54 protein-coding genes and 1 pseudogene (1 of these 55 running past the window's edge) are annotated in these 57,671 nt (G+C 53.6%); 15 read left to right on the plus strand and 40 right to left on the minus strand.

Translation table 11 applies throughout. The features are described 5' to 3' along the window. Positions 1-25: 25 nt before the first annotated feature. Positions 26-895 (minus strand): LysR family transcriptional regulator, encoded by an 870-nt coding sequence (locus PXY01_RS17715; RefSeq protein ID WP_127571730.1) that lies wholly within the window; start codon positions 893-895, stop codon positions 26-28. Positions 896-1,008: 113 nt separating this feature from the next. Here PXY01_RS17715 and dapA point away from each other — a divergent pair, with 113 nt between their 5' ends. Beyond that, complete coding sequence (dapA, locus tag PXY01_RS17720) at positions 1,009-1,887, plus strand: 4-hydroxy-tetrahydrodipicolinate synthase (protein WP_127571732.1); 879 nt, start codon at positions 1,009-1,011, stop codon at positions 1,885-1,887. A 332-nt stretch (positions 1,888-2,219) separates the two neighbouring features. Here the strand turns inward: dapA and PXY01_RS17725 are convergent, their stop codons facing one another. Next, the gene (locus tag PXY01_RS17725) at positions 2,220-2,975 is read right to left on the minus strand and encodes an IclR family transcriptional regulator (RefSeq protein ID WP_127571734.1); all 756 of its coding nucleotides are present in this window, start codon (positions 2,973-2,975) and stop codon (positions 2,220-2,222) included. A gap of 261 nt (positions 2,976-3,236) precedes the next feature. Between PXY01_RS17725 and PXY01_RS17730 the strand changes: the two genes are divergently transcribed. Both PXY01_RS17730 and PXY01_RS17735 read left to right on the plus strand, forming a co-directional pair. Continuing rightward, the gene (locus PXY01_RS17730; RefSeq protein ID WP_127571736.1) at positions 3,237-4,337 is read left to right on the plus strand and encodes an alpha/beta hydrolase; all 1,101 of its coding nucleotides are present in this window, start codon (positions 3,237-3,239) and stop codon (positions 4,335-4,337) included. Positions 4,338-4,462: 125 nt separating this feature from the next. Continuing rightward, positions 4,463-5,875: a Fe-Mn family superoxide dismutase gene (locus PXY01_RS17735; RefSeq protein WP_127571738.1), complete on the plus strand. Its 1,413-nt coding sequence runs from the start codon at positions 4,463-4,465 to the stop codon at positions 5,873-5,875. Positions 5,876-5,958: 83 nt separating this feature from the next. Here the strand turns inward: PXY01_RS17735 and ltrA are convergent. The 7 genes and pseudogenes from ltrA to PXY01_RS17770 form a co-directional block, all read right to left on the minus strand. Further along, positions 5,959-6,987: pseudogene (gene ltrA / locus PXY01_RS17740) on the minus strand (group II intron reverse transcriptase/maturase); the annotation flags it as partial. Positions 6,988-7,094: 107 nt separating this feature from the next. Continuing rightward, complete coding sequence (folE, locus tag PXY01_RS17745) at positions 7,095-7,688, minus strand: GTP cyclohydrolase I FolE (protein ID WP_127571740.1); 594 nt, start codon at positions 7,686-7,688, stop codon at positions 7,095-7,097. A 40-nt stretch (positions 7,689-7,728) separates the two neighbouring features. Continuing rightward, entirely contained in the window at positions 7,729-7,941 is a 213-nt protein-coding gene (locus PXY01_RS17750) for a YneF family protein (protein ID WP_127571742.1), read from the minus strand. A gap of 155 nt (positions 7,942-8,096) precedes the next feature. Beyond that, positions 8,097-9,335, minus strand: coding sequence for a tRNA epoxyqueuosine(34) reductase QueG (queG, locus tag PXY01_RS17755; RefSeq protein WP_127571744.1), 1,239 nt, complete (start codon positions 9,333-9,335; stop codon positions 8,097-8,099). Positions 9,336-9,413: 78 nt separating this feature from the next. Continuing rightward, entirely contained in the window at positions 9,414-9,986 is a 573-nt protein-coding gene (gene lepB, locus PXY01_RS17760; RefSeq protein ID WP_127571746.1) for a signal peptidase I, read from the minus strand. 10 nt (positions 9,987-9,996) lie between these two features. Next, positions 9,997-10,554, minus strand: a complete 558-nt coding sequence (locus PXY01_RS17765; protein WP_127571748.1) for a DUF402 domain-containing protein — start codon at positions 10,552-10,554, stop codon at positions 9,997-9,999. Positions 10,555-10,689: 135 nt separating this feature from the next. Then, complete coding sequence (locus PXY01_RS17770) at positions 10,690-11,112, minus strand: GNAT family N-acetyltransferase (RefSeq protein ID WP_127571750.1); 423 nt, start codon at positions 11,110-11,112, stop codon at positions 10,690-10,692. A gap of 336 nt (positions 11,113-11,448) precedes the next feature. Between PXY01_RS17770 and PXY01_RS17775 the strand changes: the two genes are divergently transcribed. The 3 genes from PXY01_RS17775 (at position 11,449) to ssuE (ending at position 13,812) form a co-directional block, all read left to right on the plus strand. Then, positions 11,449-12,063 carry a superoxide dismutase gene (locus PXY01_RS17775; RefSeq protein ID WP_127571752.1) on the plus strand — a complete coding sequence of 205 codons (615 nt, stop codon included), beginning with the start codon at positions 11,449-11,451 and terminating at the stop codon, positions 12,061-12,063. 165 nt (positions 12,064-12,228) lie between these two features. After that, positions 12,229-13,050, plus strand: coding sequence for a hypothetical protein (locus tag PXY01_RS17780; RefSeq protein ID WP_127571754.1), 822 nt, complete (start codon positions 12,229-12,231; stop codon positions 13,048-13,050). 216 nt (positions 13,051-13,266) lie between these two features. Beyond that, complete coding sequence (gene ssuE, locus PXY01_RS17785; RefSeq protein WP_127571756.1) at positions 13,267-13,812, plus strand: NADPH-dependent FMN reductase; 546 nt, start codon at positions 13,267-13,269, stop codon at positions 13,810-13,812. 309 nt (positions 13,813-14,121) lie between these two features. On the opposite strand, the gene PXY01_RS17790 is transcribed toward ssuE, so the two are convergent. The 8 genes from PXY01_RS17790 to galU all read right to left on the minus strand — a co-directional run bounded on the left by PXY01_RS17790 (position 14,122) and on the right by galU (position 23,176). Continuing rightward, the gene (locus tag PXY01_RS17790; RefSeq protein ID WP_127571757.1) at positions 14,122-15,270 is read right to left on the minus strand and encodes a S1C family serine protease; all 1,149 of its coding nucleotides are present in this window, start codon (positions 15,268-15,270) and stop codon (positions 14,122-14,124) included. 13 nt (positions 15,271-15,283) lie between these two features. Continuing rightward, positions 15,284-16,687 (minus strand): FxLYD domain-containing protein, encoded by a 1,404-nt coding sequence (locus tag PXY01_RS17795; RefSeq protein ID WP_127571759.1) that lies wholly within the window; start codon positions 16,685-16,687, stop codon positions 15,284-15,286. A 283-nt stretch (positions 16,688-16,970) separates the two neighbouring features. Further along, positions 16,971-18,650, minus strand: coding sequence for a ribulokinase (locus PXY01_RS17800; RefSeq protein ID WP_127571761.1), 1,680 nt, complete (start codon positions 18,648-18,650; stop codon positions 16,971-16,973). Positions 18,651-18,681: 31 nt separating this feature from the next. Then, complete coding sequence (gene araD, locus PXY01_RS17805) at positions 18,682-19,377, minus strand: L-ribulose-5-phosphate 4-epimerase (protein ID WP_127571763.1); 696 nt, start codon at positions 19,375-19,377, stop codon at positions 18,682-18,684. Between the two features lie 106 nt (positions 19,378-19,483). Next, positions 19,484-20,593, minus strand: a complete 1,110-nt coding sequence (locus PXY01_RS17810; protein WP_127571765.1) for a GntR family transcriptional regulator — start codon at positions 20,591-20,593, stop codon at positions 19,484-19,486. Between the two features lie 159 nt (positions 20,594-20,752). Next, complete coding sequence (locus PXY01_RS17815; RefSeq protein WP_246028000.1) at positions 20,753-21,682, minus strand: DUF8832 domain-containing protein; 930 nt, start codon at positions 21,680-21,682, stop codon at positions 20,753-20,755. A gap of 204 nt (positions 21,683-21,886) precedes the next feature. Beyond that, the gene (locus PXY01_RS17820) at positions 21,887-22,261 is read right to left on the minus strand and encodes a metal-sensitive transcriptional regulator (RefSeq protein ID WP_127571833.1); all 375 of its coding nucleotides are present in this window, start codon (positions 22,259-22,261) and stop codon (positions 21,887-21,889) included. A 30-nt stretch (positions 22,262-22,291) separates the two neighbouring features. Continuing rightward, entirely contained in the window at positions 22,292-23,176 is an 885-nt protein-coding gene (galU, locus tag PXY01_RS17825) for a UTP--glucose-1-phosphate uridylyltransferase GalU (protein ID WP_127571767.1), read from the minus strand. Positions 23,177-23,474: 298 nt separating this feature from the next. On the opposite strand from galU, the gene PXY01_RS17830 reads away from it, so the two are divergent. Continuing rightward, complete coding sequence (locus PXY01_RS17830) at positions 23,475-23,876, plus strand: secondary thiamine-phosphate synthase enzyme YjbQ (RefSeq protein ID WP_127571769.1); 402 nt, start codon at positions 23,475-23,477, stop codon at positions 23,874-23,876. 96 nt (positions 23,877-23,972) lie between these two features. Then, positions 23,973-24,914 (plus strand): thioredoxin-disulfide reductase, encoded by a 942-nt coding sequence (gene trxB, locus PXY01_RS17835; RefSeq protein WP_127571771.1) that lies wholly within the window; start codon positions 23,973-23,975, stop codon positions 24,912-24,914. A gap of 223 nt (positions 24,915-25,137) precedes the next feature. On the opposite strand, the gene PXY01_RS17840 is transcribed toward trxB, so the two are convergent. Then, positions 25,138-25,773 (minus strand): hypothetical protein, encoded by a 636-nt coding sequence (locus PXY01_RS17840; protein ID WP_127571773.1) that lies wholly within the window; start codon positions 25,771-25,773, stop codon positions 25,138-25,140. Positions 25,774-25,907: 134 nt separating this feature from the next. Between PXY01_RS17840 and PXY01_RS17845 the strand changes: the two genes are divergently transcribed. Then, a complete protein-coding gene (locus PXY01_RS17845; RefSeq protein ID WP_127571775.1) occupies positions 25,908-26,867 on the plus strand; it encodes a D-2-hydroxyacid dehydrogenase in 960 nt (319 codons plus the stop codon). Between the two features lie 102 nt (positions 26,868-26,969). Continuing rightward, on the plus strand, positions 26,970-27,185 hold the full coding sequence (locus PXY01_RS17850; RefSeq protein ID WP_127571777.1) for a hypothetical protein: 216 nt from the start codon (positions 26,970-26,972) through the stop codon (positions 27,183-27,185). A gap of 147 nt (positions 27,186-27,332) precedes the next feature. On the opposite strand, the gene PXY01_RS17855 is transcribed toward PXY01_RS17850, so the two are convergent. Continuing rightward, complete coding sequence (locus PXY01_RS17855) at positions 27,333-29,312, minus strand: ABC-F family ATP-binding cassette domain-containing protein (RefSeq protein WP_127571779.1); 1,980 nt, start codon at positions 29,310-29,312, stop codon at positions 27,333-27,335. Between the two features lie 289 nt (positions 29,313-29,601). Here PXY01_RS17855 and PXY01_RS17860 point away from each other — a divergent pair, with 289 nt between their 5' ends. Continuing rightward, on the plus strand, positions 29,602-30,234 hold the full coding sequence (locus PXY01_RS17860; RefSeq protein ID WP_164744482.1) for a DUF3153 domain-containing protein: 633 nt from the start codon (positions 29,602-29,604) through the stop codon (positions 30,232-30,234). An 83-nt stretch (positions 30,235-30,317) separates the two neighbouring features. On the opposite strand, the gene fumC is transcribed toward PXY01_RS17860, so the two are convergent. The 16 genes from fumC to PXY01_RS17940 form a co-directional block, all read right to left on the minus strand. Then, the gene (fumC, locus tag PXY01_RS17865; protein ID WP_127571783.1) at positions 30,318-31,706 is read right to left on the minus strand and encodes a class II fumarate hydratase; all 1,389 of its coding nucleotides are present in this window, start codon (positions 31,704-31,706) and stop codon (positions 30,318-30,320) included. A 186-nt stretch (positions 31,707-31,892) separates the two neighbouring features. After that, positions 31,893-32,573 (minus strand): prepilin peptidase, encoded by a 681-nt coding sequence (locus tag PXY01_RS17870; RefSeq protein ID WP_127571785.1) that lies wholly within the window; start codon positions 32,571-32,573, stop codon positions 31,893-31,895. Between the two features lie 128 nt (positions 32,574-32,701). Further along, positions 32,702-33,067 (minus strand): hypothetical protein, encoded by a 366-nt coding sequence (locus tag PXY01_RS23095; protein WP_127571787.1) that lies wholly within the window; start codon positions 33,065-33,067, stop codon positions 32,702-32,704. A 626-nt stretch (positions 33,068-33,693) separates the two neighbouring features. Next, a complete protein-coding gene (locus PXY01_RS17880) occupies positions 33,694-34,359 on the minus strand; it encodes a bifunctional 2-keto-4-hydroxyglutarate aldolase/2-keto-3-deoxy-6-phosphogluconate aldolase (RefSeq protein ID WP_127571789.1) in 666 nt (221 codons plus the stop codon). A gap of 457 nt (positions 34,360-34,816) precedes the next feature. Continuing rightward, entirely contained in the window at positions 34,817-35,560 is a 744-nt protein-coding gene (gene map / locus PXY01_RS17885; RefSeq protein WP_127571791.1) for a type I methionyl aminopeptidase, read from the minus strand. Positions 35,561-35,660: 100 nt separating this feature from the next. Next, positions 35,661-36,527, minus strand: a complete 867-nt coding sequence (locus PXY01_RS17890; protein ID WP_127571793.1) for a MetQ/NlpA family ABC transporter substrate-binding protein — start codon at positions 36,525-36,527, stop codon at positions 35,661-35,663. Positions 36,528-36,570: 43 nt separating this feature from the next. Next, positions 36,571-37,236, minus strand: a complete 666-nt coding sequence (locus PXY01_RS17895) for a methionine ABC transporter permease (RefSeq protein WP_127571795.1) — start codon at positions 37,234-37,236, stop codon at positions 36,571-36,573. Continuing rightward, on the minus strand, positions 37,236-38,246 hold the full coding sequence (locus PXY01_RS17900; RefSeq protein ID WP_127571797.1) for a methionine ABC transporter ATP-binding protein: 1,011 nt from the start codon (positions 38,244-38,246) through the stop codon (positions 37,236-37,238). Before PXY01_RS17900 ends, PXY01_RS17895 begins: the two co-directional genes overlap by 1 nt. 142 nt (positions 38,247-38,388) lie before the next feature. Further along, complete coding sequence (locus PXY01_RS17905; protein ID WP_006038752.1) at positions 38,389-38,577, minus strand: hypothetical protein; 189 nt, start codon at positions 38,575-38,577, stop codon at positions 38,389-38,391. 227 nt (positions 38,578-38,804) lie between these two features. Next, positions 38,805-39,014, minus strand: a complete 210-nt coding sequence (locus tag PXY01_RS17910) for a hypothetical protein (RefSeq protein WP_127571799.1) — start codon at positions 39,012-39,014, stop codon at positions 38,805-38,807. Between the two features lie 89 nt (positions 39,015-39,103). Continuing rightward, positions 39,104-39,532, minus strand: a complete 429-nt coding sequence (locus PXY01_RS17915) for a PaaI family thioesterase (RefSeq protein ID WP_127571801.1) — start codon at positions 39,530-39,532, stop codon at positions 39,104-39,106. Next, positions 39,529-41,235 carry a long-chain-fatty-acid--CoA ligase gene (locus PXY01_RS17920; RefSeq protein WP_127571803.1) on the minus strand — a complete coding sequence of 569 codons (1,707 nt, stop codon included), beginning with the start codon at positions 41,233-41,235 and terminating at the stop codon, positions 39,529-39,531. Before PXY01_RS17920 ends, PXY01_RS17915 begins: the two co-directional genes overlap by 4 nt. 75 nt (positions 41,236-41,310) lie before the next feature. Next, positions 41,311-43,089: an acyl-CoA dehydrogenase FadE gene (locus PXY01_RS17925; protein WP_127571805.1), complete on the minus strand. Its 1,779-nt coding sequence runs from the start codon at positions 43,087-43,089 to the stop codon at positions 41,311-41,313. Between the two features lie 2 nt (positions 43,090-43,091). Beyond that, positions 43,092-44,339 carry an acetyl-CoA C-acyltransferase gene (locus PXY01_RS17930; protein ID WP_127571807.1) on the minus strand — a complete coding sequence of 416 codons (1,248 nt, stop codon included), beginning with the start codon at positions 44,337-44,339 and terminating at the stop codon, positions 43,092-43,094. Positions 44,340-44,380: 41 nt separating this feature from the next. Beyond that, positions 44,381-47,023 carry a 3-hydroxyacyl-CoA dehydrogenase/enoyl-CoA hydratase family protein gene (locus PXY01_RS17935; RefSeq protein WP_127571808.1) on the minus strand — a complete coding sequence of 881 codons (2,643 nt, stop codon included), beginning with the start codon at positions 47,021-47,023 and terminating at the stop codon, positions 44,381-44,383. A 51-nt stretch (positions 47,024-47,074) separates the two neighbouring features. Continuing rightward, a complete protein-coding gene (locus PXY01_RS17940) occupies positions 47,075-49,381 on the minus strand; it encodes a (Fe-S)-binding protein (RefSeq protein WP_127571835.1) in 2,307 nt (768 codons plus the stop codon). A gap of 341 nt (positions 49,382-49,722) precedes the next feature. Between PXY01_RS17940 and PXY01_RS17945 the strand changes: the two genes are divergently transcribed. Both PXY01_RS17945 and PXY01_RS17950 read left to right on the plus strand, forming a co-directional pair. Next, the gene (locus PXY01_RS17945; protein ID WP_127571810.1) at positions 49,723-50,484 is read left to right on the plus strand and encodes an electron transfer flavoprotein subunit beta/FixA family protein; all 762 of its coding nucleotides are present in this window, start codon (positions 49,723-49,725) and stop codon (positions 50,482-50,484) included. A 46-nt stretch (positions 50,485-50,530) separates the two neighbouring features. Then, positions 50,531-51,517, plus strand: a complete 987-nt coding sequence (locus tag PXY01_RS17950; RefSeq protein ID WP_127571812.1) for an electron transfer flavoprotein subunit alpha/FixB family protein — start codon at positions 50,531-50,533, stop codon at positions 51,515-51,517. 69 nt (positions 51,518-51,586) lie between these two features. Here PXY01_RS17950 and PXY01_RS17955 read toward each other — a convergent pair whose 3' ends face one another. Further along, positions 51,587-52,792 carry a transglutaminase domain-containing protein gene (locus tag PXY01_RS17955; RefSeq protein WP_127571814.1) on the minus strand — a complete coding sequence of 402 codons (1,206 nt, stop codon included), beginning with the start codon at positions 52,790-52,792 and terminating at the stop codon, positions 51,587-51,589. 362 nt (positions 52,793-53,154) lie between these two features. Between PXY01_RS17955 and PXY01_RS17960 the strand changes: the two genes are divergently transcribed. After that, positions 53,155-53,508 carry a DUF4870 domain-containing protein gene (locus PXY01_RS17960; protein WP_127571816.1) on the plus strand — a complete coding sequence of 118 codons (354 nt, stop codon included), beginning with the start codon at positions 53,155-53,157 and terminating at the stop codon, positions 53,506-53,508. Between the two features lie 92 nt (positions 53,509-53,600). Here the strand turns inward: PXY01_RS17960 and mgrA are convergent, their stop codons facing one another. Next, the gene (mgrA, locus tag PXY01_RS17965) at positions 53,601-54,599 is read right to left on the minus strand and encodes an L-glyceraldehyde 3-phosphate reductase (RefSeq protein WP_127571818.1); all 999 of its coding nucleotides are present in this window, start codon (positions 54,597-54,599) and stop codon (positions 53,601-53,603) included. Between the two features lie 145 nt (positions 54,600-54,744). Between mgrA and PXY01_RS17970 the strand changes: the two genes are divergently transcribed. Next, entirely contained in the window at positions 54,745-55,563 is an 819-nt protein-coding gene (locus tag PXY01_RS17970) for an AraC family transcriptional regulator (RefSeq protein ID WP_127571820.1), read from the plus strand. A gap of 46 nt (positions 55,564-55,609) precedes the next feature. On the opposite strand, the gene PXY01_RS17975 is transcribed toward PXY01_RS17970, so the two are convergent. The 3 genes from PXY01_RS17975 to PXY01_RS17985 form a co-directional block, all read right to left on the minus strand. After that, positions 55,610-56,509, minus strand: coding sequence for an S-layer homology domain-containing protein (locus PXY01_RS17975; RefSeq protein ID WP_127571822.1), 900 nt, complete (start codon positions 56,507-56,509; stop codon positions 55,610-55,612). Between the two features lie 409 nt (positions 56,510-56,918). Continuing rightward, the gene (gene cdiI / locus PXY01_RS17980; RefSeq protein WP_127571824.1) at positions 56,919-57,140 is read right to left on the minus strand and encodes a ribonuclease toxin immunity protein CdiI; all 222 of its coding nucleotides are present in this window, start codon (positions 57,138-57,140) and stop codon (positions 56,919-56,921) included. 425 nt (positions 57,141-57,565) lie between these two features. Then, positions 57,566-57,671 carry the end of a hypothetical protein gene (locus tag PXY01_RS17985; RefSeq protein ID WP_127571825.1) on the minus strand. It continues 251 nt past the right edge of the window, so the window shows 106 of its 357 coding nt (coding positions 252-357); the start codon falls outside the window, past its right edge; it ends in the stop codon at positions 57,566-57,568.

A 57,671-nucleotide genomic window follows, 5' to 3' on the forward strand; every position in this document is an offset into this window, starting at 1 on the left:
TCCCTAACGACGCTCCGAAGCGCAATCATTGCTCACACAGCTCCATAAAGCGACGCAGCGCATTCGACAGCCACTTCTTCGGGTGCAGGACGAGCATAAGCTCCAGACTTAGCTCAGAATGATGCAGCGGCAGCGCAGCCAGTTCCCCTCTTCGGAGCTCCTCATCAGCAGCCATTCGCGGCAGGATCGCAATGCCCGATCCAGCTTTGACGCACCGCTTGAGCGCCTCCGGATTGCCAAGCTCCAGTCCGATGTGATACGACACGCCTTGCGACCTCAGCAGCTTCTCCAGCATTATTCTGTAATTACAGCTCTCTTCCGTCATCAGCCATTCAGCGCCATCCAATTGCTGCAGCTCTAGCCGCTGAAAGGTCGTCAAAGGATGGTCAGGCCGGGCAATAATAACGAGCGGTTCCCGCCTAATCGTTCTCCACGTCAGTGATAGATCCGACGGCTTCTTATCTAACAGCAGCCCAAAGTCGATCTCACCCTCCGACACTTTGCTCAATATCACAGGCTCCCGGTCCGGCTGCATCCGAATTGACAGCTCCGGGTGCTCCTCACGAATACGCTGAATAAGTGGAGGAAGATAATATGATGCAATGGAGTCGATCGTCCCGATCGTCAGAGTGCCTCCTCCCTGCTTTGCCAGCTTCTCTTGTGACTGCTTGTAGAGATCAAGCATTTGGACTGCGATTCGCAGTAGTTCTTCTCCAGCCTGCGTGAGGCGCAGCCCTTTGCCGAACCGTTCGAACAGCTGCACGTTGTAAGCCTTCTCCAGCTTCTGAATTTGCGTCGTCACGCTGGACTGCGCATAACCTAGTGCTTCCGCCGCACGTGTAATGCTTTGGCGTACTGCAACCTCTCGGAATGTATGTAAATACGTCAGTTCCATAACAAGACCGTCCCATCTAAATTATTGATATTGATCATCATTTATTATAGATAACACTGATGTGTAGTTCCATGTTAAAGTAAAGCCATTCCACGCTACGGGAGGCTGTACTCATGCTTAAAGAAAGCGATTTGAAAGGGATTTACGTACCTGTCATAACGCCATTCCATCCAGACGGCGAGCTGGACCTGTCATCTTACGAGCGGCATCTTAACGGCTTGCTAAGCCACGATATACAAGGTATTGTGCTCAATGGGACGACTGGCGAGTCGCCAACTGTCAGCTGGGACGAGGTCATACGATTAATGCGAACGACTGAAACAGCTAGACAGTGCAACGGTCGTCACATTCCCGTAATCATCGGTACTGGTACGAACGACACCATTTCCTCTATCAAGAGAACGGAGCAGGCAGGCTTGCTGGGAGCCGATGCTGCCCTAGTCGTTGTGCCCTACTACAATCGTCCGTCACAAGAAGGAATCATTGCCCATTACCGCGCTGTCGCGCAAGTTGGTATCCCCGTCATTGCTTACGAGATTCCATCTCGTACCGGCGTCCGGGTACAAGCCGATACGATGCGTGCTATTCTTGATATCGACGGCGTTATCGGGCTTAAGGACAGTTCAGGAGGCATCGAGCTTGTCGCCGAGCTATCTGCGTACTCGGATTGCAAGCCGATTCTATGCGGAGAGGATGCATTGTTCCACGCGATGATGTGTCAGGGTGCAAGCGGTGGAATGCTGGCTTCGGCTAACGTACGGACAGGAGATTTCGTACAGGTGTACCGCTTTGCATCAGAAGGCCGGATGAATGAGGCTGGAGACGCATTCCGCCGCCTGCTGCCGCTCATCAGCCTTCTGTTCCAAGAATCTAACCCTGCGCCGCTGAAATGGCTGCTAGCCCAGCAAGGCGTCCTGTCTTCAGACACATTGCGCCTGCCGATGACATCGATATCCAGCATGCTGCAAACACGGATGAAAATGCTCATTTAAAATGACTTCTAGAGACAGCAGGCACAAAGTATTTATAAATTGCAGACAATGCTCGTAGCAAGTCGTTACTGCATACGAATTACTGCATAAATTGCACACTCTGAAGCTCAATTACTAATACAATCAGACTTAGAGCCATAATTTCCTGTATTCCATACAAGATTCAACTACTGTCAGCGCAGCACACGGTTAAAATCCTGTATATTATGCAATTTCGCACCAATTTAACTAACCCTCTTATACTGCTATCCTGCTGTCCCGTCACCCCGCAAGTTCTCTCCATCCCATATAAAAAGCGCAGCAGGCTCGTTCCTAACCTACTGCGCTTACTCTTACCTTGCCATCGTTCCCATCCTGCCAGCAGCCTCAATGACCGTCGGCGCAATTTCCCTCAACCGCTCAAGCGTCAGACGGCTCGATGGTCCCGATACGGACAACGCAGCGACGAGTCGGCCGTGTCGATCGAATATCGGCGCCGATACAGCTGCTGCCCCAGGCTCCCGTTCCTCGATACTCGTCGCATAGCCGTTGCGACGAATCTCCGTCATTAGACACTCGAACATATATCGGTTGAATACCGCCGGTTGAATAGATTCCAATTCCTTCCATATAAGTTCCCGATCCGCCTCATCCGCGAATGCAATCAGCACCTTGCTGGACGCCCCAACATAAAGCGGCAGGCGTGCGCCTACCGTCGCTACTCTGCGAACAGCCTGATTACTCTGCACCGCTTGAATGCGAATCCGCTCGCCTCTGTCTCTGACGTATAGACTTACGGTCTCGCCGAGTGAATTACGAAGCCGCTCCATCTCTGGCAACCATATAACGGCAGGATCGTCTGACGAGGTAAGATGCGCTGACAGCTCCCACACCCGAAAGCCGAGTCGATAACGCTCCGTCGCACTGTCGCGTTCCACAAAGCCACGGTCCTCCAGTGTCGACAGCATACGGTGAACGGTGCTTTTGTGCAGTCCGACCCGCTCCGCGATTTCGGTCATCGCTAGATCTGTCCCCGAGGTGAAGCACAGTAATATATCGAGCGCCCGTTCAACGGCACGCACCGTTGATTTACCCTCCTCTGACACCATCGCCACTCCCTTCAACTAGCATGTCTATTTATGTCTATGTAACGATGCATATAACCCGTTTCATAGTTTCATAGGATGAAACCTTATTTCTTCTAGTATAACTTAACGGAGGAGTCACGTAAACCATAATGCGCAATTTTACAGGGAGATTACAAACGGATAACAAGTCATCGACATCAATTGACACCCTCGGTAGTACGGTCATACGATAATAGTACCAATAGACTAAAGCGCTTCCACTGTAGAGAGGGGATGTTTCGGATGAGCACGATTGCTTCCACACCTATGCCTATAACCAATCCAGCCGCACCTGCCATTCGTCCCGATTCCCGACTTGCCGCAGGCAGCAGGCGTCGTACGGGCAGACACGCTTTATTCGCCACTGTGTCAGCGACTGCCGCATTATGTATTCTGGCGGTGATCGCATTCCACGGCTATATTGCCTGGATGCTGGCCCATCCGTATGTGGCCCCTCTCTACTCCAATCCGAACGAAGCTGTGGGACTCCCCTATGAGGATGTTTCCTTTCCAAGCAAAAGCGGACGAACGACGGTCGGTGGATGGTTTATCCCGGCAGGCAGTGACAGCAGTATGAACACGCCCGACGGAGCTTTCCAGACCGCAGCATTGTCGGTTCCGCCTGCTGAATCGAAGCGCACCGTAATATTCAGCCACGGCTACGGCGCTAATCGCGAAGAAACATGGGTACCCATGTATGACCTCGCTCAGCTGCTTCATCAGCTGGATTACAATGTATTGATGTTTGATTATGGCTATGCATCGACAGATTACAAGGCACCGGCTACCGGCGGTCATGAGGAATCGCAACAGTTGCTTGCGGCAGTTGAATACGCTAAATCGCGCGGAGCTAGTGAAATCGTCGTCTGGGGCTTCTCAATGGGGGCGGGAACGGCTCTGCAGACCGGACTTGTAACGGATGATATTGACGCCATGATTCTGGATAGTCTGTTTCTCCCGAGTCCAGATACGCTGTTCCATAACGTTACTCAGATTCTCCCGCTGCCTAAATATCCGTCGCTCCCCCTCATCGAGCTCATGCTTCCGGCATTTACCGGAACCTCGTTCAGCGGCATTCCAGCGGATGAAGTGATGACAACCGACTATCCTATTCCGTTATTCATCATGCACGGTACAGAAGACGCCAAAGCGCCTTATGAAATCGCAGAAAGTATCGCAGCTAACCAAACCAACCCGCTATCCCGCGAGTGGATCGTCAGCGGCGGTAAGCATGAGCTGTTGTTCCAGGTTCATGCCAAAGAATATATTCAGCGTGCGGCTTTATTTTTGGGGCAAGTGCATCAGCAGTTAACCGAAGAGAAAATCGATACATCGCTTCTATAATTTGAAAGCACGACATAGCTGCTTCATGTCATGAATACATCTGTAGCGTAGACTTACGTTCTCTTGCCGAGCGCGGGAGATCCGGACAACTCGGACAGATCGCCATGAACAAGGAGGCTGATGTCGTGCTTTTCGTATATGGAGACCAGACGCCCATTCGGCTGCTAGAGGAAATTCGTGATTGGAAAAGACAAGAAATCGAGCACACGGCTGTCATACGCAGTCTGCTGCCCAATCTCGAACCAGAGTACGCATGGGTACTGACCGAATGGGAACAGCCGCTGCGCACGGCAGAGCGAGTCGCTGACCGTTGCTTGAATGAGGCTCTGGCACGTACTACAGATGAGGAGAATGATTGGGAGCTCGTCAACACGAGAGCCGATCGGCTGCTGGAGGCGGCCGCCTATCAGTCACAGCGGTTCGTCGAGCACTTGCTCCAAATACTCGAGCGCAGCCATTCACTAACCACCAACAAAGCGGCGAAATCGTTCATCCTGCATGCCGTCAGAGAGTCTAACGGCTTCTTAAGCATGAATGAATATTACCGTCACGGATACACAACCGAAGCTCAAGACACAAGCAAGCCCCCGGATAAAGAAGAGGCTGTCGTTCAAATTGGTGCGACAGGCGTACGCAAACGCGGCAAAACCGCTTCTGTGAAGCCTCGCGCTAGCGCAGCAGGCACCTATGGCCCGTCTGCTGCCGCTGGTGATCCTGCCGGACGTCCGCCCGTAAGACCTGGAACGGTGATCGCTCCGGCCGCGGCTGCTTCCGGCAGTGAGGCAAACTGGTCAGCACCTGCCTCCGGGACGCTTACAGGCTCCGATGCTGCCGCCGATGCCCATTCAACGATTGCCGGTACACCACCTGCGGAATTCACTGCCGATACGGATGAACGTGCACCAACCGCACAGGTACCTATCGGCGGGCATCGACTGCCCCCTCTTCCGTATGCCTATAACGCACTTGAGCCCTATATCGATGAGATGACGATGCGAATCCATCACGACAAGCATCATCAAAGCTACGTCGACGGCTTGAATAAGGCCGAACGCGAGCTGCAGCAGGCCCGACTGTCCGGCAATTTCGACCTTATTAAGCACTGGGAGCGCGAGCTTGCGTTCAACGGCGCCGGACATTATTTGCATACGCTCTTCTGGCCGTCTATGGCCCCTCACGCCGGAGGTCATCCAACTGGGTCGCTTGCCGCGCAAATTCGCAATGATTTCGGCAGCTTCGAGGCATTCAAGAAGCAGTTCTCCGAAGCGGCCAACAAGGTTGAAGGCGGCGGCTGGGCAATTCTCGTCTGGAGTCCGCGAGCTCGGCGGCTTGAAATTTTGACGGCGGAGAAGCATCAAAATTTGTCGCAATGGGACGTCGTCCCTATTTTGCCGCTGGATGTGTGGGAGCACGCCTACTATTTGAAATATCAGAACAAACGACCAGACTATGTTCAGAACTGGTGGAACGTCGTCAACTGGCCTTACGCCAATCAGCGCTTCGAGCAAGCGAGAAAGCTGACGTGGGAGCCTTTCTAGCAGAAACACATAAATCGAGTAGGAGGGAGCGGCAAGCTCCCGTCCTCTCACACCACCGTACGTACCGTTCGGTATACGGCGGTTCATGGTCTATTCCGCAACAACATGTACCGATCAGTCAGACTCTGAAGTCCGTTGGTCGCCCAATATCGGTTCCCTAAGGCTTGGCTCAAAATCGGACTGAGCGCTATTCGCCAGTATTTCTTCCTTGTATTGCCTCACTCATAGGCTTTATGCTTTGGAACTCCCAATGAGATTAACTCTCTTACCTTCGTCTTTGGCAGCTTCCACTGCTTCCATTTGCACATTCGCAGTTCGCTTCTCGTCCAAGCATCCAACTCTTGAAACACGCTTTTCGTTTCCGCTAGTACGTAATATCCACACCATCCCATTAGGTACTGGTTCAGTTCTCTTATCCGTATCTCCATTGGAGTTGATCGGCTCCGCGATGTCATTGCTCTTATCTTCGCCTTTACTCGCTGCAAAGATTGGGACGCAATTCGAATCTGCGGTTTCGCTTTTTCTCTGCCGGAAGTAAATCCTGGAAACTTACGGTTCCATGGTCGATCTACCGCGCTCTTCTCTCGGTTTACTTTCAGCTTCAACTTCCGTTCAATGAACAAACTTATGGAGTTCATGACCCGCTGTCCTGCTTTCCACGTCTTTACGTAGATATTGCAGTCATCGGCATAACGGACAAAACGGAGCTGTCGCTTCTCCAGTTCCTTATCTAGCTCATTCAAGACAATGTTAGATAATAATGGACTTAGCGGTCCGACCTGTGGCGTTCCTTCTTCTGTTCCCCGAACGAGTCCGTTTTCCATTACTCCTGCTTGCAAGTACGCGCAGATGAGCTTTAGTAGTATCTTGTCTTTCACTCGCTCCGCTAGCTTTGCCATTAGGCGGTCATGGTTTACACGGTCGAAGAACTTCTCAAGGTCAATGTCGACTACGATTCGGTATCCTTCTTGCATAAAGCCTCTTGCCTTCCTCACCGCATCATGTCCTCGTCTTTGCGGACGAAATCCATAACTGTGCTCGGAAAAGGCAGGGTCAAATACAGGTGTTAGTACTTGCGTGATCGCTTGTTGAATGAGGCGGTCTATCACGGTCCTTCACCATTCGGGACTTGAACCCTAGAGATAGCGCCCATGCTGGGCGCACCTAAAAGAGCAGTCCCCGCCTTGCGGCACGGGACTGCTCTCCTCATCATCAAGCATTATTCTTTAATTAATGACAAAAACTCCGCACGCGATGCAGGATCACGACGGAACTGGCCTCTAACAGCTGACGTAATCGTCTTGCTGCCCGGCTTCTTGACACCACGGGCACACATACACAGATGCTCACCCTCGACGACGACCATGACGCCGTGCGGCGTGAGCGTCTCCTCCATTATATCCGCGATTTGTGACGTAATTCTTTCCTGCACTTGAAGCCTGCGCGACACCGCCTCTACAAGACGGGCCAGTTTGCTCAGACCGGCAATCTTGCCGCTCGGTATATAACCGATATGGACTTTTCCGAAGAAAGGTGCCATATGATGCTCGCACTGACTGTAATAGACAATATCTTTCACAATGACAAGCTCTTCATGCTGCTCATCAAACGTCACACCTAGCACATCGCGCGGATCAACCTCATAGCCCGCAAAGATTTCTTCATACATGCGAGTCACGCGCGCAGGCGTCTCAAGTAAGCCTTCCCGTTCGACATCTTCGCCGATCAGCTTCAAAATCTCACGCACATGGTACTCGATCTGCTCGCGATTGCTCCCTACTGCGGAGTTGACGTAATCCTTCTTGCCCGCCATCCGATCTCCTCCTTCCGGACGCGCAGAAAACTGCCGTTTCCTAACGTTTGAACTTCTGGTTGCGCATCATTTGCTGCGCTCTCTGCATTTGCTGCTTATTCATATTGTAACCCATCTGTTTCGCCATCTTCTGAAGCATCTCCGGATCGCTTTGCATCCGTTCTAATTGTTTACGCAAGTAGAATACACCTGCAAAAAATCCGCCGGCCAAGCCGACGATCAGTGCGACAATGGCTGTAACCGCATACCACATAATCTGTCACCCGTCCTTATTTTGTTAAACCCATCCTGCATGGATCTAGGCATATTGTTACTAATTCTAGCATGTTAGCATTTTGTTCGCAAACGATGATTTTTCCTTTTCGACATGCCGGTAGACACGCAAGGACACTCGCCCGGTCACAAGCTTCAGTGGACGTCCTCGGTCCCTTCGTCCTCACGACTTGAAAGCGCCGTCATTGCCCGGGTAATGACCTCCGCCGCCTTGGCGTCTGTCTCTTGCTCTGATGCAAGTCGAAGAGCAGCTGCTGCTTCCTCTCCTCCAATTCGGCCTAGTGCCCAAGCGGCTGTCCCTCTTAGTACGGGACGAGTATCCTTTAGAAGCACATCCACTAATGCTGGAACAGCAGCTTTGTCACGAAAATTACCCAGCGCGATGACTGCATTGCGCTGTATCGGCTTTTTGCCGCGCCATGCACCAGAGATAGAGCCGTACTGCTCCTTGAACTCGCGGTTACCGATCGTCAGCAGCGGCAGAAGCAGAGGCTTTGCCACCTCCGGATCGGGCTGCAAATCGGAATGATGGGTCCAGTTCTTCCCTCGGTTCTCCGGGCATACGATCTGGCATGTATCACAGCCGTAAAGACGATTGCCGATTTTGCGCATATATTCGTCCGGCAGCATGTCTTTGGTCTGGGTCAGGAACGATACACATTTGTTCGAATCAAGCTGTCCTGGTCCGACAATCGCGCCTGTTGGACAAGCGTCGATACATTTCGTACAGCTCCCGCAATTATCTGTCACCGGAACGTCCGGCGGTAGCGGTAGATTTGTTATCATTTCGCCAAGATATATCCACGAGCCGAGCTTCGGTGAAATGATGGAGCAGTTTTTGGCGCTCCAGCCAAGCCCAGCTCGTTCTGCAACCGCCCGATCGGACAAAGCGCCCGTATCGACCATACTCTCTACCCGCACCTCCGGTATTCTTTCCCGCAGCCAAGCTTCCAGCTTGGCGAGTCTTTCCCGCAGTGCAGTATGATAATCAATTCCCCAAGAAGCGCGGGCGAAAATACCTCTTCGAGCTCCCGGCTCCGACTTCGGCGCATTGGCAAGCTTGGACGGGTATGCTACCGCGATCGCGATAATCGACTTCGGCCGGTCGAATAGCAGCGCCGGATTCGTTCTGCGATCGAGATCGGCTTCCTCGAAGCCTGACTCCCGGCCCAATTCCCGATGTCGGATCAATCGTTCTTTCAATTCTACGAATGGATCAGCTGAAGCAATCCCGATATCATCAATTCCAAGCCACTTGGCTGCTGCCTTCAGCTCCTCCTTGAACGCATGCCAATCCCGGTGAGGCACCTCTTGCGGCCAAGCCGACGATGGCTCATTAGGAACGTGTTGTTGTACTGCTGCTTCTGACTCCATTCGCTTGTCCTCCTCCCGGTTATTCCGCATCAGTAAATCCATGACTCCCAATTAGACTGCAAACGTCTGATTAACTTATTACAACGAATCGATATCGGAAACCGGCCATACAATCCAATCCGCCCGCCCGCTAATTTGATTTCTTGTCACAGCGCCGAACGAGCGGCTGTCTCGGCTGGCCCGTGAATGGCGGTTGTCACCCATCACGAAATAGCTGCCCTCCGGCACGATATATGGTCCATAATCATTGTCGTCAATCTCCGAGTCCGTATAAGGCTCGTATGCCGGCACACCATTGCGGTACAGCACCCGCTCGCGAATTTCGATCTTGTCACCCGGCAGTCCAACCACTCGCTTGACGAGCAGCTTGCGGTCCGTCCCCTCATACGGGTCCTTCAGAATAACGATATCGTCCAGCTTCGGGCTGCCGATCAAATAAACAAGCTTATTAACGAACAGCCAGTCATGATCGTGCAGCGTAGGCTCCATCGAATGCCCCTCCACCTTGGACAGATGAAAGACGAAAGCATGAAGCAGCAGCACAATCGTTAGGGCGATAGATACCGTCTTGATCCATCCCACCCATTCAATAAATCGCGGCTGCTCCTTCTCCTCCAACTCTGTACGTGCTTCAGACTCCAGCTCGGACATAGTTCAACTCCTATACGAAATTAGCCGACTCCCTTAGCCAATCTTCATAATACTTTATCACATCGCTATCGTTAAAAGGCGCTTCCTGCGCCTTCACCCGCGAAAGCAGCTGCTGTAGACCTGCCTCCACTTTATCAATGACAATGTCCGGATAATGATAAATCAGACGGTGCCTTTCGAATTCATCACGGTCGACGACATGAACACCTCCGTCCGCTGTGCGAATAACGTCCAAATCGTAATCGATATAAGTCAGCACATCGTCATCGCTTCGCGTCACCGGTGACGCAACATTGCAATAGTAGCGAATGCCGCCATCCTCCAGGAGTGCGACGATGTTGTACCATTCACCCGGAATAAAAAAGGATACGGCAGGCACCCGACTCTTCCACAGCTTTCCGTCTGCCTCTTGAATAGGCGTCTGCCGGTTAATGAGGACAGTCATCGACAACGCGGCATGCTCTGGGGCAAGCCGATCCGCCGGAACGAGCCAATTGCGATGCCAAAGCCGATGTAATCGGCCATTGTGCTTAAAGCTCTTGATCATACAAGGCTGGTAATTGTTCATACGTTCCACCTGATCGAGTTCTGTCTAATAGTATAAGAAAAGCATATCCAGGCGCCAAAAGCAATGGCATTAGGATATGCTTTCAATAACAGGAACTAATGTCCTAATCGTTGTCTCTATAATGACACATGATGCCTAACCTGCTACAATGCTAAGCTTCTGGAACGAGCGAAAAAAATCGCTGGCTACATAGCCCAGCTTCTCATACAGCGGAAGCACCTTCTCGTTATGCTCATCTGCTGTAATCATAATCTTGGTCACATGACGCTGCTCAAATCGTTGCCTCAAGCTTCGAATCAGCGCTTGGCCAATTCCTTGACGCTGGTACTCTTGTTTCACGGCCACACGATAGTAATAAGCCTTATTGTTATCGATCGTACCAATAATCATGCCGACGATCTCACCTTGTTTCACAGCAACGAGTACCAAATCGCTATCCCATGACAATTGCCGTGCGAAAGCGCTCATTGTCAGTTCATAGCAATCATCTGACAATACGGTTTCTAGTAGTTCCGTCACAGCACCGTAGTCAGATAGTTGAAAGGAACGAACGTACATGTGTTACAACTCCTCGAATCGATGTCATAATCGTAGTACAAGCTTAATCTATAAATTACGACAAAAACAATAAAAATCCTGCTAAAAAGTTAAAAATTCTTTAAAAATCTCTTGAAAACGCTTTAATTTTGTTGAAAGCGCTTAAATTTAAGCGTTTTCATAGATTTTCGACGTGATAGCTCAAATTTTCGCGTTTTTCCTGTATATTCGCTACGATAACGGGCTAACCTATTGCCGTTCTAGCACCATTCGACTTTCGCAACAATAATGTTGATTTATTCTTTTGAATAAGGGATAATGTACCTGAAATCAACACAATATCAGGAGGTATTTACAATGGCTCATCAACTGCCTGCACTGCCTTACGCAGCTAACGCGCTGGAACCTCATATCGACGAGACGACGATGACGATTCACCACGATCGTCACCACAACACTTATGTAACGAACCTGAACGCTGCTCTGGAGTCCGCTCCAGAACTGCAAAGCAAATCGGTTGAAGAGCTGATTGCTGACCTGAACAGCGTGCCAGAAGCAATCCGTACAGCCGTTCGCAACAATGGCGGCGGTCATGCGAACCACTCCCTCTTCTGGGAAACGATCGGTCCTAACGGCGGCGGCGCTCCAACAGGCAAGCTTGCAGACGCAATCGCAAGCGAGCTCGGCGGCTTCGATAAATTCAAAGAAGATTTCGCTAAAGCAGCAGCAACTCGCTTCGGCTCCGGCTGGGCATGGCTCGCTGTTGGACAAGACGGCAAACTGAAAGTATACAGCCTGCCTAACCAAGACAGCCCGATCATGGAAGGCGATACGCCGATCCTCGGTCTGGACGTATGGGAGCACGCTTACTACCTGAAATATCAAAACAAACGCCCTGACTACATCTCAGCGTTCTGGAACGTTGTAAACTGGGCTGCTGTTGGCCAACGCTACGAGGCTGCAGTGAAATAAGAGGATGGAAAGCCAAGACGTCGTCCCTTTCGAGGGGCGGCGTTTTTGTGTGGCTGGAGCGTTGGAAATTCAATCTTTCTTGGATCAATAGGCAAGTATACACGCTATGAGTGCATACACTTAACCAATACAAACGCTCTGAAGGATAAGGAGGCGAACAAGTCGATGTATCCGAATTATTATGGCTATGGTTACCCTTATTACTCATATGGGTACGATAATAGCTACGATCCAGGATACGATTCGAATGCCTATGCTCCGGATGTGCAAGTGCCGCATGCTGAAGGCGATAATAGCAACGGCTACTACTACGATCCGAGGGGTATGATGCCGCCTGGCCAGCCACCAGGGCCGCCGGGGCCACCGCCGCGTCCGCCGGGGCCGTTCCCGCCAGGGCCGTTCCCGCCAGGACCGTTCCCGCCAGGGCCGTTCCCGCCAGGACCGTTCCCGCCAGGACCGTTCCCGCCAGGACCGTTCCCGCCGCCTAGACCACCGTTCCCACCAGGACCGTTCCCGCCGCCTAGACCACCGTTTCCACCAGGGCCATTCCCAATTCCGTTGCCAATACCAGTGCCGTTCCCGCCGGGACCATCTCCAATACCAAATGCGGTCACAGTGCTAATCAATGGAGGACGGGTATTCCCGAACGCAACGCAGGCGTATACCGTACCTTTCTTCCAAGGAATAACGATTGCACAAGCGCTGCGCGCAACCGGTGCAGTTACGATCAGCTTTAACGGTCAGATTACGTCAGTCCGGGGCATCCCGATCACCGATGGAATAACGTACACGTTAAGAATAAACGGACGCCCAATTCCATCCACCCTGCTGAACACACCTCTTCAACGCGGCGACAATCTAGAGCTCGAGCTTCACCTTAGGCCGCTGCGCAGCGAAGACGAGGTCATCTACGATGGCACTTATGAAGTGCAAAATGAGGAAGAACACAACAATGTTGATGAGGACGATTTCGAGAACAGCGACTGATTGAACGTCATGACGGAACTTTAACCGAACTCCCCATACCGGTATAATGGTATGGGGAGTTTGTGCTGTCATCTTCACCCAGATTCATCATTGACCGGTCTTACATCGCATGATATAGTAAGTATATTCATACAATTTCCATCGGAATTAAATGAAATCAACCACATCCTATAACCTATCCGTACCATAATCCATCCACTAAGGAGTTGACTAGTAATGTCCAAGGTCGTTTTTATTATTGCAACCCCTAATCCAATATCCCGTTTGAAAGGGATTACAGACTATTTTCACCAGCAGCTTGTAAGCCGCGGTATCGAGACTGCAACGATCCAAGTGACTTCCCTTCCGGCAGAAGACTTGATTCTAGCCCGCTGGGATAGCCCAGCTATTGCTGAAGCTAATGCGCTCGTCGAATCGGCCGATGCAGTCGTCATCGCAAGCCCAGTCTACAAAGCATCTTACAGCGGAATTTTGAAGACCTATCTTGACTTGCTGCCACAGAAAGGACTCGTTAACAAAATCGTAGCACCTCTCTTTATCGGCGGTACGATCGCGCATTTACTGTCCATCGACTATTCGCTCAAGCCTGTCCTGTCCGCCATCGGCGCACGTAACTTTATTAGCCCAATCTATGCAACAGACAATCAAGTGACGCGGAGCCAAGACGACAGCGTATCATTCTCGTTGGCAGATGAGCTTGTCGAGCGACTAGACCGTTCGATCGAGGAGCTTGTATCGGACTTGCAGCTGCGCAGCCGTTAATCATTAACCATAACTCTTCGACATTGTGTATCTAAGAGGCGGCTGAAATACTAAAAGGTTGTGTGGAAAACAACATTTTGTTTTCTGCACAACCTTTTTCTATGAAATCTAGGTTACTGCAACGAACCTGAATTCTGCACTCCTTGCAGTAATTCAGCTGCACACGACAGATAAGCGTAAGAAGATTGCATTACATGCAGATATTCCGTGCGAATCGTCCATTTCCATCTACAACAAAGCGCATGCGACATAAAGGGGCGCTCCGTCGGTCAGTATTCACTGACTGTCTAGAGTGCCCCTTTAGGCTTGTTACGATTTGATTTGTTCGCCTTTGCCGCTAAGCAGCTTCAATTGATCGTTCTCATATCCAACCGTATAGATAACTTTATATTTGCTAATTCGCTGCTCCCCGTCTACACGCTCCTCCGCCGTAATGAACGCTGTCACTTCCGCGTTCTCCTCCTCGGTTACTCTAACATCGACATGGTCGATCGTCACATTCTTCGTTGTAATGTAACCTTCGCGGAACCGTTCATACGTTGTGCCCGTCAGCCACGTGCTGCCGATCAGCGAATATGCGTACACATAGTCGCCGCTGTTCAAGCTGTCATAGAAATGAGTGACGAGATAGCTAGCCATATCCTCGAACGTCACATCACCTACGCCGCCTTCCTCGAATGTATCCGAATCCATCGCTGTATCCGGCAGCTGCTCCATTGGAGAAGCCGACCAGCCTTCGACAAGCTCCATCACTTGATCCAATGGAATGCTGAATCCGATCGAGCCCTGCTCCGCACCAGCTGAGTTAATGCCGATGACTGCCCCTGATTCTCGATCTACAAGCGGCCCGCCGCTGTTACCCGGCGCGATAGGCGCTGAGATTTGATACATATCCTTATACGAATACGGCTCGATATCGAGATCGCGTCCGACTCCGCTAATGATGCCTGTTGTCACCGTATTCTGATAACCCAATGGACTGCCGATCGCAAGCACCTCGTCGCCCAACTCGCCTCTATTCTTGCTGTCCAGCGTCAGCGGCTGCATCCCTGCCAGCTCTGGAACACGAACGACCGCGACATCAATATCCGGACTGATCCCGATAACTGTACCGGTCAGTTCACGGGCGTCCGACATCTTAACCTTCACTTCATTAGTGCCGACGACAACATGCCCGTTCGTAATGAGGTCACCCTCGTTGTTGTACAAAAAGCCCGACCCGAGCGAGCCGTCCTCTGTCTCGATCATGACGACCAGCTTCTGCGTAGCAAAAATAATGTCCTTCAGCGGCCGGTCCGCCAAGCTCATAATCGAATCAGATGCCTCAGCGGGCATTGCCAGCAGTGGTCCCTTGCTTAGTGCTTCCGGCACTTTGCTGTTAATTTGCCATGCGCCCGCCGCTCCTGCGCCCAATACGATAAGGCTGGCAACAAGGCAAACCCACCCTTCTTTTCTCATTGCATGTCCTCTCCTAATCCAAATACCAACCGGCTTTGTCTATCCGGACCGTTGCTTTCATATAAGCGCCATAAAAAATATCGTTGATCACAGCTTTCTCACCCGGCTCCACGCTGTCTGGCGTTGCATAGGCTGTCCCCGTTCCAATCGTGCTGCCGTCAGCAGCCAACAGCGTATATTGAGCATAGACGGAATAAATGGTCTTCGTCGCCACATTCTCAAGCTCAATATGGACATGAAGATCGCCGAATTCATCCAGTGTCGTGCTTGTTGTCCCCGTCTGAACAGCCGCGGTGCGATTCTTTAAATCCTCCTCCGCCGCCTTCTGCAGCGCATGCTCGATCCGGCTCTTCTCTGCGTCCTCGTAGGCTTTCTTCTCTTTGTCTATATGCGATTTCATCGACAGCAGCTCCTCATTGTCAACCGCATAATCCAAGCCTTCCTCCACGACAGCCGTTGCATCGCTAAAATCTTTCTTGCCCAGCAGCCTCTCCGACTCCGCTAGCGCAACATCGACAATTCTTCCTACGATTTGGTCGTGGACCGCTTTCGCTTCCTCGCTGTTTAATCCGTTCATCATTCTAAGCTTGTCCGCGAGCTCCGACACGGTACCAAGCCCATCCAGCTCCGCTTGAATCGACATTACAATTTGCCGTGTCCGCTGCTCCTGCAAGCTTTGATGAAGAGGGTCGAACACCGGCTCCTTATGTTGATCCAGCAGCCCCTCTGTCTCGTTAAGCAATTTGACTGCGTCGTCTAAATGCTGCTTGCCCAGCTGATCCGACGCCTGCGCAAGCTTCGCCTGCAGCTCTGCCGCTTCCTTCACAATTGCCCGATCAGCTTGCAGCGCCGCATGATTCGGCCGTTTCCTTATCGCCTGCTCCAGCAGATTAGCCGCCTTATCATAGCTTCCAAGAAGCGCTTGCCGCTTCGCCTCCTCATGCCAGCTTTCGACTCGGTCATTTTGAAGCTTCTCATACGAGTAATAGCCATATAACACAACGCCGGTCAGCAAAGCGAGCACAAGCGGGACGAGCCAGACATACGCGCTGATCCATTTGCTCTTACGGAACGTTTGCTGCTCCGTCTGATCACCAAGCTCTCCCTCTGCAGGTTCAATAGGCAAGCCTTCCTCATGCTCCTCATGCAAGACGTCCTGAAGCGCCTCCGACGGCCTCCAGACACGGGTAATCTCCAGCTCATCTGTATCCCACATCTCATCAGATAACGACTTCATCACTTGCCCGCCGGATACGTCCTTCTGCTTACCCTTGATAACGGCCGCACCGGCTGAAGCGGCTGTTTCCTGCTCCGCTTGTTCTTCCACTATATCTTCAAGCACGAGCGGCTTGCCGCAATAGCTGCAAAACCGCCCGTCCTGCTGATGGTTTAATTTGCCGCAGTACGTGCAATACACAACCCCATCTCCTACATTAAGCAGTCTATATCTCTCTATCTCTATCTGTGTCTGCCAGCATAAAAATCTATCAACCTACATTCTATATGAATATATGTCTATTATCCAACCTAAGATTCTCTAATTTTTCTAACCAAATAGTGTGTCTGCTGTCAGGACAAAAGTCTGTAGGCAAGCGGCGTCATCCATTTAGGAGCATTATCCCATAGCCATTGATCCCCTTACGCAAAAAACCCCCTGCATGCCGCAATCGCGCCATACAGGAGGCCGGAAATCATATCTATTAGTGCCTTGTCGATGCAGCTTCCTTGATCGCTTTCAGACGTTTCATCACATCGTTCGCGCCACGGCCGAAATAGTCATGAAGCTGATTATATTCCGCATACAGCTTCTCATATACAGCTACATTAGCTGGAATCGGCTTGAACGATTCCTCGCGTACGCGTGCCATCTTCTGCGCTGCCTCGACGATGCTGTCGTATCCGCCCTTCGCCGAGCCAGCCGCGACCGCACCGAACATCGCTGCTCCAAGCGCAGGCGTCTGCTTGGACGCTGCAACTTTAATCTCGCGATTCGTAACGTCCGCATAAATTTGCATGAGCAGCCGATTTTTTTGCGGCAAGCCGCCGCACGCGTACAGCTCGTTGACTTCAACGCCGCTGTTGTGGAACGCATCTACAATTTTGCGTGTGCCGAAAGCGGTCGCTTCAAGAAGCGCGCGGTAAATTTCCCAAGGCTTCGTCAGCAGCGTCAAGCCGACGATCATCCCGGTCAGATCGGTGTCAACAAGTACAGAGCGATTGCCGTTCCACCAGTCGAGCGCCACAAGGCCCGACTCCCCGACAGCAAGCTCAGAAGCCATTCGCTCCAAATAAACGTGAACGTTCACGCCTTCCTTCTCCGCTTGTTCCTTCACATAAGCCGGAACGGCTTCCTCCACATACCATTCGAAAATATCGCCGACTGCCGATTGTCCCGCTTCATAACCGAAGTACCCCGGAATGATGCCGTCCTCGACGACGCCGCACATGCCCTCTACTTCCTTCTCCTCCGTACCGAGCAGCATATGGCAGATTGAAGTTCCCATCGCCATTACGAGCTTACCAGGCGTAACGACGCCAACGCCCGGAACTGCCGCATGCGCGTCCACGTTACCGACTGCAATAGCCGTACCGGCAGCAAGCCCCATGCGCGATGCCATATCCGCCGTTAATTCACCGGCCTTCGTGCCAAGCGCAACGACGTCACCGCGCAGCTTCGTATCAGTCAAATGCTCAAGACGCGGATCAAGCGCTTTCAAGAACGCTCTGCTCGGATAGCCCTCCTGCTTGTGCCAAATCGCCTTATAGCCGGCCGTGCAGCTGTTCCGTACAATATTGCCCGTCATCTGGCCGACGACCCAGTCGGTCGCTTCGACGAATTGATCCGCCAGCTCATAGATCTCCGGCGCCTCGTTCAATATTTGCCATACCTTGGCCAGCATCCACTCGGACGAAATTTTACCGCCGTAGCGAGGAAGGAAGCTCTCTCCGCGCGATGCCGCGATCTCGTTAATCCGGTTCGCTTCGTCCTGCGCCGCATGATGCTTCCACAGCTTTAGCCAGCTGTGCGGATTATCTTTCAGCTCTGGCTTGAAGCAAAGCGGCGTACCTTCGGCATCAATCGGCAGCATCGTGCATGCAGTGAAGTCGATGCCAAGACCGATCACATCCGCCGGATTAATGCCGGATTCCTTCATGACCGCCGGAACGGACGTCTCCAGCACTTCAATATAATCAGCCGGATGCTGAAGCGCCCAGTCGTGTTCTAGCTTGATGCCGGATTCAGGTAGCTGCTCATCAATAACATGGTGACGGTATGGCGTAACATGCTCCGCCACTTCATGGCCGTTCGACAGATCCACGAGAACGGCGCGGCCGGACTGCGTTCCGTAGTCAACGCCGATTGCATATTTGGTGCTCATCGTCTATGCTCCTTCTCCCAATGGTTGAGATTTATTTTTGCCCGTAGTAGGCATTCACACCATGCTTGCGCAAGTAATGGCGGTCCAACAGGTTCTGGTCCATCGGCTGCACATTCGGATTGAGTGCATAGGTGTTGAACGCCATCTTAGCGCATTCCTCAAGCACAACCGCGTTATGAACTGCATCATGCGGATCTTTGCCCCAGCTGAACGGCGCATGACTGTGCACGAGCACTGAAGGAATGCGGGACGGATCAAGGCCAGCCTGCTCAAACGCTTCGACGATAACGACGCCTGTCTCATGCTCATATGCACCTTGAATTTCTGCCTGCGTCATCGAACGCGTACAAGGCACCTCACCATAAAAATAATCCCCGTGCGTCGTCCCAAGCGCCGGCAGCGATCTGCCAGCCTGCGCCCAGCTAGTCGCCCATGGAGAATGTGTATGCACAACGCCTCCGATCGATTCGAACGCCTTATACAATACGATATGCGTAGGCGTATCGGATGACGGACGAAGATTGCCTTCTACGACGGTGCCATTCAAGTCGACGACGACCATATGCTCAGGCTTCATTTCGGAATAAGGGACACCGCTCGGTTTAATGACAACAAGTCCGCGCTCGCGGTCGATTCCACTCACATTGCCCCAAGTAAACGTAACTAATCCGTACTTCGTAAGCTCGATATTCGCTTCGCATACGGCCTCTTTCAATGCCTCCAGCATGAAAAACACGCCTCCTAACTTATACGGACATGCCTATATAATTACCCTGAGTTCATTATAGGTTGTACGTACAAGTATGTCACGCGTTTTTTCGCTTCATATTCGCCTATACAAGCGGCTTTACAGAGTCTCTCTCGACCAATATCGGCTCATATACGATATCCGGCTGAGAAGAGCGCTGAGCTCGCTTGCTGATCAGCTTCATCAGCAGCTCGACCGCATCCGTGCCCATGACGGTCTTCGGATGGGCCAGCGTCGTCAGCTTCACCTCGGTCGCAACCGCTAGACTCGAATCGTCATAGCCGATCATCGACAAATCTCCCGGTACGGACAACCCGCGCTGCCTCACAATATTAAGCAGACTTACCGCCAGCTCGTCATTGTAGCATACGATCGCCGTCGGCCGTTCCTCCGCATCGCTATCCAGCATCCGCTCCAGCGCTTCGAGCGGACGGTTTTCCTTCTCCTCTGTCGAATAACGGACCACCCATTCTGCCGTAACCGGAAGCTGGCGCTCGCGGAACGCCCGCAGAAATCCCCGCATCCGGTGAACGCCTTGATAATCATCCGTTTTGAAAAAACCGGCAATCCTCCGATGGCCATTGATGAGCAAATAGTCCGCCGCCCGATAGCCGCCCAGCTCGTCATCTACCCTCAAGCAAGGCGCATCGATGTCAGCGTACCGCTCATTCAGCATGACATATGGAATTTGGCGTGCATCAAGCGCAAGGAAGAAATCAAAATTCGGGTTGCCTTCTGCGCTCTTGGTCGGCTCGATAATAAGACCGGCAAGCGGCTCATGCAGCATCGATTCCAGACTACTGCGCTCTCTTAACTTCTCGTTATCCGTGCTGGACAGCAGCAGCCGGGCGCCCTGCTCACGCAAGGAAGCCTCAACACCGCGAACAATAGTTGGGAAAATGTAGTCCGATATGTATGTCGTAATCATCCCGATCGTCATTCCTTGCGGCGACGGCTTTCGCTCAGACGACTGTGTGTCGGCCACGAACGTGCCCTTGCCCTGCGTCCGATACAGCCAGCCCTCCTGCTCCAAATCGCCGAGAGCCTGACGAACCGTCTGGCGGCTCATTTCGAACTGGCGGGCGATTTCATTCTCTGATGGGAGCTTGTCGTGCGGCTTGAATTGCGCGGTAACGATCCACGTTAATATCTCTTGCTTAAGCTGCATATATTTAGGAGCCGTTTGGTCCTTCATCTCACACCTCATTATGAAGAAATTGTCTATTGTCTGTTCAGAGTATACCACAAGGCTATATTGTACGTACCTTTATACAGTTCCGGAACGACAAACAGCCGCTCCGAGATAACGGTACCTCGAAACGGCTGTCTGTATGCTTGGCGCGTTCCAATCAGACTAACTAACCTTCACGACGAACGGCACGGTCAGTACACGCCCATCACGTTGGAACTGCCCCCATATTTTATAGAGGCCGCTCGTCGGGAAGACGGTGCTGAAGTCCGCCTCTGCCTCTGCCTCCACTTGGCTATCGGCAGGATGGACGTGAAGGTACTGCTCCATATCCGATGACACGATGACGACATGCCCCGCCGCTCCCAGATAGCTCTGCATACCGTCCGCTTCCTTGCCGCTTTCCACGTCGCGGAACCGGAAATGAAGCTGGGTCGGCTCACCTGCTTTTGCCTCCCCCATTACAAGCTCAACCTCTGTGCCCTCGACCTGCTGAATGAGACTCGCATCCGCTTGAAGCGCAGGAGCATCATAGACAGGCTTGCCGTCTACTGTGAGCCAGCCGCTTCGCGTGACGCTCTCGTTCCCATTCGGCACGAAGTCGGCAAACCACTTATATCGGCCGCCATCAGCGAACTGCGTTACGACCCGGAATACGCCTGAGCCGTCATAGCCTGGATGAATATGTCGAAAATCGCGTAAATCTTCGCTGACAATTATGAGATGAAGCAGCTTCTCATGAAGGAGCGCGAACTTCGTCACCGGTACACCGGCAGCGTCCTGAATCCGAATCGTAATTTCCGAATCCTGTCCCGCTTTCAAGCCGTCGCCCGCCGCCGCAAGCACCGCCTGAAACTTAGCCTCACGCTGCATGTCCATACCCGGATGCTCCTTGGAGCCAAGCGAATCGTCGAGATGACGGTGATTGCCGTCTAGATCCGAATCTTTCGTTAAAGCTTCGTGCTTAGCATCCTGGCCCTCTATATGCTCATCCGTTACTTTTGCCGTTGTGACCGCCGTCCTGCCCTCGTGCACCAGTGTAATCGCACCGGCTGCCGCTGTCAGCATCATTAATACGACCGCTAACCGTTTCATTGAACCTTTCGTCACTCCCGCATATCAGATCCTAATGGCCGAAGCATGTCAGCCCGTAACCATTATTACTTGTATGCCCAATGCAAGGAGGAGCAAAACCGCGGCGCGAACATAAAAAATCCCTTCCGAGACTACAGCTGACCCCCGCTTCATTCAGCGAGTTCTGCATGTCCGAAAGGGACTTCCCTTATCGATTTATCACTGCTACTTCATCAGCTTGTTCAGCGTCGTAAGCAGCTCTCCAATTACATCTGAATCTCCCTCTTGAATCCGTTCCATTACGCAGCTCCTCAGATGATTCTCCAAAAGCAGCTTGCTGACCCCATTCAGCGCCGATTGCACAGAAGCGATCTGATTCAAGACGTCATCGCAGTACACATCCTTCTCGATCAAGCCCTTCAATCCGCGCACTTGTCCTTCGATCCGGCTTAAGCGGTTCATCAAGCTCGTCTTCACTTTATCGGAATGATGGCTCTTGCGCGCTGATTCCTCTGCGCTAGTGCAGCAATGACCACCGTATTCGACAGTCGCTTCTTGCGAAATCGTCTCCTCCTTCACTGCAGCAGCCTCCCGTTCCATCGTCATTGTCACCATTCTAGCATACCCCCCTCAGGTATGTGAAGGGGACAGCCGCTCCAGCATATATGCCCGCACCTGATCGGCCAAGTCAGACCGTTTCAGCGCCATATCAATCGTCGCTTGAACGAAGCCAAGCTTATCACCAATATCATGCCGAGTGCCGACGAACGGAAACGCTTCAATCGGCGAATACTGATTCAGCTTAACGAGGCTGTCCGTTAATTGAATCTCGCCTCCCCTACCCGGCTGCGCTTGCTCCAGCAATCCGAAGATGGACGGATCAAGCACGTACCTTCCGACGACCGCCAGATTGGATGGTGCTTCGCCGGGAGCAGGCTTCTCGATCATGCCGCGAATCCGGTTCGAATAGCCTGGGCGCTCCAGCTCGACGATCCCGTATTTATGCGTTTGATCCCACGGCACCTCCATAACGGCAATAACAGATGCGCCCGTCCGCTCATGAACTTCAATCATTTGCTTCAGACATGGCTGCTCCGACAGCAGCAGATCATCGCCGAGCAGCACTGCGAACGGCTCATTCTCTGTAAACATCCTCGCGCTAAGTACGGCATGGCCTAGCCCTAACGGCTCCCGCTGGCGAACATAACAAATATTCGCCATCGTCGAGATGGATCGAACCATTTGAAGCAGCTCCTCCTTGCCGCGCTCCTCAAGCTCCATCTCCAGCTCCGCCGATTTATCGAAATGGTCCTCGATCGCTCTCTTGTTACGTCCGCTGACAATCATAATGCTTTCGATGCCGGAAGCAACCGCTTCCTCGACAATATACTGAATCGCCGGCTTATCGATAAGCGGCAGCATTTCTTTGGGCTGCGCCTTCGTTGCGGGCAAAAACCTCGTACCTAGACCGCCTGCCGGAATAATCGCTTTGCGTACTCTTGGTCTATCCTTCATTGGTTCAGCAACCGCCCTTCTTTAATAGGATATAGCTTCGTTATCACAATGTCATACTGGCAATCGTATGCCTCACCTTAGACAAAAATAACAATGGATACGGGCCGCAGCATGAGAGTAACCGCAAACTTCATATTATCCATATTTGCCATGTCCGGCCGAACTGATTCCAATTAACCAAAGCACATCCTCACCATCCACTGCAAAACGTTTGACAGAGCGCCCCGCCTATGCCACACTGGACAACGAATGGAGCTGTCTTCCATGTCGAGATCAACAAGTGAGGAGCGAATACGAAATGATCATGACCGAGACGCTGTCAACGTCGCGCCGTGATGAGATGATCGATATTACGCGCAAAGTGTCCTCCCTCGTATCCCAATCCGGCATACGCGCCGGTATCGCGATCATCTATTGTCCGCATACGACGGCAGGCATTACGATACAAGAGAACGCTGATCCCGACGTTAAGCACGACGTGCTGATGCGGCTGGACGAGGTTTATCCTTGGGAGCATCCGAAGTACCGCCACGCCGAAGGTAATACGGCCTCTCACTTGAAGGCCATGACCGTCGGGACAAGCCAGACCGTCTTGATCGAGGACGGCCGTCTCGTGCTCGGCACGTGGCAGGGCATCTACTTCTGCGAGTTCGATGGACCGCGAAGAAGACAATACATAGTGAAGCTCTTACAGGGCTAAACTCAGTTGACAAACCTACTTATTTATAATAATTTTAAAGTACAATTCATTTAGATTGCATGCAATTTAATCGCATTCATTCGGGAGGGCATTTATATGTACAAAACCATTATTATCGGCACCGGCCCCGCTGGACTTACCGCTGCTATCTATCTGGCGCGCGCCAACATGGCGCCGCTCGTCATCGAAGGTCCGCAGCCCGGCGGCCAATTGACGACCACGACGGAAGTAGAAAACTTTCCCGGCTTCCCGGAAGGTATTCTCGGCTCTGAGCTGATGTCCAACATGCGCAAGCAAGCGCAGCGCTTCGGCGCAACGTTCCTGACAGGCTGGGTGAATAGCGTCGATTTCAGTAAGCGCCCCTTCACCATCAACGTCGAGGGAGGCAAGCAGCTGCAGGCGGAATCGATCATCATCTCAACTGGTGCATCGGCCAAATATCTTGGTATCCCGGGCGAGCAGGCGAACATCGGACGCGGCGTCAGCACCTGCGCAACCTGTGACGGATTCTTCTTCCGCGGCAAAAAAATTATCGTCATCGGCGGCGGCGACTCTGCGATGGAAGAAGCGCATTTCCTGACTCGCTTCGCTTCGCAGGTGACGATCGTAAACCGCCGCAGTGAGCTGCGTGCATCCAAAATTATGCAGGACCGCGCACGCTCCAATGAGAAAATTAGCTGGGCGCTTAACCGTACGCCGGTCGAAGTGGTCGCAGGCGGGCTCGGCGTTACCGGCCTGAAGGTTCGCAATAACGAAACGGGCCAAGAAGAATTGATCGAGACCGACGGCGTATTCATCGCAATCGGTCATACACCGAACACAGGCTTCCTCGGCGGCCAGATTGAGACGGATGAGCACGGCTACATCGTAGTAAAGCCGGGCACGACGGAGACGAATATTCCAGGCGTATTCGCTTGCGGCGACGTGCAGGATACGAAATACCGTCAAGCTATTACGGCCGCAGGCAGCGGCTGCATGGCTGCGCTTGAGGCGGAGCGCTTCCTAGAAGAGGAGCACAGCACTGCGGTATCCGTCTAATAGCATACGGCGATACAGACGTACTTAACATGAGCTAGTTCGACGCACCGGTCCACCGGACGATTAAAGCTAAGCAAGCAAAAAGGGGCTGCCTCTCGGGAGGATATGAATCTACCGAGGGTGACAGGCCCCTTTTTGACGTCGTGTACGATTGAGCTAGTCCTGGTATTTACGCGTATGCCTCCGTCTTAATCGAGTCAACTTATAGGTTCTGGATATCTTGTTATTTCAGCGTTAACGTCTCCGATCCAGGCCGGGATAGAAACTTAGTCATTAATTCGTTCGACAAGGCGAGCGCCTCTGTACGGTTGGCTGCAGGTGCAGAAATCATATAGCCGTCTTCCACAGACCAAGCGGTGCCGCCTTCAGTCTTATCGCTGCTATCGTCCGACCCCAACTTATACTGTTCTGGCGTTGCAAGTAACAGCGTTACTTTCGAAAAATCTTTATTCGCAAATATGATGTGAGACGAATAGATCGCCGGTTTTACCGCCCTGCCATTCTCATAGATGTAATACGGATACGCCATGGACCCCCAGCCGTCATCTGCAAAACGAATCGTTAGCTTGCGTTGATCCTTCGGTACCGGAATTTGTTCGCCGACGATCGTTACCTCGCCTTCGAAGGTACGTTCGCCCTGTGTGCTGCGTTTGGTCCAGAAGGTGCGCTTCGCTTTACCTTTAATAATGACGGTAGCCGGCTCAGTTCCCGCCTTCTCCCCTTCCGGGCCAAGCTGGTATTTGACGCCTGTGAGCGTGATGTCGATTTCATCAGGGTACGTGTAGATCCACTCGTATACCTTCCAACCTGCAAATAGAAGAACAACAGCCAACAGAATAGACATAATCCATTTACTCATTATGTGGTACTCCACCCTTTCCGATAGTGATTGCGTGTAGAAATCAAAGCAGAAGCAGATTTTTCTCTGTTTGTCTGCCACTCTCCAATTTCTGTTATACTGATTAGACGATAATAAGGCCGGGAGGTTTCGGTATGAGTAAAAAAATGTTAATCGCTATGGGCAGCTACACCTCTGAGCAGAAAAACCGCATCCGCGAGGCTGCCGAAGGCTGGAGCGTCATCTTCGGCAAAGTAAAAGAGCTAGACAGCTCGCTGTTCCGTGAAGCGGAGGTCGTAATCGGCTGGAGTCCTGCAATCCTAACGGATGGCCTGCTGCCGGAATCAAAGCTTCGCTGGGTACAGGCTTGGTCTGCAGGCGTCGACCAGCTGCCGCTGGACATGCTGGCGGCGCGGGGGGTTGTATTGACGGATGCCAGCGGCGTGCATCCGAAGCAGGTGTCGGAAACGGCTCTTGCCATGATGCTCGCATGGACGCGCAATGTCCATACCGCTGTTCGGAACCAAGTTAACCGCAAGTGGGACCCCAAGGGACGCTTTGGCGAAATTCACGGCGCGACGATCGGCATTATTGGTGCAGGAGAGATTGGAGTGGAGCTGGCACGTCTTGCGCGCGCATTCGGCATGACGACGCTAGGCGTCCGGCGTTCAGGCCAGCCGCTGGAAGTATTCGATCGCATGTATGACATGAGCGGACTACCGGACGTGCTAGCAGCAAGCGACTATGTCGTTAATATCTTGCCATTAACGGAGGAGACAACAAGGCTGTTTAATGCCGATACATTCGCACGTATGAAGCCGACGGCGTTCTTCGTCAATATCGGCCGCGGTCCATCGGTCGTGATGGACGATCTCGTGAACGCGCTGCAAAACGGTGTCATCGCAGGCGCTGGTCTAGACGTGACGGAGCCGGAGCCGCTGCCGGAGGATCATCCACTGTGGGCGCTTGACAACGTCATCATTACGCCGCATACAGCTGGTCAAACCGAGCATTACAGCGGCCGCGTCGCCGACCTGTTCATTCACAATTTGCGAGCTTATGTGGCAACAGGACGCCCGGAGCGCAACGTTGTTGATTACAATCAGAAGTATTAGGATTAGAATTGCACTGGAAGATCGTTTGCGATATCGTGGCATGAGAGTATCTCTCCTCCTCGTCCTCTTCAGGCGGGAAGATAAACCGAAAGGAGTATGACCGTGTCCATCAACCGCCGACTTATGACAGACGCCGATTTTCAAGAAGCACTGGAACGGCAGATCAAGCTGCGCGTCTTCAAGGACGACCATATGATCGAGAATGGCGGCGTGCTCATCCGCTTCGATGACAGCACAATCGTCATCCAATCGACCGTCAGCGACGTCGCATACTATTCCCGCACCGGCTGTGAATTTTTTGAGCTGCGCAAGCGGTAAGCTCTTCTAAAAAATAATAAGGTTGTGCGAAAACAGCACCCTGTTTCCTGCACAACCTTTTTTCGTTCGCTTTCTGTAGGACTTGGTGTGAACCTTATCTAACCCCAGAACGGAGTTTCGATCGGATATAGTCCGCTTCCATCTACATCACTTGTTCCGCTTCTGAGCTTCAATCTGCTCGGCAAGCTCGTTCAAGTAAGTCCAGCGGTCCATCAGCTCCTCAAGCTTCGCCTCTAGCTGCTCCTGCTCGATGACGAGCTGCTGCAGCAACGCCGAATCGCTGCCAGACTCATCCATTCGCTGCGCGATCGCGGCAAGCGCCTCTTCCGTCTCGGCGATCCACCCATCAATTGCTTCAAAATCTTTCTGCTCCTTATAAGACATCCGGAGCGACTTCGTACGAACGCCGTCTGCGCTAGATCCACTATCTGCTGCGGAGCTTCCTTTGCTTGCGGATGATCCCATCCCTCCAGCCGATGCAGACGATTTGCCGGAACCGGAATTATCGCCATTATTGCCAGCCGTTTCACGGCCGCCCGTCCGCTCCTCGTACTCCGTGTAGTTCCCTGTATGGATCGACACAACTCCGCCACCTTCGAAAGCGAACAGCCGATCGACCGTACGATCGAGGAAATAACGGTCATGGGACACAACGAATACAACGCCCGGAAAATCGTCCAAATAATCCTCGAGAACAGATAATGTCGCAATATCGAGATCGTTCGTCGGTTCGTCAAGCAGCAGCACATTCGGCGCTTCCATTAAGACGCGCAACAGCTGAAGCCGGCGCTTCTCGCCGCCCGATAACCGGTTAATATAGGTCCACTGCATTGCCGGAGGGAACAGAAAACGCTCCAGCATCTGCGACGCCGATACGCTGCTGCCGTCCGCCGTCTTGACCTGCTCGGCTCCTTCTCGGATATATTCGATCACGCGAAGAGATTCGTCCATCTCTTCATGCTCCTGCGAGAACCAGCCGATCTTCACCGTCGGCCCGATCTCCGCGATGCCATGCTCAGGCGTAAGTCTGCCGCCGATAATCTTCAACAGCGTCGATTTGCCGCTGCCGTTGCGGCCGACGATGCCGACCCGGTCCTCTGGCACCGCCTTATAGCTGAAATCGCGGAACAGCGTGCGGCCGCCAAAGCTGTGGCCGACATGCTCAAGCTCGACGATTTTGCGTCCGAGACGGGATGAGGCGATCGACACGTCCAGCTTGCCTCCGGCCTGGGTAGGCGCCTGCGCCTTCAATGCTTCGAACCGATCAATGCGCGCCTTCTGCTTCGTTGTCCTAGCTTTCGCGCCGCGGCGAATCCAAGCTAGCTCGTTGCGGAGCAAATTTTGCCGCTTCGCCTCCGACGCCGCCTCTCTCTCCTCGCGCTCCAGCTTCAACTCCAGAAACCGGCTGTAATTCGCCTCATAGAAGAACGCACGCCCACGGTCAAGCTCTAGTACCCGGTTCGCTACACGATCGAGAAAATACCGGTCATGCGTTATCATAAGCAGCGCGCCGCGCCGCTTCTGCAGCATCGACTCCAGCCAAGCCACCGATTCGTTGTCGATATGGTTGGTCGGCTCGTCGAGAATAAGCAAATCCGATGGCTGCACGAGTGCCGCTGCCATCGCCGCCCGCTTGCGCTGCCCCCCCGACAACACGCCCATCCGTAGGCTGAAGTCGTTCAAGCCGAGCTTGGACAGCGCGGTTTTCGCCTCGTTCTCCAGCTGCCAGGCATTCAGCTCATCCATCTTGGCATTCGCCGACACGAGCTTCTGCTGCAGGAGCTCGTCAGACGGATTCAGCTCCAGCGCCTCAAGCGCCTCATGGTAAGCCCGAACGACTGCAAGCTCCGGTGAATCACCGCCAAGCGCATGCTCAAGAATCGTTTCCTCCGGATCATAAGCTGGATTCTGCGCCAGCATCCGTACAGTAATCCTTCCCGACATCGTCACTTGGCCTGAATCTGCTGGCTCATGTCCCGCGATTACTTTTAGAAGCGTTGACTTGCCTGTGCCGTTGACGCCGATGATGCCAATTTTGTCCCCCTCTGCAACGCCGAATGAAATATCCTTAAATAACGTTTTCTCGCCGTACGTCTTCGTCAAATGTTCTACAGACAATAAGTGCATCCTATATTCACGCTCTTTCCCGATAGTCCGTCTTTATCCCAATATTATAGCACACCGTCATTCCGTTAGTGCGGTTCGTTATTGATCTTGCGGTCCTATAAGGGTATCGTATAGATAGTACGAGCTAACTACCAGCAGTTGCATTGCCGCTATGTGTCTACTATATCTATCTCAAAGGCGGGGAACTCTATTGACTATAACCAGATCCGCCAAGCGATTGCTGACTCTAACCTGCCTGCTGCTTTCTCTTTCGATAATCCTGAGCAGCTGCGCCAAAGGTGAAGCTCATTTGACGGTTAAGGCAAACGGCACCAGCAGGCTTGATCTATCGATCGTTCTAAGCGGCACGGCACTAAAAGCGATAGCCGATGAGAAGCTGCTCGATCAGCTCAGCGAGCGATTAAGTGGAGAAGGCTTCACCGTGGAGCCGATCCAAACCGGCGACGGGCAGCAAAGCCTTCGGGCTTCCAAAGCGATTAACCTATCCAATCGCACTAAGGCACCGATTCCAGGCATAGTGGTGGAGCGCGAGCAAGATGCAAGCAATTGGTTCTTCACGAAGGAGCAGGTGACAGCAACAACCGATTGGCAGTCGTTAATCCCGAATGAAACGTTGCAGAAGCTGACCGAGAAGTTGAATTCACTCTCCCCGCTTGTACGCAGCGTTGTGCTTCGCCAGCTTAGCTTCGACTTCAAGCTGACGCTGCCAATTCCTGCAAAGTCACATAATGCCGATACCACATTAGATAGCGGCAGAACGCTCGTCTGGCATCTTTCGCTCACCAAGCCGAATTCGATCAAGGTTGCGGTCAACGTTCCGAACGTTCGCCATATTATAATGGCGGCAGGCGCCGTCCTCATCCTTGCAATCGCATCAGCCGCTATAATCGTCCGAAGACGACGGAATAAGCTCCGCCAATGACACTTACTATCTTCATAAGAAAAAAGCCCGCTCCATTCATCTTACAACGTGTATGATAAGGAGCGGACTTTTGTATAGCGACCCTATCCGTTCGGACCAACCATTCGCTCTGGACGAACATAAGTGTCGAACTGCTCGCCAGTCAGAAGTCCGCTGGCAATTGCGGCTTCTCGGAGCGTTGTACCTTCCTTATGTGCCTTCTTCGCAATCGCCGCTGCATTCTCATAGCCGATATGAGGATTGAGCGCTGTAACAAGCATAAGCGATTGCTCCAAATTGCGGCGGATCGTTCCTTCATTCGGTTCAATTCCTGCCGCGCAATGCTCGTTGAAGGAGCGGATCGCGTCGGCCAGCAGCCGCACCGACTTCAGGAAGTTGTATATAATGACTGGCTTAAACACATTCAGTTCAAAATTACCTTGGCTAGCCGCGACGCCGATCGCCGTATCGTTGCCTAGAACCTGGCAGACGACCATCGTCAACGCTTCGCACTGCGTCGGATTCACCTTACCCGGCATAATCGAGCTGCCCGGCTCGTTCTCCGGAATAAGCAGCTCGCCGATACCGCTGCGCGGACCGCTTGCCAGCCAGCGAACATCGTTCGCAATTTTCATCAGATTAGCAGCCAGCGCTTTAATCGCCCCATGCACGAAAACAATGGCATCATGGCTCGTCAGAGCATGGAACTTGTTCGGTGCCGTTACGAACGTCCGGCCCGTCAATGCGCTCACCTTCTCCGCCACAAGCGCAGCAAACCCCGGATGCGCATTAATGCCCGTTCCGACTGCCGTTCCTCCAAGCGCTAAGCTGCGCATTCCGCTAAGGCTCGCCTTGAGCATCGCCTCCGTCTCGACGAGCATCGCGTGCCAGCCGCTCACCTCTTGTCCGAGCGTCAGAGGCGTTGCATCCTGAAGATGCGTACGACCAATTTTCACGATGCCACGGAACCGTTCCGCCTTCCTAGCAAGTGTATCGCGCAGCTCTGCAAGCGCCGGGAGCAGATTATCCTCGACCGCAAGCACGCCTGCAATATGCATCGCCGCCGGGAATGTATCGTTCGAGCTTTGCGACCGGTTCACATCATCATTCGGATGAATACGCGTTTTACTTCCTTGCTGCTCCAAATGCTCGTTCGCCCGCCGCGCGACCACTTCATTCACATTCATGTTCGTCTGCGTCCCACTCCCGGTCTGCCAGACAACCAGCGGAAACTGATCGTCTAGCTCGCCGCTCAATACTTCATCGACCGCTTGACCGATCACCTCGGCCTTCTCCGCCTCCAGCACGCCAAGCTCCTTATTGGATTGAGCGGCCGCCTTTTTGACAACAGCCATTGCACGTATAACCTCAATCGGCATCCGGTCGCCGCCAATTCGGAAATTTTCCAAGCTCCGCTGCGTCTGGGCTCCCCATAGCTTATCCGCAGGCACGCGAATTTCGCCCATCGTATCCTTCTCTATCCGGTATTCCACCGCCTAACCTCCTAACTGGCAATCCTCGATATCTTAACCTATTGTCGCCCAACTGCCACCATTAATACCTTAATACTACAGCTTCCAAAACGTTCCTGAATTCGTTATCCCGATATATAAGCTGCAGAGAATAAGCCGCTGACAACCCGATGCATGCTCCAATCACCTTTGGCATCTATAAGATTATCAAGCTTGCATAAAGCCCCAATACCAATGGAGCAGCTGGTCCCCCCATAGGCAGCAGAGTAATGCACCAGCCGCAATCGAGGGACCGAACGGCAATGATCCGTTAGTCTCCCCCCCGCTCTTCAGCAGCTTCTGAATGAATGCCGCCGTAAATCCAACCACACTAGCGACGAAAATACTGAGCAGCGTTAGCTTCAGCCCAAGCACAACACCGATTAATATGTACAGCTTAATATCACCGCCGCCTATCGCTGCTTGTCGAAGCAGACAGCCGATTATGACCCCGATAACGAGCAAAAAACCGCTGCCCGCTATCGCAGCCGCCATATAGTCCCATAATGGCAGAGGATGTACATACAGTCGCAGCACAGCCGCCGCCGCCAATCCAGCGAACACGAACCGATCTGGAATGATCATCTCGGCTAAATCTGTTTGCGTCGTCAAGTAAAGCACCGTTAACAGCGTATACACGACCAGCAGCTCCCCCCCGTGCCCGACGACGTCATACACAAGCGGAAGCAGCACCGTAAGAACCAATATTCCGGCGAGATAACGGCCCGGCGGAGGCAATCCCCGCGCTCTCCAAGCATAAGGGAGCTCCAATTGCCGCTCCGCAACGACGTTCAGCAGCCTCCCCAGCGGATAGCCAAGCAAGGCGAGGTAGATATAGGGTTGGAGCATAATAAAACGCCTCCAGTGATAGGCTTCTTCTGCGCAAACTAAAGAAAGGCAACCCTAGCGGGTTACCTGGTTACCTCTTATCCTATAGATCATGTAACTAAAGATGCCTGCTGACTTAAAAGAATAGGCTATGAAAGGATGACGGTAATTACACCGGTAGGCGAGATCGAGAAGGTAGCTGTCGTTTTGGCATTAGCAGGTTTAGACCATTCGAGTTCTGTAGTTAGATAGCCCGCTGCAATCAATTCATTCGCGGTCACCGTTTCCATATCTTGAGCGTCCGTTTCCATCGCATAACGAATCGCTGCTTTCTTAAAAATTTTTTCCGAGACGACATCCGCGCTCGTTTTCGACTTTGCAATCGTTGTGTTCACGGCTGGAATCGCAATGACGGCTATGAGCCCAATAAGAACCACAATCGCCAGCAGCTCGATCCGTGTTAGCCCTTTCTTATTCTTTAACATTGTTTTTCCCGATTGCATCGCCATTTCCATTCATTCCACCTCCTCTTATTCTTGAATGTATCTGTACGTTAACGTCGTGCCGGATTTAGGTTACCGCACCTCCTGCATCATTGTTATCGTCGAACGTCATAACCACGAGCGCAATCGCTCCAACATCAACCTCAATAAACTGCTGTTGGGAGATGTAATCGATCCTTTGCGAGCATTTCGCATACCATCGCCTCAGCCTGAACTTTAAGTCCTAGTCAATTTGTTGGAGACATGCATGAACTGCGTCATTTTGTAACATCTAAGTTATGTATATATAACCATGTATTTCTCGATCAGTCAATAAATTGTACCGATAGATTGTGAAAATGTACACCTTTAGTCCTATAATAAGTCCGCATAATATCAATACTTTTGTGCTTTTATTATTCAACACAATCTTCTCCGTCATTCGATTTTATGCGCTTTTACCCCTAAGTTCTTCTACAGCTTATGATGAATATTTCGACGGAGAAATTGCTATAAAACGTAGCAAAATTAGGAGTAACACCCCTTCACTATCCCCCTATGTATCCGCCTTAGACGACAACCTTCGTACAGAAAAAACGGCCATACCGTCTCATAAGGAGACCGGTTGGCCGTCTAGTGTAAAGTCTCATTGCGCCGGCTTACGCTTTTGCGCTCCGGTATGCTTCCATATATTCCGCCGCTTTGCGAGCGATAGAAGATAGGTCGCCCGTCTTGGACGCTTCCTTCGTTAGATCCGAGCCGATGCCGACTGCAACAGCGCCCGCTTTGACCCAATCCTTCAAGTTATCCAACGAGACGCCACCCGTTGGCATTAGGTTCGCCTGCGGCAGTGGACCCTTGATCGCACCGATGATGCTTGGCGAGAATAGGTTGCCCGGGAACAGCTTCACGATATCAACGCCAAGCTCAAGCGCGCTTTGAATTTCTTGAATCGTCACCGCTCCAGGCATAACTGGGATGCCGTAACGATTGCACATTTTGATCGTATCGGCATTGAACGAAGGTGCAACGACATACTGCGCACCGGCCAGAATAGCCATGCGTGCGGTCTCCGGATCAAGAACGGTACCGACGCCAATAATCGCAAATTTGTCGGAGCTTGGATCGACCTCGGACGAATATTCCGATGCCAACTGCTCGATGGCACGCAGTGCGAACGGCACTGTCATTGTAATCTCAATTGCTTTGATACCGCCTTTAATCGCTTGACGCGCCATTTCCACTACTTCTTCTGCGGAATCCGCGCGAAGCACCGCGACAACGCCGGATGCTGATAATTGTTGCAACGTTGTTATCTTCTTCATACTCGCACCTTTTCATCTGTGATTTCGAAATAGCTAGCAGTTTTTCCTACTAACCATAGTAAAGATGACTGTGCGAGCCGTCAACCTTGTTCTAAGATTGTTCGCTTAACTGTACAAGTAGCTGCACCAACTGTCGAGCACCCGCTTCGAGCTGGGCCTCTCGAGACGGTCGATCTCCAGCCGGAACTTCTCTCGCCAACCGGAACTTCTCTCGCCAACCGGCAGAAGCCTGCGTTATTGTATATAATGCAGGCATTGAGCGCCACTGTAGCTTAAAGAGATGTAATTACTGTACATTATACATGCTTCCGTACACCATCGAGCGCTTGATCGGCGTTTACACCCAAAAAGCCTGCACAACGCGCAGGCTTCGACGCCACTAGGGCAGTTTAAGATAATGTTACTGCACTTCTTGCATGCTTTCTCATACTTGCAGGCAAGAGCGATCCGATCGGCTTCACCATTCCGTCAGCACGACGGGCCCGCGCTCCGATACGGCTACTGTATGCTCGAACTGCGCTGCGAGCGCGCCATCCTGCGTTCGAGCAGTCCAGCCGTCCTGCCCGATCCATACGTCTGGGGAACCCGTTGTCAATATCGGTTCAATTGTAATAACCATACCCGGCTTCAGCAGCAGCCCTTTGCCGGCGCGTCCGTTGTTCTCTACCTTCGGCAGCTCGTGAATCTCGCGTCCGATGCCGTGTCCGACGAAGCTCGTCACGACGGAGAAGCCTGCTTCCTCCGCACTCGATTTGACCGCATGTCCGATATCACCCAATCGCTTGCCAGGCACAGCCTGCTTGATCGCCCGCTCCAAAGCGGTACGCGTTGCCCGCAGCAGCCGTTTCACGCGCGGTGTCGTCTTGCCGATCGCATACGTCCACGCCGAGTCAGCCTTCCATCCATCTACGTCCGCCACCATATCGATCGTCACGATGTCGCCCTCCTCTAGCGGCTCTGCGTCCGGAAAACCATGGCATACTACATCGTTGACGGACGCACATGTCGCGAACGGATAGCCTTTATACCCAATCTGCGCAGGCGTTGCCCCGCGCTCACGCATAAAGCGCTCGACGAACCGGTCGATTTCAAGCGTCGTGACTCCGGGGGCAATGCGGCTGGCGATAGCCCGGTGGCATTCAGCCACGACTCGCCCCGCTTTGGCAATGCGGCGAATTTCATCCTGCGTTTTTCTTTCCATCGCGTCCATCACTCCCGTCGTTCTTCATAGCTAATTTATTCGTATTGAATAAATATAAGAACATGGAAGCGGGAGGTAGAACGTTCGGAATTTTTATCCTCTAGAATGCCGGCACAACGGCACCACTATATTTTTGATCGATGAAGGTCCTAACCTGCTCGCTGTTCAGCGCATTAGCCAGCTTTTGCATCGCATCGCTGTCTTTATTGTCCGGCCTGGACACGAGAATATTGACATAAGGAGAGTCCTTGTCCTCTAAGAACAACGCATCCTTCGTCGGGACGAGCCCAACCTCCAACGCATAGTTCGTATTAATGACCGCAAGGGCTACCTCATCCAATACGCGCGGAAGAGTCGCCGCTTCTAGCTCCTTCAGCTTCAGCTTCTTCGGATTATCGACAATATCCGCTACGGTTGCATTTACACCAGCACCCTCCTTCAGCTTAATCAAATCGTTCTTCTCAAGCAGCAGCAGCGCCCGCCCGCCATTCGTAGCATCATTCGGAATCGCGACAGACGCGCCTTCCTTCAAATCGCTGATTTGAATCAGCTTCTTGGAGTATGCTCCCAGCGGCTCGATATGCACCCCAGTCACCTTCACCAAGTCATACCCTTTGTCTTGATTGAACTGCTCTAAATATGGTGTATGCTGAAAAAAATTAGCGTCCAGCTGCTTCTCGTACAGCTGTACATTCGGCTGCACGTAATCGTTGAACTCTACGATTTGCAGATCGACGCCCTGCTCCTTAAGCATAGGCTGAACCTCCTTCAAAATTTCCGCATGCGGAATCGGCGTCGCTCCGACCTTCAGAACGGCTGCCGCTGGCGTCTCGCCAGCTGCTCCATTGTCCGGTTCGATATTGTCTTCCGTCTTCTTCTCCCCGCATGCCGACGTCAAAGCGAGAACTAGCAGCATAACTGCAGCCAAGTGAACCGACCGTCTATACCAAAATTCTCGAAACCTCATGCCATTCAACCTCCGCTGTCGTTAAATGAATCACTACTTAGTTCTACTTGCGACTAATCCGTCGAACCAACAGATCGCCGAGCGACTGCAGCAGCTGCACAAGCAGCACCAGCAGCACGACGGTGACGAACATGACATCCGTCTGGAACCGTTGATAACCATAGCGCAGCGCCAGATCGCCGAGGCCGCCGCCGCCGATCACGCCCGACATCGCTGTGAAAGAGACCAGCGTAACCGCTGTAAGTGTAATGCCCGCGATGAGACCGCCTCCTGCTTCCCGAATCAACACACGGCGCACGATCGTCCAGCTCGATGCGCCCATCGCCTGCGCTGCTTCGATAACGCCGCGATCGACCTCCCGCAGCGCTGTCTCCACCAGCCGCGCAAAGAACGGCGCAGCTGCCACAACAAGCGGCGGTATAGAGCCCTTGACGCCAATCGAAGTGCCAGTCAGCCATTTCGTGAACGGCATAATGGTAATCATCAGAATGATGAACGGTATGGACCGCAGCACATTGACAATAAACGATAGAACAGCATACACCGCAGGCTGGCTCAGCAATTGGCCACGAGAAGTAAGAAACAACAATATCCCAAGCAGCAGCCCCAGCACAACCGTAAACAAAAGGGATAGTCCAAGCATGCGAAGCGTGGCATACGCCGCTTCACGCAGCTCATCCGGCTTAACATTGCTGAAATTACCAAGCATTATGCAAGCACCTCCGCCTCAATGCCCTCCTTATGAAGCCGCTTCACAATTCGGTCCATGTCGGCACTGCTGCCGCGGACATCGACGAGCAAATGGCCGTACGGCACTCTTTTCATCCGTGACACTGTGCCCTGCAAAATGGAGAATACAGCCCCTGTCTCCTTCACGGCTTCAAACAATACAGGCTCATATGTTAATCCGCCTTTGAACCGGACCCGCAGCAGCTTTCCTCGACGAACGCCGTCGATCTCTGAAGCGAACTCGCCCGAAGCATCACCTGATTGTGCGACGAATTCCTTCGTAATTCGCTGCTGCGGGTGCAGGAAGACATCTATTACATCGCCCGACTCAACAATCACGCCATTATCGATGACCGCGACTCGGTCACATATCGAACGGATCACGTTCATTTCATGGGTAATGAGCATAATCGTTAAGCCCAGCCTCTCGTTGATGCCGAGCAGAAGAGACAGAATTGACTCTGTCGTCTGCGGGTCCAGCGCCGAGGTCGCTTCGTCGCACAGCAGCACCTCCGGCTTATTCGCGAGTGCTCGGGCGATGCCGACTCGCTGCTTCTGCCCGCCGGACAGCTGAGAAGGATATTTATCTCCGTGCCCTTCCAGACCGACCAGCTTCATCATCTCCTCCACCCGCTCGCGAATTTCAGCCCGGGGGCGCTTTGCAAGTCGCAGCGGAAACGCAATATTGTCGCGCACGGTTGCTGTCGAAAGCAAATTGAAATGCTGAAAAATCATTCCGATCCGCCTTCTCTGCTGCTGCAGCTGTCTTGCGCCCAGCTTCGTCAGCTCGACGCCGCCGACTGTAACGGTACCCGTCGTCGGTCTTTCCAGCAGGTTGACACAACGCAGCAGCGTGCTTTTGCCCGCCCCGGAATGGCCGATGACGCCAAATATTTCTCCGCTTCTCACATGCAGATCAATTCCGCGAATCGCTTCCGTTATCCCTGCACGAGACCGGTACACTTTCGTTATCCCCTTCAATTCGATCAGATCTGCACACCCCCCCGCTAGTCGTCCAAATTAAACAATATTAAGTTAACCAACCTTGCCCAAATCCATTAACAACAAAAAAAAGCCTTACTCCATTCAGGAGTAAGGCTGCTATATGAATCTATTCATCAACCGTTTCAGTTCAACCGACCGAGGAATTCAGCTTGCCTAGTTCGTCTTCCACCAGCATCGTCAACTCTTCTTCGTAGCCACCGGTTATCCGATATTTGCGAATATAATCCTTCACAAACTTACGCGGATCTTTCGGCTGGAAAATTCTCGTGAGCTCTTTCAGGCTTTCCTTGACTTCATTCTGGCTATGCTTGGCCATGAAATCTCCCCCCTAAGCGTTGGTGGTTATCCTCAAACTTCACGATACGATTACGGAAGGCAGCACGGCAGCCGCTAATCCGACATAGGCGGATCGCAGCAATTCCTCACGGTCAAAATTGATATTCAATTTGAACTTTTCTTACTATTATACCATCAGACAATTAGATATAAAAGGGAACACTCAAATTAATACGGTTCAGAATATAAAAATTAACAAATCTTAATCTACAAACTTCGATCTCCATCGTCCGACAAAATTTGCGTATCCGTTAATTGGGAAGGGGCTGAGGGGCTAGTATGGCTGTTGTCTGCTGTCGATCGGTATCCGGCAGCACCCGCATCTTTCCTGAACATTCGCAAATATGCGACAACACCTAAAACCGCAACGGCCACGCCAAAAACGACAACCAGGGTTGTAACCCAACCTTCAACCATCCTGACGCCCCCTTACAACCATTTTCCAGATAAAGTTAAGTATATCGAAAAGAACCTCCCCTTTCAACCAATCGAAACGTATCCAAATGTTACGTTTTGATTGCAATTGAGCCTGTACTGCGGAAGGCACTGCTAGCCCAAGCTAGCAGCTTACCATCATCCCCGTAAATATGCCCCTGCATCGTCGCCGTCCGTCTCGAGTGGTGCACCATTGAGGCATCACAGCGTATCCATCCCCCCGTCGAAGAGGCTAAATAATGAATGTTCAGCTGTGCGGTAACGAGCAGCTCACCGGGAAACGCCAGCATAACCGCCAGCCCCATCGCATTATCCATCAGCGACGCCAGCACGCCTCCGTGAACAAGCCCCGCCATATTCAGATGACGCTCCTCGCAGTACAACCGAACGGCCGCTTTGCCCGGCTCGGCGCTCTCAACCTCGCAGCCGAGCTCCCCCCAGAACGTCGACCGGGCTTTCTCCTCCATCCGCGCCCAATCTTCTGAATCTGGCGGCATCATCGCGTTCCCTCCTCAAGCTCCTCATGCAGCTTCCGCTTGAGTACTTTGCCGATGATCGTCTTCGGCAGATCGCTGCGGAATTCGTACAAATGCGGCACCTTGAACGGCGCCAGCCGCTCCCGACACCACCGGTTAAGCTCCCCCTCCGTCAGCGCAACGCCTTCCTTGGGCACAATATACGCTTTGACGGTCTCCCCCCGGTAATCGTCCGAAATGCCGAGCACCGCCGCTTCACGAACGCCCGGATGCTCATACAGCACCTCTTCTACCTCACGGGGATAGATGTTAAAGCCGCCCGCAATAATTACGTCCTTGATCCGATCCACAATAGCGAAATAACCGTCCTCGTCCATCGTCGCAAGGTCACCTGTATACAGCCAGCCATCCTTCAGCACCTTAGCCGTCTCGTCAGGGCGGTTCCAATATCCCCGCATGACCTGCGGGCCGCGTATGACAAGCTCTCCGATGTGGCCGGGCGGAAGCGGCTCCCCGGTATCCAGATCGACGATCATGCAGTCCGTATCCGGAAACGGAAGCCCGATCGTGCCGATTTTGCGCTTCCCCCATATCGGGTTGGCATGCGTCACCGGCGACGCCTCCGTCAAGCCGTATCCTTCGATCAGCCTTCCACCCGTAAGCTGTTCGAAGCGCTGCTGAACCTCTAGCGGAAGCGGCGCCGAGCCGCTGATGCATACTTCGATAGAGGACAAGTCCAGCTGGCCCGCTTCTGGATGGTTAAGAAGCGCCACATACATCGTCGGGGCTCCGGGAAAAAGCGTCGGACGCCGCTCTTTAATCGTCCTCAGCACCTGAGTGGCTTCAAAGCGCGGCAGCAGCACAAGCTCGCCCGCTTTAAAGACCGACAGGTTCATCAATACGGTTAACCCGAATACATGAAACAACGGCAGAGCAGCCAGAAACCGCTCCTTGCCGTCCTCTGCTTTATAGATCCAGGCCGACGTCTGCACCATATTAGCGACCAGGTTACGATGAGTGAGCATCACACCTTTGGCAAGACCTGTCGTGCCTCCTGTATATTGCAGCTGCGCCAGATCATTACTCGGATCGACCGTAACCGGGTCTGACGCAGGCTTCGCATCCGCCATTAGACGGGAATAAGCATAGACTCCCAGTCTCCCGTATGGGATATTAGGGCGAAAGCCTTCTTTGCGCTGTTTAAGCGGGTACAATATATTTTTCGGAAATGGAAGCCCATCTTTAATAGAAGTAACAATAACGGCACGAAGATCGGGCACAGGTCCTAGTTCTGGATGCTCACCTCTTACTCTTGCGAGTCTAGCATACAGCAGATCAACTGTAATGATGACCGACGCGCCGCTGTCAGCCAATTGATGCTCCAGCTCCCGCTCAACGTAAAGCGGGTTCGTCTGAACGACAATAGCCCCGGCGAATAAAGCTCCATAATACGAGATGACCGCTTGCGGGCAATTCGGCAGCATGATTGCGACGCGGTCTCCTTTCGTAACGCCCAGCCTTCTCAGAGCGCCCGCCATACGGCGGACGTCATCGAGCAGCTTGCTGTACGTCAACGTCCGACCCAAGAAATAAATGGCCGGCCGACCGCCATACTTACGCTCGGTTTCCAGCAGCAGGTCGGTAACCGCAAGATCAGGATAGGTGCAAGTTTCGGCTACCTCCCTAGGATAATGGCGCAGCCACGGACGCGGCTCGATCGGTTCCATCGTCCTCACCCTTTCCGCTCGCAATCGACTCTTGCGCTTGGCTTGCTTGGGCTCTCATCCCGACATCGGCTGCATTTACACCACGTACCGGCCAGCCGTCTTCACCCTTTCGGCGATCGACCGTTTAATCGCGATCGAATCGATCAATGGAGCGCGCATCAGCTTCTTCAATACCGACAGCTGTACCTGCAGTGCGTCGCCCTGCTCGATAGCCGCAAGCGTCTTGCGGGCGAGCCGTTCAATCTTCTCCATCGAATCCTGCACGAATACGACGGTCATATCGACCGCATTGCCAGCTGCCGCATCGCCGCCCCGGGCGAGCTGCTTCCGTACGCGCAGCAGCGCGCTTTCCATCGCATAGATGCTGATCATGATATCAGCCAATGCGACGAGCACCTCCTGCTCCTGCTCAAGCCGCAAGCCGAGCTTCTGTACGGCGAGCCCTCCGATAGCAAGGAACGTCTTCTTCGCTTGGCCGAGCCGATATATTTCACGGCTGAGCGTTCCTTCGAACGAAGGCAGCGGCATCGGCTGCAGCAGCTCCTCCTGCAGCTCGAGCGCTTTGTGCAGGAGCGGAAGCTCTCCCTTCAGCGCCTTCTTCATCAAGGTGCCGGGAATGAGCATCCGGTTGATCTCATTCGTCCCTTCGAAAATACGATTAATACGCGAATCGCGGTATATTCGCTCGATTTTGTATTCCTGGATGTAGCCGTAGCCGCCGTGGATTTGCACCCCCTCATCCGCAATGAAATCGAGCGCCTCCGTCGCGAATACTTTGACGATTGAGCATTCAAGCGCATATTCCGCAATCGCCTTCGCTGCCTGCGCGCCTGCATCGGACGCATTCGGGTCCGCCGTCCTGAGTCGCTCGTCGATAAGCCCAGCTGTCCGGTATACCATGCTCTCGGTAACGAACGCCGCGATGTTCATATCCGCAAGCTTCTCCCCGATTAACGGGAACGATTGAATCGACCGGCCGAACTGCTTGCGCGAAGCCGAATATTCCGCTGCCAGCGCAATCGTCTCCTTCGCGGTTCCGACACAGCCTGCTCCTAATTTGAAACGGCCGATATTCAAAATGTTGAAAGCGATCAGATGGCCCTTACCAACCTGACCGAGCACATTACCGACCGGTACTGGCGCATCCTCAAAGAACAGCGGACAAGTCGAGGAGCCTTTGATGCCCATCTTCTTCTCCTCCGGCCCGACCGTGAAGCCCGGCGTCCCCCGCTCGACGATAAAGGCCGTAAAATGCTCCCCGTCCACCTTCGCGTATACGATATACACATCTGCGAATGCAGCGTTCGTAATGTACAGCTTAGAGCCATTAAGCAAATAGTGGGTGCCGTCAGTCGACAGCCGCGCTGTCGTCTTCGCTCCGAGTGCGTCCGACCCGGAGCCCGGCTCCGTTAAGCAGTACGCCGCAATGCGCGTACCCGCGGCAAGGTCTGGCAAATAGCGCGCCTTCTGCTCCGGCGTACCGAAGAAGACGATCGGCAGCGTGCCGATCCCTACGTGCGCGCCAACCGACAGCGCGAACGAGGAAGCCTCCGCCATCGTCTCGGCAAGCAACGTCGTGCTCACCTTATCGAGTCCGAGCCCGCCATACGCTTCCGGCACATCGGCGCCAAGCAGTCCGAGCTCCCCAGCTTTGCGCATCAAATCAACAGTAAGCTCATAATTGAGCTTCTCGAGCTGTTCATCGCGAGGCTTCACCTCCCCTTCGATGAACGCTCTCGCCGCATCTGCCATCATCCGCTGTTCTTCCGTTAAATCCTCGGGCGTTACCACGGTATCCGGCGCCGTATCTTCCACGACGAATCGGCCGCCGCTCGCTGCATGGTTCGTCGCCATCTTCACTGCACGCTCCTCTCGTCGCTCGTTGGGGTTACGATATGAGCCTGTACGGTCGGCTCTGCCTCGAATACGCCGGCAGCGCCCATACCGCCGCCGATGCACATCGTCACGACGCCATACCTGGCCCCTCTTCTGCGCAGCTCATGGACAAGCGATACGGTCAGCTTCGCTCCTGTACAGCCGAGCGGATGACCGAGCGCAATGGCACCGCCGTTCACATTGACCGCCTCCTCCGGTAATCCAAGCTCGCGGATGATCGGCACACACTGTGCCGCGAACGCCTCGTTCAGCTCGAACAGATCGATTTGATCCAGCGTAATGCCGGCCCGGGCGACCGCCTTCGGAATGGCTTCAATCGGGCCGATCCCCATTACCTCCGGCGCGACGCCTGCCACTGCATAAGCGCGAAATGCCGCCAGCGGTCTTACGCCAAGCTGCCGGGCACGGGCACGGCTCATCATAACGACCGCCGCCGCTCCGTCGCTCATCTGCGAGGCGTTGCCCGCTGTCACCCTGCCATCACGCGCAAAAGAAGGTTTCAGCAAGGCAAGCCTCTCCACCGTCGTATCCGGCCTTACTCCTTCGTCTGTATCGAAGACAAACCGTCGTTCCTTCGGTCTTCCCGACGCATCGACCGAGCCAAGCGTAACTTCGATTGGAACGATTTCATCCTTAAATCTTCCGGCTTCGATTGCGGCAGCCGCTTTCGCGTGACTGGCTGCTGCGAAGGCGTCCTGGGCTTCCCGGCTTACATCGTAGCGGCGCGCGACCTCCTCAGCCGTATGCCCCATGCCCATATAAGCCTCGGGCATCGTCTCGACGATGGACGGATGCGGCGACAACCGAAAGCCAGTCATCGGCACATGACTCATGCTCTCGACTCCGCCAGCGACGATTACGTCAGCATCGCCAAGCCGGATGCGGTCAGCAGCATAAGCGATCGCCTGCAGGCCGGAGGCGCAGAACCGGTTGACCGTTAGCGCCGGCACCGTATTCGGATAGCCGGCGTATAACGACATGATCCGAGCAAAGTTAAGACCCTGTTCCCCCTCGGGCATTGCGCAGCCGATAATGACGTCCTCGATATCGCCGGGCGACAGCCCCGGCACCCGCTCAACGGCGGCGCGCAGCACAGCCCGGCCTAAATCCTCGGCTCGCGTCTGCGACAACGAGCCTCTCTTCGCTTTGCCAACCGCCGTACGAACGGCCGACACGATAACGGGATCGCGATCCCTATCCAATGGCATGCGCTCATCTCCTTCCAGCGGGATTAATAGAGCCGAATGTCCTAGTTCCGGAGCGGCTTGCCGGTTTCAAGCATGTGGCGCATCCGCTGCTGGGTCAACGGCTCGCCGAGCAGCGCGAGAAACGCCTCGCATTCCAGATCGAGCAAGTATTGCTCGCTCACCTCCGCACCTGGATGCGCATCGCCGCCGGCAAGCACATGCGCAAGCTTAGCCGCTATATGGGCGTCATAGCTGCTAATATAGCCCGCGCGCTGCATTGAATCGACGGCTACCAGCAGAAGCGCTTTGCCCTCGCGGCCGGCAACGGTGATGCGCGCTTCCGGATCAGGCGCAGCATATCCGGCCCGATCCAGCGCCAGCACAGCCCGCTTCGCCTCGGCTATGCGAGCATCCTGTCTCGCAATAACGGTGTCGCCGGGCCGCATGAAGCCAAGAGTTGCCGCCTCATAGCCGCTCGTTGTCGTCTTCGCCATCGCAATCGTCTCGAACAGCGCAGCAAGCTGCTCGTGCAGCGAACCGGCCGCATTCACCTTGTGCATGCGGGATGCAGCCAGAATGGCAGCCTCCTTACAGCCGCCGCCAGCCGGAATAAGTCCGACACCTGTCTCGACCAGCCCGAAATACGTCTCCGGAGAATATACGATCCGATCAGCCGGCAGGCACGCTTCGACGCCGCCGCCGAGCGTCATCCGGTGCGGAGCAGCCACGACGGGACGGGCCATTCTTTTGAGTTGCAGCATACTGCCTTGAAACATCCGGATGATGTCCTCAACCTCATCCCAGTCGCCGCTCTGCGCCTCCATCAGCAGCAGCATTAAATTCGCTCCGACGCAGAAGTTACGCCCCTCGTTCGCCAGCACGAGCCCCCTCCAGTTGCGCTCAACCTCATACACCGACCGTCTAATCGCATGCAAAATATCCGCGCCAATCGCGTTATTCTGCGAATGGAACTCAAGACAAACGACCTCGTCGCCAAGATCGATCAAGCTCGCGCCCGCATTGCTGAATACAATACGGCCCGCTGCTTTCAACGACTGAAGGGAGATGATATCCTCTGGCTCCTCGACTTCCCGGTAACGCCCCTCCGATACGTACAGCCGGACGATTCCTTCCTGCTTATAGAAGGTCTGGTTCCCTTCCGCCAGCCATTGCTCCACCCAATCTGGTATCGCATCACCTTCTGCTTTCATCCGTTGCACGGTCCGCTCAACGCCAAGCGCATCCCATAAGGCGAACGGTCCGAGCTCCCAATTAAACCCCCACTCCATTGCCCGGTCGATATCGAGGATCGAATCGGCTATAACACCGACCTGTCGTGCCGCATACAGCAGCGTCCGCTTCAGCGAATGCCAGGCGAACAGCGTATAGCGAGCATCACGCGGCAGCGAAGCCTCGGCACTGGCGGCAGTGGACGCCGCTTCATCTGGGGCAGAGACAGCAGATGATGGGCGCAAGTCGGCCGGCGCAGCTGACGTAGCGCTGGCCAGCAATCCATCCTCCTTGAGCGGAGACGGCTCCGTTGTCCCTCCTGAAGGGCCTGCGAGGCCGCTGACGGAAGCCTTCCCCTTCGGCGGTGAGATGATCGGCGCCTGCCATACGGAGGCGAGCAGCGCCCGCGCTTTCGCCGCAGCGCCTTTGGCCGCTTTGGAGGCGTCGATGATCGGTGACGACACCTTCGCAGCAGGCGCATACTCGTGTGTGATAAGTGACAGCGCCTCGATTTCGCTCCTGCCGCCTGCTGCCGAACGGCGTTTGCGATAAAAGCCCTGACCGCTTTTCTCCCCCAGCCGTCCGTCGCGAACAAGTCTCTCCAGCACCGGCGGCCGCACGAACACTCGCTTATCCTCCGGATCGCTGCTCCGCTCCCGCACGTTGTCAACGACATGCAGCAGCGTATCGAGACCGACAAGATCGAGCATACGGAACGTCGCCGTCTTCGGACGGCCAAGCGCAGGACCGGTCAGTGCATCCGTCTCCTCGATCGTCAGCCCGAACCGCTCCATCTCCTCCAGCGTGACGAGCATCCCGTAAGTGCCAATGCGATTCGCAATAAAATTAGGCGTATCCTTCGCCACGACGACGCCTTTGCCAAGCTGCCGCTCGCATACGTCGACCAGTGCCGCGAGCGAGGCCTCATCCGTATCCGGCGACGGCACAATCTCGACAAGCTTCATATATCGCGGCGGATTAAAAAAATGCGTCGCCATAAAATGGCGGCGGAACTCCTCGCTTCTCCCCTCCGCTAGCGCCGCGACCGACAAGCCCGACGTATTCGTGCTGACGAACGTTCCCGGCGACCGGTGCCGCTCGATCGTATCCAGAACGCTGCGCTTAATATCAAGCCGCTCGGTCACTGCCTCTACGATCCACTCCGCCTCACTCAGCAGCGCTGCATCATCCTCCAGACATGCAGCGCTAATCCGGCTAACAAATGCCGAATCATACAGCGCCGCCGGCTTCGATGATTTCAGCCTGGCAATTGCGGCAGCGGCAAGACGTCTGCGCACCTCAGGGCGGTCAAGCGTCAGCCCTGCCTTCTCCTCCTCGGGAGTAAGCATCTTCGGCGCGATGTCGAGCAGCGTCACCTGCATGCCCGAATTTGCAAGATGGCAGGCTATTGCCACCCCCATAACACCCGAGCCGATAACCGCCGCCCGGCGTATCGGTCTGTGGGATCGATTCACGCTATCCCCTCCCTTGTGTGAATCCACAATTCAAAGGACATTACCGTTCATTTAATGTTCGCCCAGTACGGATACAGCCAGCAGCTCCGCCACATCACGAGCAGCGACCCCTTCTCGCTCCAGCTGGCGGAGACCATCCTCCATCATCGTCAAGCAATACGGACAACCGGAGCCGATTACGGTCGGTGAGACAGCCAGCGCCTGCGTCACTCGCGCGACATTGACTCTGGCGCCTGTACGCTCCTCCATCCACATCATGCCGCCGCCCGCTCCGCAGCACATCGCATTACGGCCGGAGCGCTCCAGCTCAGCAAGCTCTATCCCCGGAATGGCTCGAAGAATGCGCCTTGGCGCATCATAAATTCCGTTATAGCGCCCCATGTAGCAGGAGTCGTGATAAGCCGCACGCTCCACAACGCGGTGTACCGGCAGCAGCCTTCCTTCCTCCAGCAGCTGGGCTAGCAGCTCCGTATGATGGACGATCTCCGTATCCGGGTGAAGACCGAAGTCCGGATATTCATTGCGCATCGCATGATACGTATGCGGACAAGCTGTCACGATGCGGCGAATGCCGTACCGCTTGAGCGTCTCGATATTGTCCCTGCACAGCTCCTGGTACAGCAGCTCATTGCCAAGTCTGCGCGGCGTATCGCCCGAATTGCGCTCCTCCGCGCCGAGCGCCGCAAACTTAATGCCTGCCGCATCGAGCAGCCGAATGAACGCGAACAGCACTCTGCGGCTCCGAATATCATAGGCGCCCATCGTGCCCGCCCATACGACCCAATCCGGGCGCTCGCCCCGCTCCATCATGCTGCGGACCGTCTCCACCGTAATGCCCGTCTGCTCGGCACAAGCCTCCATCCAGGCTGCACGGTCTGCTCGCGGCAGCCCCCATGGGTTGCCTTGACGCTCGATATTTTGCATAGCCCGCTGCCCTTCGGCTGGCAATCGTCCTTCCATCAGTACGAGATAACGGCGCATGTCGATAATTTTGTCCACGTGTTCATTGCCAACCGGACATTGGTCCTCGCAATTGCGGCACGTCGTGCACGACCACAGCTCCGCCTCTGTCATAACCCCGCCAATTAACGCAACTTCAGCAGCGCTGCCTCCCGGTTCCGCAGTAAGCTGCCAAGCCTCCGCCTGCGCCTCCATCGTCGGGGCGATCGACGTATCCGCCGCGCTGCGGCCGCCGCTCCATACCGGCAAAGAAGCGCCCATCACATGGCAGCTGCCTGCGGCCCGACCGTTCGTCACCGCAGCGGAGCCGCCCGATGCCCACACCCAGGCGGGAACATAAGCGCTTCGCTTCGTCATGGCAGCACCCTTTTCCGTCAAATGGTCACGGAGCTTTACGATCAAATGCATCGGTGACAGCAGCTTGCCGGTATTCGAAGCCGGGCAGACGTTCGTACACCGCCCACATTCGACGCAGGCGTATAGATCGAGCAGCTGCTTACGCCGAAAATCCTCAATGTTACCAACGCCGAACGACTCGGCCGACTCGTCCTCCAGATCGATCGGCTCAAGCTTGCCGACCCTACCGCCGCGGCGCAGCCATAAATTCGCTGGGGCAGTGAGAAGATGAAAATGCTTCGACTGCGGCACATAGACCAGAAAAGCCAGCAGCACGAACAGATGCAGCCACCACGCTGATTCATAGGCGGACGCAGCCGCTCCCGGCGTTACGCCGATCTGTCTAAGCAGCTCCGCAGCAGCTGAAGAAATCGGCGCATATGCCGCGTCATGAACCGTAGAGGGGTCGGCAATCCGCTCGAACGCAAGCGTCAGCAGCACCGTCACGCAGATGCCGCCGATGAACAGCGTGACAACGGCTGGCCTCCAGCCTCGTTGGAGCCGCTGAAGCCGCTCGACATACCGCCGAAAGACACCGTACAGAATTGCAACCAGCACGACGGCAACCGTTGCCTCCTGCATATACGAGAACCAGCCGGGACGGGCGTACGGCAGCGAGTAGCCGGCTAGCCCTTTCCAGATCAAATCCAGCGCCCCGAACTGCAGCACGATAAAGCCGTAGAACAGAAGCAAATGCATAATGCCGCTCCGAATATCGCGCAGCAGCTTCCGGTGACCGAATATTTGTGCGCCAACGCTTCCATCGGAATGATACACGGCCGCTCCGGCTCGATTGTCCCCTTCCGCTGAGCCGATTTCACCGCGATTGTCCTTACGGCTGTCTGCGGGAGCCTCCCTACTGCCTTGCCGTGGAGGAGGACGAAATGTTCCCCGGCCTAACCGCATATAACCGATACGTCTTACCGCTGCCTGCACGAACCAGCCGACAGCCGTTCCCGACACGGCGGCAAACAGCACCCACTTAACCGCGCGAATGACCATCTGCTCTGTCAACGCAGCACCGCCCCCTTAGTGCGACTTCGTCATTGGACAAGTTATTGAAGCGCTTTCATTACGGCGCGTTGTTCCAGTATATGAGTCCCTTCCCGCGAACATGCGTCGGCGATCGCGGGTGAGTAGCATCTTGAACAAGAACGCTGTATCCCCTTTGATTTCCCTAATGGAACCGAGCTTCCGCTAGTCTATTCGAATGATATAAAACATATCGTAGCACTGATGGACACGAATACGAGGAGTATTAAGACAAGAGAACGCTTGGCAATCTTACCGCAGGCACAACATCGGCCGACGGATGAAAGGCCCGGTATGAGGAGGCGAACAGGATGCACATCGTCGTGCTCATAAAGCAAACGTTCGACACAGAGGAAAAAATCGTCGTCCGAGACGGTCAGGTGACATCGGACGGCGTTAAGCTCATCATCAATCCCTATGACGAGTACGCTCTGGAGGAGGCGCTGCGGCTGCGCGAGAAGCACGGCGGCTCGGTAACGGCTATCGCCTGCGGGCCGGAGTCGTGCGCGGAGGCGCTGCGGACCGCGCTGGCGATGGGGGCCGATGAGGCGATTCGCATTGAGCCGTCGCCTGGCGACGACAGCGCTTCAATTGCCGCCGCGATCGCAGCATGCATCCGGCCGCTTGCGCCCGATCTGCTGCTTGCCGGTCTGTTCGCCGTCGATACGGGCGCAGGCAGCGTCGCGCTGCAAACGGCCGAGCGGCTTGGACTGCCGCATGTATCGGCAGCGGTGCGCGTCGAGATAAGCGGCGGGAAGCTGATCGCCGACCGGGACGTTGAAGGCGACGTTGCGACCGTCGAGGTTCCCCTGCCTGCGCTCGTGACGGCACAGCAGGGGTTGAACGAACCGCGATATCCGTCGCTGCCCGGCATTATGAAGGCGAAGCGCAAACCGCTGCGCGTCACAAGCCGCGCTGAGCTGGCAAGCGGTCCTACAGCGCCCGTCACGGAGCGGCTCTCGATCGAGGGCGTCCCGCCTCGTTCCGCCGGCAAGCGGCTTGGCGGCGGTTCGCCCGCTGAATTAGCCGCCGAGCTGGCTCGACTGCTCCGTGAGGAGGCCAAAGTGCTGTAATCGCACCTCCTCTTCCCTAAGACGAAACTAAGGAGGCCATCAACCGATGAGCATACAATGTCTAGTCTACGCGGAATGCAAGGACGGCCGGCTTCGCCGCGTCGCGCTGGAGGCGCTCGGGGCGGCGCGGCGTATCGCCGAAGACGGCGCCGTGCACGCCTTAGTCGCCGGCGCGGACAGCGCGGCGCTGGCCGAAGCAGCCGCCGAGTTCGCCGCCTGCGGGGCGGACGTCGTCCATGTCGTCGACGACCCCGCCCTGCGCAGCGGCGCGCCCGAGGCGGTGCAGGCCGCCATCGCCGCCGCAATCGAGGCGGCGGCGCCGGACGTGGTGCTGCTCGGCCACACCGCGCTCGGGCGCGAGGTCGCGCCGCGCGTAGCCGCAGCCATCGGCGCCGGCCACGCGGCCGACGTCACCGCCATCGAGCATAGCAGCGATGGCGGCATTGTGTTCGCGCGGCCGCTCTACGCTGGCAAAGCCGTCGAGCGGCTGCGCATCGTGCCGGGCGCACCGTGGGTCGTGTCGGTGCGCCCGAACAATCTGCCGCCGGCTGAGACGCAGCCAGGCGGCGCCCCCGGCGCGGTCAAGGCGCTGCCTTACCGCGCACCTAAGCTCTGGACGACGGTCCATTCCGTCGTCCGCCGCACAACCGGCGCCGTCGACCTCGCCGAAGCGGACGTCATCGTCTCCGGCGGACGCGGCGTGCGAAGCGCAAACGGCTTCGCTCCACTGCAGCAGCTCGCTTCGGTGCTCGGCGGCGCAGTAGGCGCCTCCCGCGGCGCATGCGACGCCGGCTATTGTGATTATGCGCTGCAGATCGGGCAGACGGGCAAAGTTGTCACGCCGCAGCTGTACATCGCCTGCGGCATCAGCGGCGCGATTCAACATCTTGCCGGTATGAGCGGCTCCCGCGTCATTGTCGCTGTGAACAAGGATGCTGACGCTCCTATTTTCGGCGTAGCCGATTACGGCATCATCGGCGACTTGTTCGAGATCGTGCCGCTCCTAACCGACGAATTCCGCCGAATGCTTTAAAGAAGAAAAAGCTCCCCTTGCGATTGACGATCATTCGTCTATTGCAGGAGGAGCTGTCTGTTCTATTTTCTAGAAAGAATCCAGCCGTATCATTTTCTTATCATCGGTGTAGACGTTGAGCGTGCTGTGCGCACCGTCCTCCGCGACATAAAAACCGGCGAAGTTCCGATCCCTGTCCGTGAACGTGTATACCGTTTCAGGGCTGCTGCCGTCCAAGTTACTTTGGATTACATTTAATGCGTAAGGCCCATCGTAGGAGACTATCGATTGGGTATAATAAACCTTATCGTTAAACACGATAAAATTGTTCGATACCGTCTTAGATAAGATTTGATCGTTCGAGCCGTCGAGCGACATCCTCTTGAGGCCCCCGATTGTCAAATAATACATCTTTCCGTTATAAACTTGCGGTGTTCGATATACATAATCTTCTTTCGGAGCGATACGAACCGCTTTCGATTTGTTTCCGATCGGATAACGCATAATAGTCCCGCCCACGACTTCATCATACGTCTCATTCTTATAATCGATATAGAAAGCATTGCCGATACGGTTGTAATACGCATATTTGTCGCTCGTCGCATACGTCTTCATACTCCATTGATGATCCCGTTTCATATCCTGGTCTGGCAGCAGAAAATAATGAAACTGTCCGCCGACATAGCCGTCCCCCCACGTCGTATCGACGTGATAGTAAAGCCCTCCCAGCTTAACGAGGTTCCACATATGCGGTTCTGGCCGTGAACCGTTCGTCCCATATCCGGATATCGTTTTGTTCTCTATGCCGATCTTCGTAAGCAACAGCTGAAAAGCCTCCGCATAACCTTGGCAGACAGCTAAGCCGTTAGCTAGCGCCCCCTTACTCGTATAGCCGAGCGGGTCACCTCCCGTTCCTTCGTACAACGGATAATCGTAAGTCACATGCTCGGTCAGCCTCTGAAACAGATACATAAGCTGAGCAAGCGAAGTCTTCAGCTTCTTCGCTTCGGATACCCATACCTTCACGTTGTAGTCGCTTACCGCATTCTGCATGCAGCTGCGGACGCTTGGCGGAACGGCTTCATACTTGACGTTAGAGTTCGCTTTTACATACTTCGAATCGCCAAGATCATAATAAGTCACACCGTTGTTCTTCATTTTGTTGTACACCCGTTTCACCGTTCCGGTACCAAGTTTCACGTCAGAACTATACATCTCCTTCGATAGGCCGATCTGATAATAGACAGGCGCCGCCTGACCTTTGACCGTAATTTTACCTTGAGGAACGACCGTCATCGCCGGTTCATACCACTGTGAATCACACGATGACTTTCCTGATGTGTTCGCTGCGGCTGCCCGTACGCCGGAAGGGGCAATTTGAGCCTAAGAAAACAACGAGAATAATACCTAGCACAGCCCATCTGATGCGTTTCATTTTTTACCCCCATTATTTTCCAATCAATCTTGAAGTTAAGGCATATTATATAGGACACGATGAACGGCTGTAAATGCGTGATATCGCATCATGCCCGTCTCCAATCGATGCGAACAAAGCCGGAATAGCTTCCGACACAGCTGCATATCGTTCATCGATAGGCTACTATAAATGTCCGTGCTGCAGTTCCGCGCATCCGGACCATATCAAGGAGAGGATTACGATGTATCCTGATCATCTGTCGCGGGAAGACCGCCTGTTCGGTATGCTGTGCCATTTGCTTGCTTTCGTAGGAATCTTCATTCCACTGGGCTCCGTGCTTGGACCGCTTGTCATCTGGCTCATCAAGCGCGACCAATCGTCTTATGTGGATATGCAAGGAAAGGAATCGCTCAACTTCCAGATTAGCTTTATCATCTATCTCATCATCTCTACGATTCTCATCTCGGTCGTTATTGGTATCATTACTACGATCGCACTTCTTATCATCTGGGTTATTTTAACCCTTATCGGCACCGTGAAAGCGAATGACGGAAGCCATTACCGCTACCCTTTCACGATCCGTTTCTTGAAATGAATCGGCCTCCTCAAGCCCGTTACACGCGAGCAGGTGACAGCACCAGCAGACCACAAAAGGCCTGTACGTGACCGCACAGGCTTCTTTTTTGCTTAATTCGGCAGCGCCAATATATCCTCGATCCGGCGAAGCTCTTCTTCAGAAAATGCCAAGTTATTCAACGCCGCGACGTTGTCCTCAATCTGCTCGACGCGGCTTGCACCGATCAGCGCCGACGTTACGCGTCCACCGCGAAGCACCCAAGCAAGCGCGAGCTGCGCAAGCGACTGTCCGCGCTCCTTGGCGATGGCGTTCAACTGATGAACTTTGACCATCTTGCCTTCGGACAAGTCATTCGCACTGAGGAACACGCTTGCCCCTCCTGCACGCGAATCGGCCGGAATTCCGTTCAAATAACGGTCCGTCAGCACGCCGCCGGCAAGCGGCGAGAACACGATCGAGCCAATGCCTTCTTGATCGAGTACATCCTGCAGACCGTCCTCGATCCAACGGTTCAGCATCGAGTACGACGGCTGGTGAATAAGACAAGGCGTGCCCAGACGCTTCAGAATTGCCGAAGCCTCTGCTGTCTGCTCGGCTGAGTAGTTCGAGATGCCGACATACAGCGCTTTGCCGGAACGAACGGCATAATCGAGCGCACCCATCGTTTCTTCCATCGGCGTGTTCGGATCAGGACGGTGCGAGTAAAAAATATCAACGTATTCCAAACCCATCCGCTTCAAGCTTTGGTCCAGACTCGAAATCAAATATTTGCGGGAGCCCCAGTCACCGTACGGGCCTGCCCACATCCCATAGCCGGCCTTCGTCGAAATAATCAGCTCATCGCGATAGGGAGCCAAATCCTGCTTCAGCATACGGCCAAAGTTTTCTTCTGCGGAGCCGGGAGGCGGACCGTAATTATTCGCCAGATCAAAGTGGGTAATACCCAAATCGAACGCGCGGCGCACCATTGCGCGACCGTTCTCATACTGATCGACGCCGCCAAAGTTGTGCCACAGGCCAAGCGACAGCGCCGGCAGCAGCAGTCCGCTGCGGCCTGTCCGGTTATATGTCATAGAGTCGTATCTTTTATCACTGGCATAGTATACCATCTCAGAACATCTCCTTGTCTGTAATGGCATCATTGTAGCATTGTCATCCTAGTTTACCCAATATAAGAATGACGGAACAATATGGTATAATGTCAGAACTACATCAACGATTCTAGTGGAAATGGAAGAAGGTGAATAATAGAAGATGAGCAGTAAAGCCAGTCCTGCAGTAAACCAAAGCCGTGACGTCAAAATTTGTTATTGGGGAACACAAGCGTCAGAGCCCGGACAAGGCTGGGGGCCAGGCGTTCGGGACCATCATAAGCTGTTTTTTGTCCATGAGGGCAAAGGAACGTTGACGATTAGAGGTCAGATCTATAACGTAGAGGCGGGGTACGGTTTCTACACGCCAATCAATGAAATTTATCAGTATTCGTCAGATCTAGATGAGCCATGGCATTACAGCTGCATCGGCTTCTCGGGCACGATGATCGATGCGATTTTGCAGCGGACGTCACTTACGGTCAACCCGATATTCGACAATCCGCCGGGCATGGATAAAGACCGGTTCAGCCAATTTAATGAGCTGTCTGAGCGTCCGGGGGGCGATTTGCAAATGCAGGGTGTATTGTATGAGCTGCTGGCCGCCCTTGTCCGTCAGGCACCAGCTACCAACGACGCCGAGGAGGAACGAAGGCCTCGCGAGACGTACGTAAGGCGTGCCGTCGATTTCATTCACCGCCATTACGACGAAGAAGTGACGATTCGCCAGCTATCCGATTACCTCGGTCTCGACCGCAAATATGTAGCGACGCTGTTCCGCGAGGCGCTCGGCATACCGCCTCAGCAGTATTTGCTCCGCTACCGAATGGACAAAGCTTGCGAGCTGCTCCGCTCAACCAGCTTGTCGATTGCCGAGACAGCCCGCTCCGTCGGCTACAAGGACGCCCTGTTATTCTCGCGCATGTTCAAGAAGGTGGTCGGCGTTCCGCCAAGTCGATATAACCGATGCGAGCAGCCCTGAAGGGCTGCCCGATCGCTTCAATTTTTGCAGGTGTCCAATGGACGATTTACTTCCAAGAGATGCGAACTTTATAGTCTGCACCGTTCGTCTCGATCGTATACTCGCCAACCTGTACCGGACTATCTCCTAAGGAGCTAATGCTTGGAAAATTACTCGAGACGGAAGCCCATATCTGCTCTACTGTCGCTTCGCTCTTCGATGAGCCAAGCTTCACGTAGTTGTTCCCAACATAGACATCTTGAATATCCTCGAACTTGGTATAAATTTTCCCGCGATACGAAATGCCCTGAACATTGCTGGCGAAATCGATCAGCCGCTTCATCGTTACGATCGACTGCTCGCGCGTATATGGTTTATCCGGCTCCATTCCTGCACTGTTGCCTACAAAAATTTTCGCATTAAACGTAACGTCAGCAGCCTCGTGCGCCCAGCTCGGAATAGCTGCATAATCGATATAAGCGGCTTTCGTGTAGGATAATCCTTCGACCTTCATGGAGGACAGCAGATTACCCATCATGACGACCGCTTCCTTACGGGCAATATATCTAGTCGGTTCGAAAGTATGATCGGTTACACCGTTGACGATACCGAGGCTGTAGACCCGGTTGACACTATGCGATATCGAATCATCGAAGCGGAATTCCGGTATAATCCGTTCCAGTTGTTTCTGAGCTCCTGTAATGTAATAGATAACCTGTTCGGCAAGAGCCGCGTACTCTTCCCGCGTAATGTTCTGCTTATATTTGCCTTGCAGCTCCTTCGGGACAATCCCCTTGGCGATCATCGCCTTGATATCCGCTTGCGCCCAAGTAGAAGGCTTGTTCTCGTCCGTAGCTGCTAATGCTGTTGAAGCTGCACGAACCGGGGACGCTGTCCAAGCATGCAAGCTAGCAATCAGAATACATGCCAATAACGGCGCAGCTAAAATTCCTTTGATCCCTTTCATCTTCCTATCGCTCCCATCATCATCGTTCTAACTGTACTGCCCTGCTTCTGCAGCAGTTTCTTAAACATCGCAACCTCTCCTGTATTCGACAAAAAAATGATAATCGCCATGAATAAACCTGCCGTCTCATAAGTGGCTCAAGCCTGTATCGAAGCTTTCATTTATTACTAGTTCTAGTATACAGAATTATTACAAAATATTAACTCAAATTTCCTAAAATGGTCATAACTCAATCTAAAATGGCAATAATCGTGGAGTCTCGCCCTGGCATGCAAAGCTGAATTTGCATACTGTCGTTATCTCTCTCCAGCTTAACGGACGGTGCTTGATGCGCGGACGGTATCAATTATTTTAACCCATCAAACAATAGAATCTATTAACCCATCTCAACTTTCTCGGCAAAATTCCATTATGAGATATTGAACTTTTGTTTAATTTCCTCTAATCGAGCTTCAACCTCATCTTTGGCATTCGGATATCGAATTAAATAATCCGTGCTTGCTTCTTTTAAATAATAATAGAAAGCAGGATAATCCAATTCAATAGTCTGGTCTTCGTCTACTGCAGGGTAGTCAAAAAAATAACAAACTCCCGTCTCCCCAAAATACCCTTCATCCCATTCCTCTCCCATTCGTTGCGGACAATTGGCAGATAAGTCCTGACAATATGATTGTTCGAGCTATTTTTCCTAGAAGGTCCAATTTCTTTCCGTAAGTTTTCACCGCCTTTATCGAGGTGGCGTATTCTACAGTTGCTGGCATTTTCAAAAAACTGTGAGATAACGAAGATAACAAAAAACAGGTCAATCATGATGGTAACTGACCATAATTCGACCTGTTCGCTGTAACGGAATAGCGTTGTTCAGGCAGTAAAAATAAAGCGTTGATGTGCGTACAATCAAAATGACGAAATCTTCTTATGGGTAATACATGGGTTATATGTGTTATTGGTTGAATTATGGGGTCATTCGGTACTGGGTAGCCCCCCTCAATCATATAAAAAAGCACCAGTATAATTTCTACTGGTGTTCCCAAAACAATTACATAAAACTAGACTTTATTTTATTTCCGATAGCAATGTCCATCCCGTAAATTTCAAAATACGAAGAATCAATGGACGAATTTCTATTTCAGCCTCAGGATGTTGTAATCCTTCACTTTCT

This window comes from Paenibacillus xylaniclasticus (genome assembly GCF_004001065.1).
Lineage (GTDB): Bacteria > Bacillota > Bacilli > Paenibacillales > Paenibacillaceae > Paenibacillus_T > Paenibacillus_T xylaniclasticus.

Excerpts from the sequence above, each read along its gene's own strand:
- PXY01_RS17715 (WP_127571730.1), bottom strand. The coding sequence starts at position 895 with ATGGAACTGACGTATTTACATACATTCCGAGAGGTTGCAGTACGCCAA.
- dapA (WP_127571732.1), top strand. The coding sequence starts at position 1,009 with ATGCTTAAAGAAAGCGATTTGAAAGGGATTTACGTACCTGTCATAACG.
- PXY01_RS17725 (WP_127571734.1), bottom strand. The coding sequence starts at position 2,975 with ATGGTGTCAGAGGAGGGTAAATCAACGGTGCGTGCCGTTGAACGGGCG.
- PXY01_RS17730 (WP_127571736.1), top strand. The coding sequence starts at position 3,237 with ATGAGCACGATTGCTTCCACACCTATGCCTATAACCAATCCAGCCGCA.
- folE (WP_127571740.1), bottom strand. The coding sequence starts at position 7,688 with ATGGCGGGCAAGAAGGATTACGTCAACTCCGCAGTAGGGAGCAATCGC.
- PXY01_RS17750 (WP_127571742.1), bottom strand. The coding sequence starts at position 7,941 with ATGTGGTATGCGGTTACAGCCATTGTCGCACTGATCGTCGGCTTGGCC.
- queG (WP_127571744.1), bottom strand. The coding sequence starts at position 9,335 with ATGGAGTCAGAAGCAGCAGTACAACAACACGTTCCTAATGAGCCATCG.
- lepB (WP_127571746.1), bottom strand. The coding sequence starts at position 9,986 with ATGTCCGAGCTGGAGTCTGAAGCACGTACAGAGTTGGAGGAGAAGGAG.
- PXY01_RS17765 (WP_127571748.1), bottom strand. The coding sequence starts at position 10,554 with ATGAACAATTACCAGCCTTGTATGATCAAGAGCTTTAAGCACAATGGC.
- PXY01_RS17770 (WP_127571750.1), bottom strand. The coding sequence starts at position 11,112 with ATGTACGTTCGTTCCTTTCAACTATCTGACTACGGTGCTGTGACGGAA.
- PXY01_RS17775 (WP_127571752.1), top strand. The coding sequence starts at position 11,449 with ATGGCTCATCAACTGCCTGCACTGCCTTACGCAGCTAACGCGCTGGAA.
- PXY01_RS17780 (WP_127571754.1), top strand. The coding sequence starts at position 12,229 with ATGTATCCGAATTATTATGGCTATGGTTACCCTTATTACTCATATGGG.
- ssuE (WP_127571756.1), top strand. The coding sequence starts at position 13,267 with ATGTCCAAGGTCGTTTTTATTATTGCAACCCCTAATCCAATATCCCGT.
- PXY01_RS17790 (WP_127571757.1), bottom strand. The coding sequence starts at position 15,270 with ATGAGAAAAGAAGGGTGGGTTTGCCTTGTTGCCAGCCTTATCGTATTG.
- PXY01_RS17800 (WP_127571761.1), bottom strand. The coding sequence starts at position 18,650 with ATGAGCACCAAATATGCAATCGGCGTTGACTACGGAACGCAGTCCGGC.
- araD (WP_127571763.1), bottom strand. The coding sequence starts at position 19,377 with ATGCTGGAGGCATTGAAAGAGGCCGTATGCGAAGCGAATATCGAGCTT.
- PXY01_RS17810 (WP_127571765.1), bottom strand. The coding sequence starts at position 20,593 with ATGAAGGACCAAACGGCTCCTAAATATATGCAGCTTAAGCAAGAGATA.
- PXY01_RS17815 (WP_246028000.1), bottom strand. The coding sequence starts at position 21,682 with ATGAAACGGTTAGCGGTCGTATTAATGATGCTGACAGCGGCAGCCGGT.
- PXY01_RS17820 (WP_127571833.1), bottom strand. The coding sequence starts at position 22,261 with ATGGAACGGGAGGCTGCTGCAGTGAAGGAGGAGACGATTTCGCAAGAA.
- galU (WP_127571767.1), bottom strand. The coding sequence starts at position 23,176 with ATGAAGGATAGACCAAGAGTACGCAAAGCGATTATTCCGGCAGGCGGT.
- PXY01_RS17830 (WP_127571769.1), top strand. The coding sequence starts at position 23,475 with ATGATCATGACCGAGACGCTGTCAACGTCGCGCCGTGATGAGATGATC.
- trxB (WP_127571771.1), top strand. The coding sequence starts at position 23,973 with ATGTACAAAACCATTATTATCGGCACCGGCCCCGCTGGACTTACCGCT.
- PXY01_RS17840 (WP_127571773.1), bottom strand. The coding sequence starts at position 25,773 with ATGAGTAAATGGATTATGTCTATTCTGTTGGCTGTTGTTCTTCTATTT.
- PXY01_RS17845 (WP_127571775.1), top strand. The coding sequence starts at position 25,908 with ATGAGTAAAAAAATGTTAATCGCTATGGGCAGCTACACCTCTGAGCAG.
- PXY01_RS17855 (WP_127571779.1), bottom strand. The coding sequence starts at position 29,312 with ATGCACTTATTGTCTGTAGAACATTTGACGAAGACGTACGGCGAGAAA.
- PXY01_RS17870 (WP_127571785.1), bottom strand. The coding sequence starts at position 32,573 with ATGCTCCAACCCTATATCTACCTCGCCTTGCTTGGCTATCCGCTGGGG.
- PXY01_RS23095 (WP_127571787.1), bottom strand. The coding sequence starts at position 33,067 with ATGGAAATGGCGATGCAATCGGGAAAAACAATGTTAAAGAATAAGAAA.
- PXY01_RS17880 (WP_127571789.1), bottom strand. The coding sequence starts at position 34,359 with ATGAAGAAGATAACAACGTTGCAACAATTATCAGCATCCGGCGTTGTC.
- map (WP_127571791.1), bottom strand. The coding sequence starts at position 35,560 with ATGGAAAGAAAAACGCAGGATGAAATTCGCCGCATTGCCAAAGCGGGG.
- PXY01_RS17890 (WP_127571793.1), bottom strand. The coding sequence starts at position 36,527 with ATGAGGTTTCGAGAATTTTGGTATAGACGGTCGGTTCACTTGGCTGCA.
- PXY01_RS17895 (WP_127571795.1), bottom strand. The coding sequence starts at position 37,236 with ATGCTTGGTAATTTCAGCAATGTTAAGCCGGATGAGCTGCGTGAAGCG.
- PXY01_RS17905 (WP_006038752.1), bottom strand. The coding sequence starts at position 38,577 with ATGGCCAAGCATAGCCAGAATGAAGTCAAGGAAAGCCTGAAAGAGCTC.
- PXY01_RS17910 (WP_127571799.1), bottom strand. The coding sequence starts at position 39,014 with ATGGTTGAAGGTTGGGTTACAACCCTGGTTGTCGTTTTTGGCGTGGCC.
- PXY01_RS17915 (WP_127571801.1), bottom strand. The coding sequence starts at position 39,532 with ATGATGCCGCCAGATTCAGAAGATTGGGCGCGGATGGAGGAGAAAGCC.
- PXY01_RS17920 (WP_127571803.1), bottom strand. The coding sequence starts at position 41,235 with ATGGAACCGATCGAGCCGCGTCCGTGGCTGCGCCATTATCCTAGGGAG.
- PXY01_RS17925 (WP_127571805.1), bottom strand. The coding sequence starts at position 43,089 with ATGGCGACGAACCATGCAGCGAGCGGCGGCCGATTCGTCGTGGAAGAT.
- PXY01_RS17930 (WP_127571807.1), bottom strand. The coding sequence starts at position 44,339 with ATGCCATTGGATAGGGATCGCGATCCCGTTATCGTGTCGGCCGTTCGT.
- PXY01_RS17940 (WP_127571835.1), bottom strand. The coding sequence starts at position 49,381 with ATGGTCATTCGCGCGGTTAAGTGGGTGCTGTTTGCCGCCGTGTCGGGA.
- PXY01_RS17945 (WP_127571810.1), top strand. The coding sequence starts at position 49,723 with ATGCACATCGTCGTGCTCATAAAGCAAACGTTCGACACAGAGGAAAAA.
- PXY01_RS17950 (WP_127571812.1), top strand. The coding sequence starts at position 50,531 with ATGAGCATACAATGTCTAGTCTACGCGGAATGCAAGGACGGCCGGCTT.
- PXY01_RS17955 (WP_127571814.1), bottom strand. The coding sequence starts at position 52,792 with ATGACGGTCGTTCCTCAAGGTAAAATTACGGTCAAAGGTCAGGCGGCG.
- PXY01_RS17960 (WP_127571816.1), top strand. The coding sequence starts at position 53,155 with ATGTATCCTGATCATCTGTCGCGGGAAGACCGCCTGTTCGGTATGCTG.
- mgrA (WP_127571818.1), bottom strand. The coding sequence starts at position 54,599 with ATGGTATACTATGCCAGTGATAAAAGATACGACTCTATGACATATAAC.
- PXY01_RS17970 (WP_127571820.1), top strand. The coding sequence starts at position 54,745 with ATGAGCAGTAAAGCCAGTCCTGCAGTAAACCAAAGCCGTGACGTCAAA.
- PXY01_RS17975 (WP_127571822.1), bottom strand. The coding sequence starts at position 56,509 with ATGAAAGGGATCAAAGGAATTTTAGCTGCGCCGTTATTGGCATGTATT.
- cdiI (WP_127571824.1), bottom strand. The coding sequence starts at position 57,140 with ATGGGAGAGGAATGGGATGAAGGGTATTTTGGGGAGACGGGAGTTTGT.